At 65.8% G+C, this 57671-nt stretch carries 50 protein-coding genes (2 of these 50 only partly in view); 24 read left to right on the plus strand and 26 right to left on the minus strand.

Features of this window, described 5'->3' with window-relative positions; all coding sequences use genetic code 11:
- Positions 1-1433: the 3' portion of a catalase/peroxidase HPI gene (gene katG / locus QLQ85_RS00810; protein WP_282737282.1), read on the plus strand. Its footprint begins 736 nt before the window's first position; the window shows 1433 of its 2169 coding nt (coding positions 737-2169); its start codon lies off the left edge, out of view; it ends in the stop codon at positions 1431-1433.
- 74 nt (positions 1434-1507) lie between these two features.
- On the opposite strand, the gene QLQ85_RS00815 is transcribed toward katG, so the two are convergent.
- From QLQ85_RS00815 to kynU, 3 genes are read right to left on the minus strand one after another with little or no spacing between them, the layout of a single operon-like run.
- The gene (locus QLQ85_RS00815) at positions 1508-2899 is read right to left on the minus strand and encodes a sodium-dependent transporter (RefSeq protein WP_282737283.1); all 1392 of its coding nucleotides are present in this window, start codon (positions 2897-2899) and stop codon (positions 1508-1510) included.
- A gap of 38 nt (positions 2900-2937) precedes the next feature.
- Complete coding sequence (locus QLQ85_RS00820) at positions 2938-3168, minus strand: alpha/beta hydrolase (protein WP_282737284.1); 231 nt, start codon at positions 3166-3168, stop codon at positions 2938-2940.
- Positions 3168-4400, minus strand: a complete 1233-nt coding sequence (gene kynU, locus QLQ85_RS00825) for a kynureninase (protein ID WP_282737285.1) — start codon at positions 4398-4400, stop codon at positions 3168-3170. Before kynU ends, QLQ85_RS00820 begins: the two co-directional genes overlap by 1 nt.
- A 137-nt stretch (positions 4401-4537) precedes the next feature.
- Between kynU and QLQ85_RS00830 the strand changes: the two genes are divergently transcribed.
- The 3 genes from QLQ85_RS00830 to QLQ85_RS00840 all read left to right on the plus strand — a co-directional run bounded on the left by QLQ85_RS00830 (position 4538) and on the right by QLQ85_RS00840 (position 6409).
- Positions 4538-5005, plus strand: coding sequence for an Lrp/AsnC family transcriptional regulator (locus tag QLQ85_RS00830; RefSeq protein ID WP_102627157.1), 468 nt, complete (start codon positions 4538-4540; stop codon positions 5003-5005).
- A gap of 259 nt (positions 5006-5264) precedes the next feature.
- Positions 5265-5429, plus strand: a complete 165-nt coding sequence (locus tag QLQ85_RS00835; RefSeq protein ID WP_282737286.1) for a hypothetical protein — start codon at positions 5265-5267, stop codon at positions 5427-5429.
- Between the two features lie 41 nt (positions 5430-5470).
- Positions 5471-6409: a carbon-nitrogen hydrolase family protein gene (locus tag QLQ85_RS00840; RefSeq protein WP_282737287.1), complete on the plus strand. Its 939-nt coding sequence runs from the start codon at positions 5471-5473 to the stop codon at positions 6407-6409.
- A 119-nt stretch (positions 6410-6528) separates the two neighbouring features.
- On the opposite strand, the gene kynA is transcribed toward QLQ85_RS00840, so the two are convergent.
- Complete coding sequence (kynA, locus tag QLQ85_RS00845; RefSeq protein WP_282737288.1) at positions 6529-7386, minus strand: tryptophan 2,3-dioxygenase; 858 nt, start codon at positions 7384-7386, stop codon at positions 6529-6531.
- 392 nt (positions 7387-7778) lie between these two features.
- Here kynA and QLQ85_RS00850 point away from each other — a divergent pair, with 392 nt between their 5' ends.
- The 4 genes from QLQ85_RS00850 to QLQ85_RS00865 all read left to right on the plus strand — a co-directional run bounded on the left by QLQ85_RS00850 (position 7779) and on the right by QLQ85_RS00865 (position 12512).
- A complete protein-coding gene (locus tag QLQ85_RS00850; RefSeq protein ID WP_102627155.1) occupies positions 7779-8675 on the plus strand; it encodes an MBL fold metallo-hydrolase in 897 nt (298 codons plus the stop codon).
- Positions 8676-8762: 87 nt separating this feature from the next.
- Complete coding sequence (locus tag QLQ85_RS00855; protein ID WP_282737289.1) at positions 8763-9719, plus strand: TAXI family TRAP transporter solute-binding subunit; 957 nt, start codon at positions 8763-8765, stop codon at positions 9717-9719.
- A 2-nt stretch (positions 9720-9721) separates the two neighbouring features.
- Positions 9722-11638, plus strand: coding sequence for a TRAP transporter permease (locus tag QLQ85_RS00860; protein ID WP_282737290.1), 1917 nt, complete (start codon positions 9722-9724; stop codon positions 11636-11638).
- A 286-nt stretch (positions 11639-11924) separates the two neighbouring features.
- Complete coding sequence (locus tag QLQ85_RS00865) at positions 11925-12512, plus strand: MarR family winged helix-turn-helix transcriptional regulator (protein ID WP_282737291.1); 588 nt, start codon at positions 11925-11927, stop codon at positions 12510-12512.
- 162 nt (positions 12513-12674) lie between these two features.
- On the opposite strand, the gene QLQ85_RS00870 is transcribed toward QLQ85_RS00865, so the two are convergent.
- The 14 genes from QLQ85_RS00870 to QLQ85_RS00935 form a co-directional block, all read right to left on the minus strand.
- The gene (locus tag QLQ85_RS00870; protein WP_282737292.1) at positions 12675-13943 is read right to left on the minus strand and encodes a TRAP transporter large permease; all 1269 of its coding nucleotides are present in this window, start codon (positions 13941-13943) and stop codon (positions 12675-12677) included.
- Positions 13940-14488: a TRAP transporter small permease gene (locus tag QLQ85_RS00875; RefSeq protein WP_282737293.1), complete on the minus strand. Its 549-nt coding sequence runs from the start codon at positions 14486-14488 to the stop codon at positions 13940-13942. The genes QLQ85_RS00870 and QLQ85_RS00875 overlap by 4 nt, the downstream gene beginning before the upstream one ends.
- Positions 14489-14543: 55 nt before the next feature.
- On the minus strand, positions 14544-15527 hold the full coding sequence (locus tag QLQ85_RS00880) for a TRAP transporter substrate-binding protein (RefSeq protein ID WP_282737294.1): 984 nt from the start codon (positions 15525-15527) through the stop codon (positions 14544-14546).
- Positions 15528-15592: 65 nt separating this feature from the next.
- A complete protein-coding gene (gene catA / locus QLQ85_RS00885; RefSeq protein ID WP_282737387.1) occupies positions 15593-16528 on the minus strand; it encodes a catechol 1,2-dioxygenase in 936 nt (311 codons plus the stop codon).
- Between the two features lie 69 nt (positions 16529-16597).
- A complete protein-coding gene (gene catC, locus QLQ85_RS00890) occupies positions 16598-16888 on the minus strand; it encodes a muconolactone Delta-isomerase (protein ID WP_282737295.1) in 291 nt (96 codons plus the stop codon).
- Positions 16889-16904: 16 nt separating this feature from the next.
- Positions 16905-18029: a muconate cycloisomerase family protein gene (locus tag QLQ85_RS00895; protein WP_282737296.1), complete on the minus strand. Its 1125-nt coding sequence runs from the start codon at positions 18027-18029 to the stop codon at positions 16905-16907.
- Positions 18030-18074: 45 nt separating this feature from the next.
- The gene (gene antC, locus QLQ85_RS00900) at positions 18075-19091 is read right to left on the minus strand and encodes an anthranilate 1,2-dioxygenase electron transfer component AntC (RefSeq protein ID WP_282737297.1); all 1017 of its coding nucleotides are present in this window, start codon (positions 19089-19091) and stop codon (positions 18075-18077) included.
- Positions 19092-19110: 19 nt separating this feature from the next.
- Positions 19111-19596 carry an anthranilate 1,2-dioxygenase small subunit gene (gene antB, locus QLQ85_RS00905; RefSeq protein WP_282737298.1) on the minus strand — a complete coding sequence of 162 codons (486 nt, stop codon included), beginning with the start codon at positions 19594-19596 and terminating at the stop codon, positions 19111-19113.
- Between the two features lie 3 nt (positions 19597-19599).
- Positions 19600-20988 (minus strand): anthranilate 1,2-dioxygenase large subunit, encoded by a 1389-nt coding sequence (gene antA, locus QLQ85_RS00910; RefSeq protein ID WP_282737299.1) that lies wholly within the window; start codon positions 20986-20988, stop codon positions 19600-19602.
- A 300-nt stretch (positions 20989-21288) separates the two neighbouring features.
- On the minus strand, positions 21289-22182 hold the full coding sequence (locus tag QLQ85_RS00915) for a SphA family protein (protein WP_282737300.1): 894 nt from the start codon (positions 22180-22182) through the stop codon (positions 21289-21291).
- 76 nt (positions 22183-22258) lie between these two features.
- On the minus strand, positions 22259-22789 hold the full coding sequence (locus QLQ85_RS00920) for a flavin reductase family protein (protein WP_282737301.1): 531 nt from the start codon (positions 22787-22789) through the stop codon (positions 22259-22261).
- A 2-nt stretch (positions 22790-22791) separates the two neighbouring features.
- On the minus strand, positions 22792-24033 hold the full coding sequence (locus QLQ85_RS00925) for a styrene monooxygenase/indole monooxygenase family protein (RefSeq protein WP_282737302.1): 1242 nt from the start codon (positions 24031-24033) through the stop codon (positions 22792-22794).
- 57 nt (positions 24034-24090) lie between these two features.
- Positions 24091-24879 (minus strand): SDR family oxidoreductase, encoded by a 789-nt coding sequence (locus tag QLQ85_RS00930; RefSeq protein WP_282737303.1) that lies wholly within the window; start codon positions 24877-24879, stop codon positions 24091-24093.
- A gap of 18 nt (positions 24880-24897) precedes the next feature.
- Positions 24898-26130 (minus strand): dienelactone hydrolase family protein, encoded by a 1233-nt coding sequence (locus tag QLQ85_RS00935; RefSeq protein WP_282737304.1) that lies wholly within the window; start codon positions 26128-26130, stop codon positions 24898-24900.
- Between the two features lie 224 nt (positions 26131-26354).
- Between QLQ85_RS00935 and QLQ85_RS00940 the strand changes: the two genes are divergently transcribed.
- Both QLQ85_RS00940 and QLQ85_RS00945 read left to right on the plus strand, forming a co-directional pair.
- A complete protein-coding gene (locus QLQ85_RS00940; RefSeq protein ID WP_282737305.1) occupies positions 26355-27365 on the plus strand; it encodes an AraC family transcriptional regulator in 1011 nt (336 codons plus the stop codon).
- Positions 27366-27582: 217 nt separating this feature from the next.
- The gene (locus QLQ85_RS00945) at positions 27583-28572 is read left to right on the plus strand and encodes an AraC family transcriptional regulator (protein WP_282737306.1); all 990 of its coding nucleotides are present in this window, start codon (positions 27583-27585) and stop codon (positions 28570-28572) included.
- A 79-nt stretch (positions 28573-28651) separates the two neighbouring features.
- On the opposite strand, the gene QLQ85_RS00950 is transcribed toward QLQ85_RS00945, so the two are convergent.
- Complete coding sequence (locus QLQ85_RS00950; RefSeq protein WP_282737307.1) at positions 28652-30139, minus strand: protein adenylyltransferase SelO; 1488 nt, start codon at positions 30137-30139, stop codon at positions 28652-28654.
- Positions 30140-30340: 201 nt separating this feature from the next.
- Here QLQ85_RS00950 and QLQ85_RS00955 point away from each other — a divergent pair, with 201 nt between their 5' ends.
- Entirely contained in the window at positions 30341-30832 is a 492-nt protein-coding gene (locus tag QLQ85_RS00955; protein WP_282737308.1) for a methylated-DNA--[protein]-cysteine S-methyltransferase, read from the plus strand.
- Positions 30833-30844: 12 nt separating this feature from the next.
- Here the strand turns inward: QLQ85_RS00955 and QLQ85_RS00960 are convergent, their stop codons facing one another.
- Complete coding sequence (locus QLQ85_RS00960; protein WP_282737309.1) at positions 30845-31537, minus strand: GntR family transcriptional regulator; 693 nt, start codon at positions 31535-31537, stop codon at positions 30845-30847.
- Positions 31538-31707: 170 nt separating this feature from the next.
- On the opposite strand from QLQ85_RS00960, the gene dctP reads away from it, so the two are divergent.
- From dctP to QLQ85_RS00995, 7 genes are all read left to right on the plus strand, one after another.
- Positions 31708-32709 carry a TRAP transporter substrate-binding protein DctP gene (dctP, locus tag QLQ85_RS00965; protein WP_282737310.1) on the plus strand — a complete coding sequence of 334 codons (1002 nt, stop codon included), beginning with the start codon at positions 31708-31710 and terminating at the stop codon, positions 32707-32709.
- A 66-nt stretch (positions 32710-32775) separates the two neighbouring features.
- On the plus strand, positions 32776-33297 hold the full coding sequence (locus QLQ85_RS00970) for a TRAP transporter small permease subunit (RefSeq protein ID WP_282737311.1): 522 nt from the start codon (positions 32776-32778) through the stop codon (positions 33295-33297).
- A 2-nt stretch (positions 33298-33299) separates the two neighbouring features.
- A complete protein-coding gene (locus tag QLQ85_RS00975; protein ID WP_282737312.1) occupies positions 33300-34634 on the plus strand; it encodes a TRAP transporter large permease in 1335 nt (444 codons plus the stop codon).
- 13 nt (positions 34635-34647) lie between these two features.
- A complete protein-coding gene (locus QLQ85_RS00980) occupies positions 34648-36003 on the plus strand; it encodes a malonyl-CoA decarboxylase (protein ID WP_282737313.1) in 1356 nt (451 codons plus the stop codon).
- Positions 36000-37517 (plus strand): malonate--CoA ligase, encoded by a 1518-nt coding sequence (locus QLQ85_RS00985; RefSeq protein WP_282737314.1) that lies wholly within the window; start codon positions 36000-36002, stop codon positions 37515-37517. The genes QLQ85_RS00980 and QLQ85_RS00985 overlap by 4 nt, the downstream gene beginning before the upstream one ends.
- Positions 37514-38107, plus strand: coding sequence for a 2-hydroxychromene-2-carboxylate isomerase (locus tag QLQ85_RS00990; RefSeq protein WP_282737315.1), 594 nt, complete (start codon positions 37514-37516; stop codon positions 38105-38107). The genes QLQ85_RS00985 and QLQ85_RS00990 overlap by 4 nt, the downstream gene beginning before the upstream one ends.
- A 98-nt stretch (positions 38108-38205) precedes the next feature.
- On the plus strand, positions 38206-38955 hold the full coding sequence (locus QLQ85_RS00995) for a haloacid dehalogenase type II (protein ID WP_282737316.1): 750 nt from the start codon (positions 38206-38208) through the stop codon (positions 38953-38955).
- A gap of 6 nt (positions 38956-38961) precedes the next feature.
- On the opposite strand, the gene QLQ85_RS01000 is transcribed toward QLQ85_RS00995, so the two are convergent.
- A complete protein-coding gene (locus QLQ85_RS01000; protein WP_282737317.1) occupies positions 38962-39963 on the minus strand; it encodes a 5'-nucleotidase in 1002 nt (333 codons plus the stop codon).
- Between the two features lie 32 nt (positions 39964-39995).
- Complete coding sequence (locus QLQ85_RS01005) at positions 39996-40610, minus strand: flavin reductase family protein (protein WP_282737318.1); 615 nt, start codon at positions 40608-40610, stop codon at positions 39996-39998.
- Positions 40611-40758: 148 nt separating this feature from the next.
- Here QLQ85_RS01005 and recC point away from each other — a divergent pair, with 148 nt between their 5' ends.
- From recC to recD, 3 genes are read left to right on the plus strand one after another with little or no spacing between them, the layout of a single operon-like run.
- Positions 40759-44385 carry an exodeoxyribonuclease V subunit gamma gene (gene recC / locus QLQ85_RS01010; protein WP_282737319.1) on the plus strand — a complete coding sequence of 1209 codons (3627 nt, stop codon included), beginning with the start codon at positions 40759-40761 and terminating at the stop codon, positions 44383-44385.
- The gene (recB, locus tag QLQ85_RS01015) at positions 44382-48299 is read left to right on the plus strand and encodes an exodeoxyribonuclease V subunit beta (RefSeq protein ID WP_282737320.1); all 3918 of its coding nucleotides are present in this window, start codon (positions 44382-44384) and stop codon (positions 48297-48299) included. The genes recC and recB overlap by 4 nt, the downstream gene beginning before the upstream one ends.
- On the plus strand, positions 48296-50677 hold the full coding sequence (recD, locus tag QLQ85_RS01020; RefSeq protein ID WP_282737321.1) for an exodeoxyribonuclease V subunit alpha: 2382 nt from the start codon (positions 48296-48298) through the stop codon (positions 50675-50677). The genes recB and recD overlap by 4 nt, the downstream gene beginning before the upstream one ends.
- Before the next feature lie 337 nt (positions 50678-51014).
- Here recD and QLQ85_RS01025 read toward each other — a convergent pair whose 3' ends face one another.
- The 4 genes from QLQ85_RS01025 to QLQ85_RS01040 all read right to left on the minus strand — a co-directional run bounded on the left by QLQ85_RS01025 (position 51015) and on the right by QLQ85_RS01040 (position 55634).
- Positions 51015-51233, minus strand: a complete 219-nt coding sequence (locus tag QLQ85_RS01025) for a hypothetical protein (protein ID WP_282737322.1) — start codon at positions 51231-51233, stop codon at positions 51015-51017.
- A 584-nt stretch (positions 51234-51817) separates the two neighbouring features.
- Positions 51818-52237, minus strand: coding sequence for a DUF2141 domain-containing protein (locus QLQ85_RS01030; protein WP_282737388.1), 420 nt, complete (start codon positions 52235-52237; stop codon positions 51818-51820).
- Positions 52238-52964: 727 nt separating this feature from the next.
- Positions 52965-54191, minus strand: coding sequence for a sensor domain-containing phosphodiesterase (locus tag QLQ85_RS01035; RefSeq protein WP_282737323.1), 1227 nt, complete (start codon positions 54189-54191; stop codon positions 52965-52967).
- A gap of 450 nt (positions 54192-54641) precedes the next feature.
- Positions 54642-55634, minus strand: a complete 993-nt coding sequence (locus QLQ85_RS01040; protein ID WP_282737324.1) for a Kelch repeat-containing protein — start codon at positions 55632-55634, stop codon at positions 54642-54644.
- Positions 55635-55779: 145 nt separating this feature from the next.
- Between QLQ85_RS01040 and QLQ85_RS01045 the strand changes: the two genes are divergently transcribed.
- The 3 genes from QLQ85_RS01045 to QLQ85_RS01055 form a co-directional block, all read left to right on the plus strand.
- Complete coding sequence (locus QLQ85_RS01045) at positions 55780-56460, plus strand: 5'-methylthioadenosine/S-adenosylhomocysteine nucleosidase (RefSeq protein WP_282737325.1); 681 nt, start codon at positions 55780-55782, stop codon at positions 56458-56460.
- A gap of 113 nt (positions 56461-56573) precedes the next feature.
- Positions 56574-56912: a helix-turn-helix domain-containing protein gene (locus QLQ85_RS01050; RefSeq protein WP_282737326.1), complete on the plus strand. Its 339-nt coding sequence runs from the start codon at positions 56574-56576 to the stop codon at positions 56910-56912.
- On the plus strand, positions 56902-57671 hold the 5' portion of the coding sequence (locus QLQ85_RS01055; protein ID WP_282737327.1) for a type II toxin-antitoxin system HipA family toxin. The gene runs 487 nt beyond the window's last position; only the first 770 of its 1257 coding nucleotides appear in the window; its start codon is at positions 56902-56904; its stop codon lies beyond the right edge, outside the window. Before QLQ85_RS01050 ends, QLQ85_RS01055 begins: the two co-directional genes overlap by 11 nt.

Here is a 57671-nt window from a genome sequence, read left to right on the forward strand (position 1 = left end):
CCTTCAAGCGGATGGCGATGAACGACGAGGAGACCGCTGCCCTGACCGCCGGTGGCCATACCGTGGGCAAGACCCACGGCAACGGTGATGCCGCCGCGCTGGGCCCGGAACCCGAGGCGGCCGACGTCGAGGAGCAGGGCCTGGGCTGGAAGAACCCCAACATGCAGGGCAAGGCCGCCAATGCGGTGACCTCCGGCATCGAAGGGGCCTGGACCAAGTACCCGACGAAGTTCGACATGGGCTACTTCGACATGCTGCTCGACCACGAGTGGGAGCTGAAGAAGAGCCCCGCCGGCGCCAACCAGTGGGAGCCCGTCGACATCAAGGAGGAGGACAAGCCGGTCGATGCCAGCGACCCCTCCCTTCGCCACAATCCCATCATGACCGATGCGGACATGGCGATGAAGATGGACCCCAGCTATCGGAAGTACATGGAGGCGTTCCGCAAGGACACGGGCTACTTCCAGGACACCTTCGCGCGGGCCTGGTTCAAGCTGCTCCACCGCGACCTGGGACCCAAGTCCCGCTACATCGGTCCGGAAGCCCCCAGGGAGGACCTGATCTGGCAGGATCCGGTACCGGCCGGCAGCACCGGCTATGACGTCGAGGCGGTCAAGCAGCGGATCGCCGAGAGCGGCCTCTCCATCGCCGAGATGGTCGCCACCGCCTGGGACAGCGCGCGCACCTTCCGCGGTTCCGACTTGCGCGGCGGCGCCAACGGCGCCCGTATTCGCCTGGCCCCGCAGAAGGACTGGGAAGGCAACGAGCCGCAGCGCCTCGCCAAGGTGCTGAAGGTGTACGAGAAGATCGCCGCCGACAGCGGCGCCAGCCTGGCCGACGTGATCGTGCTCGGCGGCAGCGTGGGCATCGAGAAGGCCGCCAAGGCCGCCGGCCACGACATCCTGGTGCCCTTCGCCCCGGGCCGCGGCGATGCCACCGACGAGATGACCGACGCCGAGTCCTTCCAGTACTTGGAGCCGGTGGCCGATGGCTTCCGCAACTGGCAGAAGAAGGAGTACGTGGTCAAGCCGGAGGAGATGCTGCTCGACCGCGCCCAGCTGATGGGGCTGACCGCGCCGGAGATGACCGTGCTGATCGGCGGCATGCGCGTGCTGGGCACCAACCACGGTGGCACCAAGTACGGGGTGCTCACCGACCGGCCCGGCACCCTCACCAACGACTTCTTCGTCAACCTGACCGACATGGGCAACACCTGGAAGCCCGCGGGTAACAACCTCTACGAGATCCACGATCGCAACAGCGACCAGGTGAAGTGGACCGCCAGCCGCATCGACCTGGTGCTCGGCTCCAACTCCATCCTGCGCTCCTACGCCGAGGTCTACGCCCAGGACGACAACCAGGAGAAGTTCGTCAAGGACTTCGTCAAGGCCTGGACCAAGGTGATGAACGCGGATCGCTTCGACTTGGCCTAAGGTCAGTCGGATGCCACGGCGCCCTCCCCCTGGAAAGAAAGCCGCGCCCGAAGGGGCGCGGCTTTCTTTTCGTCTCAGGCGCGCAGCATCACCACCAGGACCAGCAGCGGGCAGATCACGCGGATATACCAGGGCCAGATCTTCCAGAACAGGGTGTGCTCGATCTCAGGCGCCCCCTGGCGCAGCTCCCGGAGCTTGGCGTTGCGGGACAGCAGCCAGCCCACATAGAGGCAGACCAGGGCCCCCACCAGCGGCATGCTGTAGCTGATGGTCAGGGTGATGGCCCAGTCAAACAGCGGCTCGAAGTAGGCCAGGATCAGGCTGGCGATGGCGAAGGTCACCCCCGCCATCAGCCAGGTGGCCGGGCGCCGGCGGATCATGTCGGTCTCCTCCAGGGTGGAGACCGGCACCTCCAGCACCGGGAACATGGAGGTCAGGGCGGCGATGGCCAGCAGCACGAAGAAGATCAATTCCAGGCCCAGCCCCAGCGACCCCATGGCCTCGAACAGGGCGGGCATTACCATGAACAGCAGGGTCGCCGAGCTCTGCAGCTCGCCGGCCTCGTTGAACACCTCCACCCCCAGGCCATGGGCCACGAACATGGCCGGAATGATCAGCAGGCCGGCGACGAAGGCCACGCCCATATCGATCAGCATCACCTGGGCGCCGACCCTGGGCAGGTTGGCCTTGCGGCTCAGGTAGGAGCCGTAGACCACCATGGCGCCGACGCCGATGGAGAGCGAGAAGAAGGCCTGGCCCATGGCATCCAGCAGCAGCTGCCCATCGATCCGCGACAGGTCGGGTACCAGGTAGGTCTTCACCCCCTCACCGGCGCCGGGGAAGCTCAGCATCACCGCAATCAGCACCAGCATCATCACCAGCAGCAGCGGCATCAGCCGCTTGGTCCAGCGCTCGATGCCCTGGTTCACCCCGGCCAGCACCACCGCCGCGGTGATCAACATGGCCACCAGGGTCAGGCTCCAGTCGCGCCAGAAGCTCCCCTCGGCGAGCCAGGCTGCGGCCCCATCGAGGCCCAGCAGCCGGGCCAGGGCCAACAGGGCATGGCCCACCAGCCAGCCGGTGACGATGGCGTAGAAGGCCTGTCCCAGGCAGGCGGCCGCGAGCGCCAGGCCCCCGACGCCCTGGCCGAGGCACCGCGGCAGGCCGTGCCCGCCCACCTGCCCCATGGCATTGATGATGCCGCTCTGGGCATAGCGCCCCAGAGTCAGCTCCGCCATCAGCGCCGGATAGGCGAGGATAAAGGCCATCACCACATAGACCAGCAAGAAGGCCCCACCGCCGTTGTTGGCGGCCATGGAGGGAAAACTCCACACATTGCCCAGGCCCACCGCCGCTCCGGCGGCGGCCATCAGGAAGCCGAAACGGCTGGAGAACTGGGCGCGTCCCAGCGCCTTGCCCGCAGGGATTGCCTCGCCTGAGGCGCTCTTGGCTTGCGATATTGTCATTGGAGTGTACTCACCAGGTCGTGCTGTGGATGGCGGACTCAGCCAGCCGGCTCGCCGAGTCGTTCGAGAATGTCGAAGTGGTCGCAATCGGGAAGCGACCGGAGGTCGGCCGAGACCCCGGCCACCCGGGCCCGGGCATGCAGCGCCTCGCCCTGTTCCCGGAAGGCCGGCGGGTCGAACTCGCCATGCACCAGGGTCAGCGGTGGCAGGCCCCTCAAGGACTGGCACAGGGGGCTGAGCCGCTCGGCCCGATCCCCGAAGGGCTCCATCAGGTGACCTCCGAACGCACCTTGAAGCGAGCCTCCAGGTACTCGCGGTTTTCTACCACCTCGCGGAAGTGGCGGGCCGCCTGCCAGACGTCCTCGTAGCTCAGGTAGAGCGGCGTGAAGCCGAAGCGCATCAAGCCCGGCTCCCGGTAGTCGCCGATCACGCCGCGGGCGATCAGCGCCTGGACGATGGCATAGCCGTGCTCGCGCTCGATCAGCGCCACCTGGCTGCCGCGCTCCTCCACCGCCGGGGTGATGTCATCGATGCCGTGAGCCTCCACCACATCGGCCAGGCAGTCGCGGAACAGCTCGGTCATGCGCAGGCTCTTGTCGCGCAGCGCCGCCATGTCCACCTCCTGCCACAGTTCGAGGGAGGCCTCCAGGGGGGCATAGATCAGCGCCGAGTGGGTGCCGGTGCGGAAGCGGGTGATGTCCGGCGCCGGGGCATAGTCGGCATTGAAGGCGAAGGGCGCGGCATGGCCGTGCCAGCCGGATAGCGGCTGCCAGCCGCCCCCCTGGTGGTCACGATGGACGTACAGGAAGGCCGGGGCCCCGGGGCCGCCGTTGAGGTACTTGTAGGTGCAGCCCACCGCATAGCGGGCACCACTGCCATGCAGGTCCACCGGCAGGGCGCCGGCGGTGTGGGCCAGGTCCCAGACGATCTCGGCGCCATGCTCGTGCACCAGCTCGGTGGTGGCGGCCATGTCCCGCAGGCGCCCGGTGCGGTAGTTGACCTGGCTGAGCACCACCGCCGCCACCCGATCATCGAGGTGGTCGGCGAGCTCGGCGCCCTCCGGCAGCACCCGGTGCTCCAGGCCGGCGAAGCGGCACAGGCCCTGGGCGATATAGCCATCGGTGGGGAAGTTGCCGCCCTCGCTGAGGATCACCGGGCGCACCCGGCCCCGGGACTCGGTGATATAACCCAGCAGCTTGAAGAGATTGAGGGTGATGTTGTCGGTGACGATCACCTCCCCCGGCCCCGCCCCGATCAGCGGCGCCAGCAGGTTACCCAGGCGTTCCGGGGCATCGAACCAGCCCTGGTTCCAGCCCTTGATCAGCTCGTCCCGCCACTGGTCGCGGGTGGTGGCCAGCGCCTCCCGGGCGGCCAGGGGCTGGGCCCCGAGGGAGTTGCCGTCCAGGTAGAGCACGCCCTCGGGCAGGGCGAAACGGGCCTTGAAATGGGCCAGGGGATCGCGGCGATCGAGTTCGCGCACGGTGTCGAGGGTCACGGGCATGGAGTACCTCCGGAGAAGATGGGCAGCGACTGCATGACCGTGATTCTAGGAGGCCCGGCGCGGGATGGGCTTGCGTTGTCTGGCGGGATTCCGGCCAATGGTGCAAGATAATTGCGAAATCATCAGGATTCGTGCAAATGATCAACATCGACCGCTTCGACAGCAGGATCCTGCGAGCCCTGCAGCGGGACGCACGCCTGACCCTGGGCGCCCTGGCGGAGGCCGTCAGTCTCTCCCCCAGCCAGTGCTCCCGGCGCATCGCCCGGCTCGAGAAGGAGGGCATCATCGAGGGCCATGCCCTGCGCCTGAACCCCGAGGCCCTGGGGCTCAAGGTCACCGCCTTCATCTTTCTCTCGGTGGACAAGGGGCGCATGGCCGCGCCCCGGGAGGCGGTCGCCGAGCTGCTGGCCCGGGACGAGGTGATCGACTGCCATACCGTCACCGGCAGCCACGACTTCATCCTGCGGGTGGTAGTGGCGGATCTCGCCGAGCTCTCCCGCTTCCTCTCCACCACCATCAGCCCCATGGCGGGCATCCGCGATATTGCCACCCAGGTGGCCATGGATACCCTCAAGGTCAATGGCCCGCTGAGGGTGACCCCCTAAGGGCCCGGGTCGAGGGATCGGGTTCCTACATCGCCGTTCGGACCGACCAGAGCTCGGCCGATACCCCAGCCGCCCGAGCCCGGGCCAGGAAGGGCACGGCCAGGAAGTCGGTGGCCGAGGCGTCCAGCTCCTGCCAGTAGCCGCCATGTGAGGAACACCAGCAGCGGCCAGGGGCCTTCGCCCTCGGGGAGGAAGAGGTTCACGCCCTCCAAAATACAGAATACTGTTCTTACCCTGCTTGCTGTTTGCGGAATTTCGTTTGGGGCTGATCGATGTTTTCGCGGCGACGATCCCCAGCCTGGCCTTCGTTCCCGGCGTGCATGTGAACTATGCTGCAACGGTGCTGCCGATGAAAGACGGCCTGCCAGAAATGCATGATTTTCCGGCCGAAATTGGCGGGTCGGGCGAACAGGTGCCGGAATAGCATTCCGCCTTTCGGGGCAAAACCTAAAGGCAGGGAATATCATGACAAGGATCGCAATCGTTCAGGAACCGCCGGTGTTTCTGGATCGTGAAAAGACAATCGCCAAGGCTGCCGCCAAGGTTGCCGAGGCGGCAGCGCGCGGTGCGGAACTGATCGTGTTCAATGAAGCCTTCGTGCCCGGTTATCCGGCCTGGATCTGGCGGCTCAAGCCCAGCACGGACTGGGGGCTGAGCGAGGCGCTGCATGCCAGGCTGGTGGCAAATGCCGTCGATCTGTCCTCGGACCAGTTGCAGCCGCTTTTCGATGCGGCGGCCAAGGCCACGGCAACCGTGATCTGCGGTATCAACGAGCGCGACAGCAAGACCAGCGGCACGACGATCTACAACACTCTGGTCACGATCGGGCCCGATGGCACGCTCCTGAACATTCATCGCAAACTGATGCCGACCAATCCCGAACGCATGGTCTGGGGCTTCGGCGACGCCAGCGGGCTCAAGGTCGTCGATACACCCGCCGGCCGCGTCGGGGGCCTGGTCTGCTGGGAAAATTTCATGCCGCTGGCGCGCTATGCGCTGTATGGCCAGGGGATCGAGATCCATGTCGCACCGACCAATGACAGCGGCGACGGCTGGCTCGGCAGCTTGCAGCACATTGCCCGCGAGGCGCGCTGTTGGGTGCTTGGCGCGGGCAATGTGCTGCGGGTCAGCGATCTGCCCGCGGATTTCCCCGACCGCGAACGGCTCTATCCGGATGCGGAGGAATGGATGAATCCCGGCGACAGCGTGGTGATCGCGCCGGGCGGCGAAATCGTCGCCGGACCGATGCGCAAGGAGGTCGGGCTGCTTGAGGCGGATATCGATGTCCCCCGTGTTGCCGCCGCTCGCCGTGCCTTTGACGTGGCCGGGCACTACAGCCGGCCCGACATTTTCACGCTTGAGGTCGATGCCCGGCCGCAAAGCCCGATCGCCTTCAAGCGCTGAGCGCCGCGATCAGGCCCCGACGTCACTGTCGTTGCCCCTGCTCTTGCGACTTCGGCCGTCCCGCCTGGATCCGAACTCAGTGTCCGCCAATGCTGGGTAAGCTCACCTCGAGCTGAAGCCTAGATCAAGGTCCGAACCTGCCAGAGTTCCGGGAAGAAGCGCAGGTTCAGGACCTTGGTCAGGTAGGCGACCCCGCTGGTGCCCCCGGTGCCACGCTTGCCGCCGATGATCCGCTCCACCGTCTTCATGTGGCTGAAGCGCCACTTGTGGAAGTTGTACTCGGTGTCGACCAGTTTCTCGGCCAGCTCGTAGAGCTCCCAGTGCTCGTCGGTATGGCGATAGACCTCGGCCCAGGCCCGCTCCACCTCGGCGCTGCCCTGGTAGGGCTGCGACCAGTCCCGTGCGAGCAGGTCGGCGGGAATCTCGAAGCCGCGCCGGGCCAGCAGCTGCAGGCAGAGATCGTAGAGGCTCGGCGCCTCAAGCACCTCGGTCAGCCGTTCGTAGTGCCGTGGATGGCCGCGGTGCACCTCCACCATGGCGGCATTCTTGTTGCCGAGCAGGAACTCCAGCTCCCGGTACTGGTAGGACTGCAGGCCCGAGCTCTGGCCCAGGCTGTCGCGGAAGCTGGCGTAGTCCGCCGGGGTCATGGTGACCAGCACCTCCCAGGCCTTGATCATCTGCTCCTGGATGCGAGCTACCCGCGAGAGCATCTTGAAGGCGGGCCGGAGCCGGTCCTCGGCGATATGCGCGGCGGCGGCGTGGGTCTCGTGGAGGCACAGCTTGAGCCACAGCTCGGCGACCTGGTGGATGACGATGAACAGCATCTCGTCATGCTCACCGGACTGGGGTTGCTGACAGGCCAGCAGCGACTCCAGGTTCAGGTACTGGCCGTAGCTCATCGCCTGGTCCCAATGCACCGCTTCACCTGCCAGGCTGTCCAGTGGGGGACCGCCCGATGGCGTCTCGCGCTTGGCCATGGTGCCTCCTCGCTCAGGGACTCTCCTGCTTCAGGGTGGGCGACGGCCGGCCGGGGCGCCAGCGCCTGGCGATGATCCCTCTTGCCGCGATCCTCTCCAGAGCTACCGTCAGGGGAGATCGACGCCTCGCCGATGCTCCCGCCTGACCTGCTCCCCCACACGAAGATTGCCGACACCCACTCCACCAGCAGCAAAACGGTGCAAGAACATCATATAACACACTGTATTATAACAATTTTACTGTTATGTCGGGAACCGGGCTTGACAACCTTTGGATGCTGGACGATAGTTATTACGTGCATTAGCACGTGATTAGCACATTGTTAGCACATGAATGCATAAAATGATCGCGCGGACTGAATCGGACCTATCCTCATACCAAGGTGACGACAATGAAAGTGACTATCCTGGGCAGCGGCGCAGCTCTGCCCGACCCGAAGCGCATGCACTCGGCATTCCTCATCACCGTCGACCAGGACCACCACTACCTGCTCGACTGTGGCCATGGTGCTACGCATCGTATCGTCGAGGCGAATGTCGATCCAGCCATGGTGAATAACATCTTTCTGAGTCACCTTCACCATGATCACTGTTCCGACTATCCTTACTTCGTGATCTCGACCTGGATGTGTAATAGGGACACACAAATCAAGCTGTTCGGCCCCAAGGGGACCAGAGACTTCAGTGAAGGCCTACTCGAGAACGGCGCATTCAAGGTCGATATTGAGGCACGCTCGGCCTATCCCAAGCGCCAATCCAACATGTTTGCGATTCGTCCCGAGATCACGGAGATCGAAGAGGGTGGGCTTATTTTCGATGATGGCGTAGCCAAGGTATATGCCCTGCCAGTCGACCACATCCCTCCCGAGACGTGCGTATGCTTTGCCTTCAAAGTGGAAGCAAATGGCAAGTCGGTCGTCTTCAGCAGTGACACCACGGCCCTGGACTCCATGGTGGATTTCGCCAAGGGGGTGGATGTCCTGATTCATGATACGACCTTTCCTCAGGAAGCGATGGACTACAGGAAAGAGCTCGGAGTTGGCACCTTCTCCCACTCTACGCCTCGCGAAGCGGGAAGAATTGCACAGCGAGCTGGTGCCAAACGGCTCGTTGCCAATCACATCGTTCATTATGACAACCCGAGCCCAGTCGTCCAAAAGTATCTGAAATCTCATTTCCCCCCCGGAATGATCGGAGCAGAGCTTCTTGACTCCGTGAGCGAAGACATCAAGTCAGAATATGATGGTCACGTGCTACTGGCCCACGACCTTATGAGAATCGACATATAGGAAAGTTTCATAAAACCCTCTCCAGAGCCGTGTAGACCATCACACGGCTCAGACAGAAATCATTCCCTTAACCTAAAGGGCAATAAGATGAAAATAATACACAAGATTATCCCATCAATTCTTGCCGCTGCCCTGATCACAGGGCACGCCCATGCAGCCACGGTGGGCATAGGAAGCAACCCCCAAGGATCCGTCGCCTACTCCTCCGCCTCCGCCATTGCGCGAGTCGTCTCGGAAAACTCCGACCACCGCATGCGTGTAGTGCCACAGGGAGGCCCGGAAACGACGATTCCCATGGTCAATGATGGAGCCATGGAGTTCTCCGTATCCAATGCTGTCGATGCCATTTATGCCGTCCGCGGCCAGGAGATCTTCGAAGGGCGAGAGTACAGCAACATGAAGGTAGTCGCCGCGCTATTCCCTCTCAATGTTGGCTTCTTTGTGCATGACAGCTCCGACATTCATAACATTGCCGATCTAGCTGGGAAACGGGTACCGACAGGTTTCGGACGCCAGCAGGGCCTGCTGATGATGAGCCGTGCCATGCTGGCTACCGAGCAGCTGAGTGAGGATGATATCAATGGCGTCTTTACTCCCAGCGGCACAAGGGGCATCCAGGATTTCATTGCTGGGCGCACTGATGCGGCTGTCTTTTCAGTAGGCTCAGGCGCCGTGGCAGAAGCCAATGCCAGTGTTGGAGGCATTCGCTTCCTGTCACTCAGCGATACCCCCGAGGAGCTAGAAGCCATCAGAGGAGTAACACCGGGGGCTTTCATCGCCACTTTGAGCCCGGCTCCCAACCTCCCCGGCATCATCGATGAAACCAATGTCTGGATGACACCATTCGTATTACTGGCCAGTGACAACACGCCTGATGATCTCGTCTACGAAGTCACAAGACTCATTCATGATCATGCAGAGTCGCTGGCTTCTGCTGCAGCGGTGTTCAAGTCATTTGACCCCATGAACATGATGGTTGAGCTTGAAGACATCGAGTACCACTCAGGCGCCTTGAAGTTTTATGAAGAGATTGAGGAACCCTGATCATGGCAACTCAACAAAAAAGGCAAGCCTTGGCGTCGGTAGCGATCACCCTATTCGCCCTCATTCCCTTGCTTGGAATCGCATGGGCACTTGGTATTTCCGACATGCTAGGGATCAACCTATATAATGAACAGGTCTTGGCGAGCGCCATCGCGCTCGCCCTTCCTGCCACTTTCCTTAGCTTTTCCAATGGAGAAAAATTTTCAACATGGCGAGTCCCTCTGGATGTCACCCTTGGCTTACTGGGGTTCCTGTCCGCTACTTATATTGCGATAAACTATCCGCGGGTGATCAGTGAGCTGTACACCCGTCCGGCAGACCTTTTTGTCTGCAGCACTATCATCGTTGTGGTGTGTCTTGAAGCGACCCGGCGGGTGGCAGGACTCCCCTTGGCTTTAGTGGTATTTTTCTTTCTTCTATTTGGACTTGTCGGACACCTGATCCCTGGAGACCTGCAGGGAAGGCAGACCGACTTCGACCTCCTGATGGCCTACCTTGCCGGTGATTCGAACAGCATGCTCGGAATGCCGCTATCAGTCACTATCAACATCATCATCGCCTTCATCTTATTTGGCGTAATACTTGAAAAAACCGGAGGAGGAAGCTACTTCACCAACCTGTCACTATCTCTTTTAGGAAAATATACCGGTGGAGGAGCAAAAATCGCCATTACAGCTTCGGCACTTTTCGGTTCAATTTCCGGTAGCGCCGTGGCCAATGTCGCTTCAACCGGGGTAGTGACAATACCGATGATGCGCAAGACTGGCTATAAACCAGAGCAAGCAGCGGCTATCGAGGGGGTTGCCTCCACGGGCGGTCAATTGGCACCTCCTGTCATGGGCGCTGCCGCCTTCCTCATGGCTGAGGCCTTGCAGATTCCTTATCAGGAAGTCGTCATTGCGGCTCTGATTCCTGCCTCCCTCTACTTCATATCTCTCTATTTACAGACTGACTTGCTGGCACGCCGAGATGGCATCCGTCCGGTAGCGAAAGAGGATATCCCCGTATTCGGAAACATCTTCTTCGGTGGACTTCACTACCTGACAGCATTCATCATACTGATCGTTGCCTTATTCGCCTTCAGGTTCCCGCCCGGGGAGTCGGCCCTATTTTCTTCTGCGTTTCTACTCATCGTTCAGTTCTTTCCTGGCATTGGACGAAAGGAGCACCGTATCTCATCCTTTTCAGGCATCGTGGATCTGCTGTCCACAGCTGGAAAGACCTGCGCCACGATCATTGTGATCTGCGCATCGGCAGGCATCATTATCGGGGTCTTGAATATCAGCACCCTGGGATTCGCCCTGACTCTCTCGCTTCTTGAGCTGACAGGACAAAACCTGGCTACTCTGCTCATCATGTCCGCCGCGCTGAGTATCATTCTTGGCATGGGAATGCCAACCGTCGGCGTCTATGTACTGCTGGGTACTCTGGTAGCCCCGGCGATCGTCGAAGCAGGAACGACTCTAATGGGTGCTCACCTCTTCGTGCTCTACTTCGGCATGATGTCGATGATCACGCCTCCTGTCGCCATTGCAGCTTTCTCGGCAGCCGCAATCGCAGGTACAAGGCCAATGCTGACAGCAGGAAAGACCGTGCTTCTTGCATGGACAGCCTACGTCATCCCCTTCCTTTTCGTCGTCTCTCCTCCCCTGCTACTGGAGGGTAGCGCACTGGAAGTGACAGAGGCGGTAACGATGTCCATTCTGGGTATTGCGCTCGTCTCAGTGGGTAGCGTGGGATACTATTTTGGCAAGCTTTCACTGCTTATGAGAATAATCATATCCGCCATGGGTGCCGGCTGCCTTCTGGGTGTCCTGTACCCCATGCTTGGCATCATAATGGGCACAACTTCAATTGCTCTCCTAGTCTTCTTGGGCATGAGAGGAAAACGGAGTAATTCCGCGAGCCAGACCACATAACCACCTCACCAATATGCATAACAATTATAGCAACAACTTCCATTTGGCCGGACGTTTCCGGCCAAACCTCCTCCCTCGAAGGCACAAGTCATGGCCAACCAGGACTGAAATCGAGATCTACATGACTGCTCCCCATGACCAAGTGAAAAATGATATCGCCCCCACAACAGAGACAAAGCCATTTTCCGCATATATGGAATATTAAATACCAGGAGGTGTGAAGCATGCACCATCCGTATTCTCAACGAATGCCCTGCCTACTCACCCAACAAATAAAGGGACACACATGCTGTTGAATAAAACACCGACAGACGCTATCATCATAGATTTTCCCACACCTTCAAGTGCACCTGGCTCAAAATTTGAAAAAAATCTTGGCAAGAAGGAAATCATAATGAGTGAAATTCTTAAGGCTCTCGCCGAGCTCGAGAGTGATACAGCCAACTTTGATTACAGGTTCAAGGACTTCCCTTTCTATTATATAGCCTCCATTCAGAAGCGCCTGCAGGACAACCTGGCTCAATCCCTAAGGCCTCATGGAGTAACTCCACAGGAGTGGCGTATCCTGGCCTCGCTCAATGAGACGGATGGCCTGAGCACCACCGAGATTTCTGCCATGACGCTTCTCGAGCGTTCAAGGGTCAGCAGAATCACCGACAGCATGAGAGATCATGACTGGATTACAAAGCAAGATAACTGTACGGACAAGCGATTTTCGCTTGCTTTCCTTACAAAAAATGGCCGCGACAAATTCTCGGAAATCCTTCCTGTCGTCTGCAGCGTCCATAAGAAACTTCTTCATGGGTTCGACGAAAGTGAGGCGCAGCTTTTCATCGGCTTTCTAAGGCGTGTTAATCACAATGCTCTACCTTGATCAGCCTCACCACATAGGTCTTGTCGTAAGTGGACCGTTACCACACTGACCTGCCCAACCCTCTTCATGGAAGGCCTCCATCACCGAGAAGTGGAGGGTGCCGGCGACGCCAGGCCTCGAAGAACTCCGGCGCCTCCGGTACCGCGGCTCGAGCGCTGATGCCTACCAGGCTTGCAGTAGCGCCAGGGTCAGCCAGGGCTGCCAGGCCAGCAGCACCAGGGCCAGCAGGCTCATCAGCAGGAAGGGCACCAGCGCCCGGAAGATGCGCATCGGCGGCACCCCGGTCATGGACGAGCTGATGAAGAGCCCCGCCCCCACCGGCGGCGTCAGCAGCCCCAGCACCAGGGTGAGGCACACCACCACGCCGAACTGGTAGGCGGTGATATCGAACTGGCCCTGGGCGATGGGCAGCAGGATCGGCACCACCAGGATCAGCGCGGCGATGCCGTCGACGATCATCCCCACCAGCAGCAGGATGCCTACCACCAGCAGCAGGAACAGGAAGGGGTCGGTGGTCAACGAGGCGATCCAGGCCGCGGCCATCTGTGGCAGTTGCTCGTAGACCACCACCCAGCCGAACACCCCGGCGGCTCCGATCAGCATGATCACCAGGCCGGCATTGAAGGCGGTGCGCCTGAGGATCTCCGGCAGCCGGGCGAAGGTCAGGTCGCGGTAGACATAGCGGCCGATCAGCAGCGCCGCCAGGGACGCCAGGGCCGCCGACTCGGTGGGCGTGGCCAGGCCGGCGAGGATGCCGCCGATGATGATCACCGGGATGCTCATGGCCGGCAGCCCCATCAGCAGGAAGCGGCGGGCCTGGGCCCGGGTCGGCCACTGGCCCCGGGGATACTGCTGCACCAGGCCCACCGCGGCGATGGCCAGGAAGAACAGTCCGCCCATCATCAGCCCCGGGATGATGCCGGCGATGAACATGTCGGCGATGGGCACCTGGGCCATCACCCCGTAGAGCACGAAGAGCATCGACGGGGGGATGATCGGCGACAGCAGGCCGCCGGCGGCGGTAATGGCCGCGGCGAAGGGCTTGTCGTAGCCGTCCTTCTCCATGGCCGGGACCATGGCTCGGGACATGATGGCGATCTGCGAGGCCGCCGAGCCGACGATGGCCGCCATCATCATGTTGGCCACCAGGTTGATATAGACCAGCCCGCCGCGGAAGCCGCCGACCAGGATCCGCGCCAGGTCGATCAGCCGCCGGGTCAGGCCGCCTTCGTTCATCAGCTCGCCGGCGAGCATGAACAGGGGGATGGCCAGCAGGCCGTAGTTCTCGATGGCCCCATAAAGCTGCTGGGGATAGGAGGCGAACAGCAGGCTATTGCCCGAGTCGGCAATGTACCAGGCGGCGGTGAGCGCCAGCACCAGGGCGATGGGCACCGCGCCCAGCAGCAGCACGGCGAAGACGACGAGGGTCATGCCAGCCTCCTTTGCCCGGGCCAGAGGCCTTTCAGGCTGTCGGTGAGATTGACCAGGCCATGCAGGCCAAGCGAGACGGCGAAGATCGGCAGGCACAGCCAGACCCAGAACTTGGGAATGCCCAGCGTGCGCGAGGTTTCGGAGTAGATGAAGTTGAAGGTCTCCCCCTGGAAGGCCTGCAGGTCAAAGCCGCTGGCCCACAGGGTGGCCGGGTCGTACCAGCGCCAGCACAGCACGGCCAGGAGGAGCGCGAAGAACAGCACCATGGCGTCGACGAGCAGATGCAACCCCTGACGCAACCCGCCGGGCAGGGCATCGGCCAGCAGGGTCACGGCGACCCCCTCGCGGCGCTTGAGCACCACCGAGGTGGTGAAGAAGGTCATCCAGATCATGGCGTGGATGGCCAGTTCGTCGGTCCAGTAGAGGGCATGGCCCAGGGCGCGGGTGGCGATATTGAGCAGGATCAGCAGGCTGATCATCGCCGCCAGCCCTGCGGCGATCACCCCCTCACACCGGGCGATACCGGACGAGAGTCGTTGGAACATGACGGCCTCCAGGGGCCCCGGCGCCTGGCCGGGGCGGTTCGGGATCGGGCGGGAGTTACTCGGCCAGCTCGGCGGCCGTCTCGCGCAGTCGCGTCAGCGACGGCGCCTTGGGGGCCCAGATCGCCTCCCAGTCGGCGATGGCGCCGGCGAAGAAATCGGGGCCGACCTCGGTGACGGTAATGTCCTGGCGGCGCAGCTCCTCGCCCCAGGCCTCATGGTGCTCCTGGAAGTGGGTCATGACGTTGTCGGCATGCTCGGCCATGGCGCTGCGGATCAGCTCGCGATCTCCGTTGTCGAGCTGCGCCCAGACGCGCCCGGAGACCACCGCCACCATGGGGAACATCATGTGATTGGCGATCACCAGGTTGTCGGCCTGCTCGTAGAATTTGAGCAGTCGGATGGAGTCGTAATCCATGTCGATGGCGTCCACCTGACCATTGGCCAGGGCGTCATAGACCGCGGGCAGCGGCAGCGGCGTGGGAGCGGCGCCGGTGGCCACATAGAAGTCGCGGATCGGATCGAAGGGGGTGATACGCACCTTGAGGCCGCTCAGGTCATCGGCGCTGTCGATGGGCTCGCGACTGAGGATCTGGCGCATGCCGGCCATGCCGTAGCCCACGCCCACCAGGCCAGCCTGGGCCGGCATCGCCTCCAGCAGGTCGGTGGCCGCCTCGGAGCGCAGCAGGGCGGCGGCTTGATCGATATCCTCCACCAGGAAGGGCGCATAGAGGGCGCCGAAGTCGGGGATGCGGTTGGAGATCTCGGCGAGGGTCAGGAAGGCCATGTCCAGGGAACCGGCCTGGAGCTGCTGGACCATCTGCGCCTCGTCGCCCAGCTGCTGGGCGGGAAAGATGCTGACGCTATGCTCGCCGCCGGAGCGCTCGGCCAGGGTCTCGGCGAAACCCTCGGCCTCCTGGGTCCAGATATGCGGCTGGGGGGTGACCAGGCCGAGACGGAAGTCCCGGGCCTGGGCGGTGAAGGCGGTGACGGTGAGCGACGCCGCCACGGCGGCGGTCATCAGGGTCTTGATGGGGGTCATGGGGAGGTCTCTCTTGTTATGTCATCGAGAACGAATGCCCCGGCCGCGGCGGGCCGGACCATCCATCAGGCGTCTTCCAGGGCCCGCGGGCGCTTGTGACGGCTCTGTAGCTCGGCGGCGTCGGTCCTGGCCAGTTCCACGTCGAACACCACCTCGGTGAAGGGGCCAGTCAGGCCACGCAGCTCCGCCTCGGCGGCGTCCTCGAGGCGGTTGGCGTCGATCACCAGTTCCTCGCGGGTGGCGAAGGCGAAGTCGTCGTAGGTGTAGGGATCGCCGGCCAGGTTGATCTGGGTGGTCAGGTGCTTGTGACCCGGCGCCGAGATGAAGAAGTGGATATGCGCCGGACGCTGGCCATGGCGGCCGAGCAGGTCGAGCACCTGTTGGGTCGGGCTGTCCGGCGGGCAGCCGTAGCCGGACGGGATGATGCTGCGGGCGCTGTAGCGGCCGTCGGCGTCGGCATGGATGGTGCGGCGCAGGTGGTACTCCGACTGGGTGGGATCGAAGAAGGAGTAGTTGCCCTTGGTGTCGGCGTGCCAGATCTCGACCTTGGCGCCAGGAACGGGGTTGCCGTTCACGTCGCGGACCTGGCCGGTCAGCCACATCACCTCGGCCTCGGTATCGCTGCCATCGTCCATCCGCGCGAAGCCCTCGGCCTCCGGGGCGCCGGCCACATAGAGCGGGCCCTCGATGGTGCGCGGGGTACCGCCGGTCAGGCCGACCTGCTCGTCGGCGGCGTCCATGCGCATGTCCAGGTAGTGGTCGAAGCCCAGGCCCGGCGCCAGCAGGCCGAACTGGGTCTCCTTGCCCAAGGCATTGAGCTGGCTGATGGCACCCCAGAACTCCTCCGGGGTGACGTCGAAGTCATCGATCAGCCGATAGACGTCGGACAGCAGGCGATGCAGGATCTGCTTGGCCCGCTCGCTGCCGCCGGCCTGGTCGAAGCCGCTGACGGTCTTCAGGAAGTCCTGCACTTCGGGGGTATCGAAGATCTTCACGGTCATGGTCATGGCCTCTCTAGTTGTCGTTCTTTACCCGTTGCGATACGGGTCATGGCTGAGTTCACCCGTGAGTCAGCTATCGTCGTCACGGATGGAGGAGGGATGGCGGCACAGCGGCTTGACGTGGATCTCCATCCAGGGAAACAGCGGCAGGTTCGAGACGATCTCCTGCAGCTCGGCGTTGTCCTCGACGTCGAAGATGCTGACGTTGGCGTAGCTGCCGGCCACCCGCCACAGATGGCGCCACTTGCCGGCGTGCTGCAGTTCCTGGGCATAGGCCTTCTCGGTCGCCTTGATCTCGGCGGCCCGCTCGGCCGGCATGTCCGGCGGCAGCTTCACGGTCATTTCCACCTGAAAAAGCATGTCACCTCCTGTCGGGTTAGTTGGGCCGCGAGTAGTGGCGGAACTTGTCTTCGTCGATCCGGATGCCGAGCCCGGGCTCCCTGGGCAACTCGACCCCAAAGTCGTGATAATCAAGCGGCTTTTCGACGATATCGTCCTTGAGCAACAGCGGACCGAACATCTCGGTGCCCCAGGCCATCTCGGGAAGCGTCGCCCAGGCATGCAGCGAGGCGGCGGTGCCGATGGTGCCCTCGAGCAGGGTGCCGCCGTAGAGGCCGATCCCCGCGGCCTGGGCCACATGGACCAGCTCCAGCGCCCCGAAGAGCCCCCCGGACTTGGCGATCTTCAGGGCGAAGGCACCGCTGAAGCCACTGGCCACCAGGTCGAGGCCATCGCGGGCATCCTGCACCGCCTCGTCGGCCAGCATCGGCACGTTGAAGCGGTTGGCCAGGCGGATCAGCCCGGCGTGCTCGCGGGCGGGGATGGCCTGCTCGATCAGCGCGATGCCGGCGTCCTGCAGCGCCTGGATGCCGCGCACCGCGGTGGCTTCGTCCCAGGCCTGGTTGACGTCGACGCGCACGCCGGCCCGCTCGCCCAGGGCCTCCTTGATGGCGGCCACGTGGCGCACGTCCTGGTCCACCGGGTTGGCGCCGATCTTCAGCTTGAAGTCGCAATGGCGGCGCTCGTCGAGGCGCTGGAAGGCCTCGTCGATGTCCTTGCGGGTATCGCCGCTGGCCAGGGTCCAGAGCACCGGCAGGTGGGCCTGGCGGGCGCCACCGAGCAGCTCGGCCACCGAGAGCCCCAGCCGCTTGCCCTGGGCATCGAGCAGCGCGGTCTCGAGCGCCGACTTGGCGATGCAATTGCCGCGGGCATGGCGGGCCAGGCGGGCGCGCAGGGCGTTGACGTTGCCGGACGGCTGGCCGACCAGCAGCGGCGCCAGGTAGGTGTCGATGTTGCGCTTGATGCTCTCGGGGCTCTCGGGGCCGTAGGCCAGGCCACCGATGGTGGTGCCCTCACCCAGCCCTTCGATGCCGTCGGAGTGGCGCATGCGCACGATGACCATGGTCTGGCAGGCCATGGTGGCCATCGACAGCTTGTGCGGCCGAATGGTCGGCAGATCGACCAGGTACGTCTGGATCGCTTCGATACGAATGTCGTTCATGGTGCTCTCAACTCATGCGGGTCGGGACCGGGAAGTGGCGTCTCATCAGCTCGAGACGAACTTCTCGAAGAACACGCGGTGCTCACCCACCTCGCGCGCCTCGAGCCAGTGCTTCGAGGCTTCGATCATCGGCGGCGGCCCGCACAGGTAGGCGTCGAAGGGCTGGGCCAGGAAATCGAGATCGAAGAGGTCGCAGACCACGCCCTGCTTGCCCCGCCAGGCCTCGGACGGGTTCATCACGATGGTGTCGAAGGCGAAGTCGGGCAGGGCCTCGGTCAAGGCATCCAGGCGCGCCAGCTCGCTGAGGTCCTGCTCCTGGGTCACCCCGTAGCACAGACGGATCGGCTGGGCGCACTCGCCCTTCTCTGCCAGCTGCTCGAGCATGCCGAGGAAGGCCGACAGCCCGGTGCCGCCGGCCACCATCAGCAGGGGACGCTGGATCTCGCGCAAGTAGAACGCGCCCAGCGGGGCCTCCAGGGAGATCGCATCGCCCGGGGTGCAGCGATCACGCAGGTAATCGCTCATCACGCCGCTGGGCAGCAGACGGATCAGGAAGCGCAGCCTGCCCTCCTTCACCGCCGAGGTGGCGAAGGAGTAGGCCCGCCATTCGTCGGTGCCCGGCACCTCGAGGCGCGCATACTGGCCGGGCAGGTACGGCAATGCCTGGGCGGGATCGTCGAGGGTGACCTCGAGGATGGCGGCGGCGTCGGAGACCTGCTCCACGGCGCTGACGGTGCCGTCATGCACCTCGGTGGCCACGCTGCAGACGTTGGAGTCGATGTCGAAGTAGAAGGATGCCTGGCTGGAGCGCAGGCGAGTCTGGCACGCCAGCACATGCCCTTCGCCGATCTCCTCCTCGGTCAGGGCCTCCTCGTCGATATACTCGACGTCGACGTCGCCGGACTCGCGCAGGCAGCGGCAGGTACCGCAGACCCCTTCGCGGCAGTCCACCGGCAGGTTGACCCCGTGGCGCTGGGCGGCGTCCATCAGCAGCTCGTTCTTGTCGACCTTGACGAAGCGGGTAGTGCCGTCCCGAAAGACGATGGCGGCTGTGTTATGCATGACTCGCCCTCCAGCGTGATCAGACGTGATAGAAGTCCAGGACGGAATCGATCTTGTCGTTGAGCAGCACGGTGTGCTTGCGGGTGATCTTCCAGTCATCGCCGTCACCCCGCAGGGTGTAGTCGGCGGTACCGAAGAAGTGACCGCTCTCGCCGAAGCGATGGAAGTGGGTCACCCAGTTCACCCGCGCCTGGACGCTGCCATCCTCCCGGGGTACACAGCGCACGTTGTCGATCAGGTGCAGGGTGCGTGGCATGGGCGTGGAGGCGGCGGACTTGCCGGTGCGCAGGCGGAAGATACGATCCTCCAGCCCGGTGCGGTCGGCGTAGTACATCAGCGACATCTCACGCTTGGGGTCGGACGTGATCTCGTGCTCGCCCTTCCACTGGGGAATATGGAACTCGCACTCCGGGGCGAACTGGTCGAGATAGGCATCCCAGTCCTGGGTGTCGCAGTAGTCGGCGACCCGATAGAGGAACTGCTCGATGGATTGCTGCTGGCTCATGACTTACACCTCCTGGAGCTTGAGTGCTTTCTTCTCGAGGCCCTCGAGCAGCATCCGCTGCCAGGTGCCGTGCTGGTTGACGTAGAGCCCCTCATGGGTGAACTCGGTGCCGGTGATCACCGGCTTTATGCCGAGCACCTGGCTGTTGTGGGTCTCGCCGTATTCCCAGCTCTGGTAGCCCCGGGAGATGTCGTTCCACTCGGTGGCCCGCGCCTCGAAGCCGCGCTGCTGCTCGCGGAACTCCACCAGGTCGTCTGGCGTCCCCATGCCGGAGACGTTGAAGAAGTCCTCGAACTGACGGATACGGTTCTCGCGGTCGGCGTCCGACTCACCCTTGACGCCCAGACACAGGCTGATGACCTCGGTCTTGTTCCAGGCCACGGGGCGCACGATGCGCAACTGGGAGCTGATCTGGTCCATGAAGAACAGGCTGGGGTAGATGTTCAGGTTGCGCAGCCGGTGCATGGTCCACTCGGCGCGCTCCTGGGGATGCTGCTCCAGCAGGCGCGGCATCACCGTGGCGTAGCCGGGACGCACCTGGGGGTTGGGCATGTCGCTGAACAGCAGGCTGTGGCCGTTGGCGAAGGAGAACCAGCCGTCATCGGTGTCCTTGTCGCCGGCACCCAGCTTGCTGTAGTCGAGGGTCTCGCCGCTGCTGCCGTGCAGTTGGGCCTCCAGCTCACGCCGGTGCTGCACGGTGGAGACGTAGTTGTAGTGCACGGTGCTGACGTGATAGCCGTCCAGGCCGTTCTCGTTCTGCAGCTTCCAGTTGGCGTTGAAGGTGTAGCGGGACTCGCCGGGCAGCACCTCGAGCTCACCATCCTTCGCCTGCTCCACCATCATGTCGAAGAACAGCTTGGTGTCGCCGAGGAACTCCTCGAGGCTGACGGTGGACTCGGTGTCCAGGCTGATGAAGACGAAGCCACGGTAGCTTGCGATCCGCGCCTGGCTCAGGCCACGGCTGGCCTTGTCGAAGTCCTGGGGATATTCGCTGGGGGCCTTGACCTTGACCAGGCGACCGTCGGACTTGTAGCACCAGGCGTGGAACGGGCAGGTGAAGGTGGACTGGTTGCCCTTGCAGACCCGGGTCAGGGTGGCGCCGCGGTGCTGACAGGTATTGGCCAGCGCCCGCAGCTCGCCCTTGCCATCGCGGGTGATGATCATCGGCTGGCGGCCGGCCTGCATGGTGATGAAGTCGTTGGGGTTGGGGATCTGGCTCTCGTGGCAGGCAAAGATCCACTGCTTCTCGAAGATCAGTTCCATCTCGAGATCGAACAGCGCCTCGTCGGTGAACATGTCCCGCGCAACGCGAAAGACGCCATCGTCGGGGCGAAAGTCGATACAGTTCTCGATAAACGCCTGCCATTCGGGGAGGGGGCGATGTGCTGTCATCGGTCGTTACCGTCTTGTTGCTTGTCGTGGTACGACCCACCTTAGGCATCCCCCCCTGGGGCCACTATGCGGTTATTGGAGGAAGGCTATGCACTTTTTCCGCCGGGCAGGATACCCATGCCGGCAGCCTCACCCTTCCGAGCCCCGGTCTTTGCCCAGATGATTCACGAGGAATTCCCGCCCGCCCCGAGGAGCTGAAACGGGCGGCGACCGGGCCGGGCCGCGCCGCTTCCATCAACGAGAAAGGCACCGGCATGTAAATTGCCGGTGCCTTGTGCAATCGCGTCGGACGTCACGGGATCAGAACGGGATGCTGGCCTTGAGCCACAAGGCATCACCCCTGGGGCGATTCTCGACGAAGAATTCTCTCTCGTATTTCAACGAAACGAAGGCGCCTTTGCCGTTGTCCAGCTTAATGGAAGGGCCGATGGCAAAGGCCTGTCCTTTGTTGCCGATATCGACGCCATTCAACCTATCTCCGGTGATCTGCCGGTAGGCATAGCCCCCGACACCCACTACCCAATTGGGATGTACACCGTAGCCCAGTGCATAGTCGACATGCAGCTCCTGACCGGATCGGTAATTGGTGTCACTGTTCTCGAAGTTGTAGTCATACATCAACTTGAGATCCCAGTTGATCCCCCCCGGATCGACATGGGAAATCGCATAGACCCCCTGTACCGTCCAGTAGTTACGGCCGATATTCGCCAGTCTTCCCGTATCGTAGCTGCCGGTGGGGGCGATCACGTCGATACCGAACGCACTATGCAGGCTGGCGCTGTGGTGATAGGCCAGCGCCATGGTGAGATCGACATCTCCGAGACCTCGGTCGCTGTCGTGCTGGCCATTCACGGTGACGTCCACGTCGACCAGCGGAAAGAGCCCGGCGAAGGCCAGCTGACCGCCCCACAGGGTCTGCTCCGTGACCCAGAGCAGCCGCGGCGCCACCACATTGGCGCGCAACCGGAAGTCGATGGGCAGGCGATTGCCCTGGTCATCCCGGAACTCGTCAGCGGCATAGTGATTGGCATAGAGCAGCGGATAGACCCCGGGGGGCGGCAGGGCCCCCATCAGGAAGTTCTCGGCACCCATGGGGTAGCTGGAGCCACCCCCTTCGGTGGCTTGGACCGTCGCCGTGAACAGCAGGGTCAGGCCGGCGACGCCGGCCCTCAGCGATGCGTAATTGTGGGTCATGGGGTTAGTACTCATGGCTTGTTGTTGTTTTCGCGTGGAGCCGGCCAGCCGGGCCGGTCCCGCGCCGGTTGGGTGGTCAGGCGATGACGCGTTGAAAGTTCCCTTGATAGAACACCAGCGGCTCCCCCTCCTCGGTGTCGAAGCGCTGCACACGTCCGACGATCAGCAAGTGATCCCCGGCGATACGTGTGAACTCGACGCGACACTCAAGCCGGGCCAGGGCCCCCGCCAGCAGCGGCACCCCCTGGGCGTTGGCGTGATGCGCGACCCCCGCGAACTTGTCCACCGCCGGCCGGGCGAACTGCATGGCCAGCTCATCCTGATGTGCGCCAAGGATATTGACCGCGAAGGGTCGCCCCTCGGCGAAGGCCGCCAGATTGGGCGAGCTCAACACCAGGCTCCAGAGGATCAGTGCCGGCTCCAGGGACAACGACGAGAAGGAGTTGGCGGTGATACCGAGCGGCGCCCCCGTCTCGGTGGTCGAGGTCACCACGGTGACGCCGGTGGCGAAACGCCCCAGGGTATTGCGCAGGGCCCGACCATCCAGCGCCTCGGAAAACTCGCTGGCATCGCCCCGTGCCGGGGCGGGTGCAGTCATGTTGGTCATGATCAAGCCCCCTTCTTCAGGTGAATGTTGACGAAGTGATCGCAGGCCTGGGCATCCAGCCACCAGGGCAGGTAATCGGGAGGGTTGTCGAAGCCATTGGCCAGCACCGAGGCCAGCGCCGGCGAGTGCTGTGCCGCTCCCAGCAGCTCGAGGATGTGCTCGGCGGGCGGCAGCAGCATGCTGTTGGTCCAGTTCACCACGTCCTTGGCATAGCGCCAGTAGGTCTCGAAGGTGGCCTCCATCCAGGCGGTATCGAAGGGAGCCTCGCCCCGGGCCAGGATGGCGTCCAGGTAGACACGGCTGCACTTGGCGCCGTTGTTCGAGCCCTGACCGGTAATGGGGTCGTTGACCACCAGGGCATCGGCGATGCCCAGCACTCGGCGACCGGAAGGCAGGGTCGCCACCGGCTTGCGCACGGTGGGCGGAAAGCGGCCGGCGAGAATACCGTTGTCGTCGCTGAGCTGAACGCCCTTGCAGCGTTCCGCCTCCCAGGGGGCATAGGTACGGATCAGCTCAAGGCTCTTGACCAGATGCTGCTCGGGGGTCGATACCTCCTGCCAGCAGTCCATCGGGCCCCCGGGGATCCCCTCGAACACCATGATCTCGCAAGGGCCGTTGAGGGTCAGCGCCGGGAAGACGAAGTACTCGCCGACGCCCGGGATCAGGTTGAATGCCACCCGCGAATAGGGCTCCTTGGGTTCCATGCCCTGCACATAGGTCAGGGCTAGGGCCCGCTGGGGCTTGTCGAAGCGGGAACGTGACTCGTCGCGCTCGAACAGGCGCACGATATCGCCCTTGCCGGCGGCCACCAGCACCAGGTCATGGCTGGCAGCCAGCTCCTCCAGGTCGTCGATGCCGGCATCGCGGATCACCAACTCGCCACCCAGGCGCACGAACTCCTCCATCCACACCGGCATCTTGAGTCGCTGATCCACCGATTGGGCCGGCCGATCCAGCGGCGCGGCCCAGTCGATCAGCTTGGCGCCGGGGCGTTCGGGATCGGGCACCGTCATGCCGATGCCCTCCACCGGCGGGCAGTCGCTCTCCCAGAAGTTCAGCCCCAGGTCGCGCTCGGTCTGCAGTGCCTGGTCGAACATGCACTGGCTCGACATTACGCGACCCTGGCGGATCTGCTCGCCGGTGCGATTGGAAAGCAGGGTCACCTGATAGCCCTGCTGCAGCAGACCGATGCCGGTCTGCAGACCGGACTGGCCGGCCCCTACGATTGCGATACGTCGGGTCATGATGATCTCCATCATCGATTGTTGTTGTTCCAGCCGGACGGCTGGTCCAGGGTTGGCTCAGTCGGCCAGGCGGGGAATCGCCGGCACGCGCTGCTCGGGCCCGAGGGCCGAGTAGCCCCCATCCACCGCATAGTCGGCGCCGGTGACGAAGCTGGCCTGGTCCGAGCAGAGGAAGCGCACCACTGCCGCCACCTCCTGCGCGTCGCCAAGCCGGCCGAGCATATGGAAGTCGGCCGCCACCCGGTTGGCCTTGTCCCGGTCGCCGCCGCAGATCTCGTCGATCACCCGCGACCAGGTCCAGCCGGGCGAGACCGAGTTGACGCGAATGCCGTCCGTGGCGAAGTCCAGTGCCATACTGCGGGTCACATGCTTGATGGCGGCCTTGCTGGCCGGGTAGAGCCAGCGCCCGGTCTGGGCGGCCTGGGCCGAGATGCTGCTGAAGTTGACGATGGCACCACCGCCGCGCTTCACCATCGCCGGGCGCACCGCCTTGGCGGCCATCACGGTGCTGACGAGATTGACGTCCAGCGCCTTTAGCCAGTCGGCGCGGGACGACGCCTCGCCCTCGTCGAGGTAGCTGCAGGCCAGGTTGGTCAGGCAGTCGATCCCACCGAAGTGCCTCTCGACCTCGTGGACGGCGGACGCCAGCTGGTCGTCGGAGGTGATGTCGGTTTCGATGAAGAGCCCCTGCTCACCGAGACGATCCGCCAGCACGGCACCGGCCTTGGCATCGATATCGAGCAGGGTGACGCTGGCGCCGGCCTCGACGAAGGCCTCGGCCACGGCGGCACCGATCAGGGTCGCGCCGCCGGTGATGACGACGCTGCGGTTGTTGAAATCGTTCATGGCTTTCCCCTCCTCTCGTTACCGGCCGTCGCTCTCCGCCCACCTCGCCATCAGGCGGTTGGACGGCAGCGTTTCGTCCAGCAGCTTGGCGGCGGTTTCCCGGCCGGCCACCGGCAGTCCTTCGGGATCGAGCACCCCGATCTGCACCAGCAACGAGGCCTGATCCCAATAGATATGCTCGTGGTAGAGCTTGTCGCCGCGGAACTTGACGATCGCCACCAGGGGAATCTCGACATGCTTGCCGGTAGGCGGAATGCCCGGCAGCAGCCAGTCGATCTCCCGATCATGGGTGAAGCAGAACAGCAGCTCGTCGACGATCTGGGTCGCTCCGATGGTGCGCGAGAGGGGAATCAGGGTGGTGTCATCGGGATTGCTGTCGACGAAGTGATGCTTGTAGAAGCGGTACAGGTCCTTGTGGCCGACGCCGCCGGTAAGGGTCGGGATATGGTTGACGTAGGGCTCGGCCACCATGGTGGCCATGGTGTCGTCGACGTTGCGGGTGGAGAACTCGTACTCGCAGTGCTTGTCCCACAGGGCCGAGAGGTCATAGTGGGGTCCCATGGCCTTGCGGAAGGCGGCCACCGAGCGCTGGTGCGCCATCAGCGCCGATGGCTTGTCATAGTGCTCGGAGCGAGGCCGAGCGAAGGCATGATCCACCCCCGGGTAGAGGTAGAGTTCGATATTGTCTCGCTCGCCGAGCGCGGCCTGGATCTCCTGGCGTGCCGCGGCGGGGCAGTACTCGTCGTTCTCGGCGAAGTGCAGCACCAGCCGGCCGCGGATGTTCGCCGCCTCGTCGAGGTGCTTCTCGATGCCCATGCCGTAGTAGCCGACGGCGGCATCGACATCGCAACGACAGGCGGTCAGGTAAGCCAACCGTGCACCGAGACAGAAGCCCAGCGCCCCCACGGCGCCCGTACACTCGGGGCGAGAGCGGAGTGTCTCGATGGCGGCGGCGATATCCTCGATCCCCCTATCCTGATCGAAGCCCTGATAGAAGCCGAAGGCCCGCTGCCACTCCTCGGGCCCATAGCCCAGCTCGATGCCGGGCTCCTGGCGCCAGAACAGATCCGGCGCCAGCACCACATAGCCCTCCTCGGCGTAGTAATCGGCGATCTCGCGAATGGTGGCGTTGACGCCGAAGATCTCCTGCAGCAGGACGATACCGGGGCCGCTGCCCGAGGCCGGCAGCGCCAGATAGCCACTGAAGCTGCCGCTACCATCCGCGGCCTGGATCTCGATGGAAGTACCCATGTTCATGCCTCCTGGTGTTGTTCCTGGATTGCGGAAATCCACACCACCACCTTAGGCAAGGGCCTTCCTGTCACACGATCCGCTGAATGCAGCGGTTATCCGTTCCGTGCAGAAAGTGCATTGACACGACTTGGATCAGGAGATCGAGCCTTATACTGGAAGACACAAGCAAGACACACCCGCTCGGTTGAAGCGGGTAACGACAATAACTAGAGAAGCTCCCCATGACTTCGAAAGACCGTCTACCCGACTGGCTCAGGTCGGCGTTGCTGGAGGACGACCACCGACTCGTGTTCAGTTCGCAGACCCTGGAGGAGACCCAGGAGAGAGTCTCCGATGTCTTCAAGCCGCATCGACTGGATCCCCTGGGGAAAAGCGGCGCCCTGGAGGCGCGCTTGCACTCGGTTGGCTTGGGCAAGGTGTCGTATCACCGGCTGGCCTACGGCAGTGACGTGCAGATCGACCCCGAGCAGCTCGAACGCTTCTACCTGATCCAGATGCCCCTGCGTGGCCAGGCCGAGATAGTGAGCGATCAAGACTGCATCACCTCGGGCCAGACACTGGCCTCGGTGCTCAACCCGACGGCGCGCGTCAAGATGCGCTGGAGCCACGACTGCGACCAGTTGATGCTGCGGATCGATCGTGAGGCCATGGAGCTGGCGTGCAGCCGCCACCTGGGTCATTCGTTGCGGACACCACTATGCTTTCATCCGCAGCTCCATTGGCGGGCTGAGCCCTGCTGGTACAACCTCATCGCCTACATCACCCGACTGCTGCATGAGTCGCCCCAAGCCACCAGAGAGCCACTGATCGCCGCCCAGCTCGAGCAGCTCATCATCACCACCCTGCTGACGGTACAGCCCCATAGCTACACCGATGAGCTTCACCAGGGCGACCGGCGTTTGGCTCCGCGCCACGTCAAACGGGTCGAAGAGTACATCGAGGAACATGCCCAGGAGCCGCTGACACCGGCCCAGCTGGCCGCGGTGGCGGGTGTCAGCCTGAGGACGCTCTATACCGGGTTTCACGATTTCCGGTACCAGAGTCCGATGGAGTACCTGCGTAATGTACGGCTGCATAGGGTAAGAGAAGCCCTGCTGGCGAATGATGGCAGTGGCTCGATCACCGAGATCGCCATACGCTGGGGCTTTACCCATATGGGCCGCTTCAGCCAGATCTATCGCATGACCTTCGGCGAGTCCCCCAGCGAGACCCGGCGCCGCGCCGGCCAGTGACGGCTTCAGGGATGCGACAGAAGGAGGCTTTGCCTCAACGCCGATTGGCGGTATCTTCTATGGAACTGGTCATTGCTTGATCAGGGTGGCAAAATGAGCCCACCAGTTCGCAGTGCGTACCCAAGGGCGACATGCGAACATTGGCCTCGACCGTCTCTCCACGGCCATCGCGATGGCCCGACGACAACCACACCCGACGGCGAGGCAAGGAGGAACCATGACCGTATCCCCTGCCCCGACGCGTCAGCAGATCGCTGCCGAGTTCCAGAACGCCGACTCGGCCTGCCGCTGGATGAGTGGCATCAACGGCCCCCATCGCCTCGAGGTGCCGCGCCCCCGAGAGCTCAGCTTTCGACACCAGGGCACCAGCCTGGGCAACGTCTCCATCGGCATCATCGAATACTCGACCCCCGTGCATATCGATATCGCCGACCTGACCCATAGCTACAGCATCAGCCTGCCCCTGCGCGGTTCCCAGAACTTCGAGCTCCGGGGCAACGCCTTCGGCTCCGACACCGGGGTGGCCGCCATCATCTCGCCCAGCCAGCCGCTGCAGCTGAGCATGGACGAGAGCTGTCGGAAGCGGCTGGTACGGCTGTCGCGCCAGGGCATCGAACGCAAGCTCTCTCAGCTGCTCAGCCGTGAACTGTCCCGCCCGGTCATCTTCGATCCACGCATGCCGCTGAGCGGCACGGTGCAGGAGTGGTGGCGGATGGTCGCGAACCTCCAGGAGATGCTGGACGCAGACGGCTCGCTGTGCGACCTGCCCGAGGTGTGGAGCAACTTCGAGAACTCGCTGATCACCAGCCTGCTCTACACCCAGCCCCACAACTACTCGAGCGAACTGCTGGACCGCCAGCAGGGTCGGCCGGCCTATCTCGCCCGGCTCGAGACCCTGTTCCGGGACTCCCTGGACCACCCGCTGGGCCTGGCCGACCTGGAGCGGGTCGCCGGCGTCTCCCGGGAGCGCCTCTACCGCGACTTCCACAACCAGTACGGGATCTCCCCCATCGCCTACTTCCGCCAGTTGCGCTTCGACCACGTGCGCCAGCAGTTGGAGCAGGCCGCTCCCCACGAGAGCGTCTCCAGCATCGCCATGGACTGCGGCTTCCAGCAGTTGGGGCGCTTCTCCCAGGAGTACCGGGCGCGCTTCGGTGAGCTGCCTTCCGAGACCCTGAAGCGGACCATCCAAGCCCAGCTGCAGTAGCCCACGAGCAGCCGCCCCCCGCCCACGTCTACGGAGACTCTTCCCGCAACCTGGGCGGACGAGCGTGGCGTGTTGCTCCTCAGGTCCCGCAGAAGGTGCGGAAGACCCGCTCGCTGGGCGGAGCCGGCATGGCATAGGCCTCGCGGCCGGGCTGCTCCGCGAAGGGGCTGGCGAGCACCTCGCGCAGCGCCTCGAAGGGGCCGAAGTCGTCGTGCTCGGCCGCGGCGGCCAGCGCCTCCTCGACCTTGTGGTTGCGGGGAATATAGGCGGGATTCACGGCACGCAGTCGGGTGGCGATTTCGGCCGTGTCCACGTCCTCCCGCGCCAATCGCGCGCGCCAGCGCGGCAGCCAGGCACGGATGGGCTCGTCGCGCTCGAACAGCTCGAGCAGTGCCGGGGCGTCCGTCTCCAGCGCCTCGGCCAGACGGCGGAAGGTCCGGGTGAAGTCGGCGCGCCCGGCGTGCATCGCCTCGAGCAGGCCCTCGACCAGCTCGCGATCCTCGGCCTGCTCCGAGGCCAGGCCGAGCTTGGAGCGCATCACGGCGAGCCATTCACGCTCGTACCGCTCGGGGTAGGCCTGGATCAGCGCGGTGGCGAGCTCCACCGCCCGCTCCTGGTCGGGGTCGATCAGCGGCAGCAGGGTCTCGGCCAGGCGGGCCAGGTTCCACTGGACGATCCACGGCTGGTTGGCGTAGGCGTAGCGCTCCCCCTCGTCGATGGAGCTGAACACGGTGCGCGGATCGTAGCTTTCCATGAAGGCGCAGGGGCCATAGTCGATGGTCTCGCCGGAGATCGTCGTGTTGTCGGTGTTCATCACTCCGTGGATGAAGCCGACGCCCATCCACTTCGCCACCAGCGCCGCCTGGCGCGCCTGCACCGCCTCGATCAGCGCCAGATAGCGCCCTGCCTCGTCGACATCCGCCAGTTCGGGCCCGAGTAGTTCAGGATAGTGCCGCTCGATGGCCATATCGGCCAGGGTGCGGATCGCCTCCACGTCGCCACGGGCGGCGTAGTACTGGAAGGTGCCCACCCGCAGGTGGCTGGCGGCCACCCGGGTCAACACGGCGCCGGGCTCGGGCACGCGCCGGAAGACCCGCTCGCCGGTGGTCACCGCCGCGAGCGCCCGGGTAGTGGGAATGCCCAGCCCATGCATCGCCTCGCTGACCAGGTACTCGCGCAGTACCGGCCCCAGCGGCGCGCGACCGTCGGCGCCCCGGGAGAACGGCGTGCGCCCGGCCCCCTTGAGCTGGATGTCGCGCAGCCGGGCCTGGCGGTCGGTCACCTCGCCGAGCAGCACCGCCCGGCCATCGCCGAGCCGTGGCACGAAGGTGCCGAACTGGTGGCCGGCGTAGGCCTGGGCCAGCGGCTCGGCCCCCGGCGGCACGGCGTTGCCGCCGAACCACTCGGCGGCCTGGTGCTCATCGAAGGCCTCGAGGTCGAAGCCGAGCTCCTCGGCCAGCGGTCGGTTGAAGGCCACCAGCCGCGGCTCGGACACCGGCACGGGATCGAAGCGCTCGAAGAAGCGCTCGGGCAGGCGGGCATAGCGCAGGGTGAACTCGGGAAACATGGCGGCTCCGGTCGGCGGCTGAAGCACAGCAAGGTGGATGAATACCCGAGTATAACGCTAAGGCTTTGACGCTTCGAGCCGCCCCGGGTCGGTCGCCGGGCTCCCCTGCCCGCCGATTTCGTCCTGCCCGGCGCCACGAGTCGCGGTAGACTCCTTCCATACGATCCCGCGACGCCGATCGCACCGGCAGGAGCCACGACGATGAGCAGCGAAGCAGTCGACTACTACCGCCCCCCGTCCAGTGACGCCCTGGGCCTGATCCGCATCCGCGCCGGCGCCGCCGGCCTCACCGAGATCGACTTCGTCTCCGAGCGGGACGAACCGCCGCGCCCCGGCCCGCTGACCGATCAGGCCCGGGAGCAGCTCGCCGAGTACTTCGCCGGCACCCGCCGTGACTTCGACCTGCCGCTGGCACCCCAGGGCACCGACTTCCAGCGCCGGGTGTGGGCGGCGCTATCAGGCATTCCCTTCGGCGAGACCCGCAACTACGCCGAGATCGCCGAGCAGCTCGGCTGCAAGGGCGGCCAGCGCGCGGTGGGCGCTGCCAACGGCCGCAACCCCATCGCCATCGTGGTGCCCTGCCACCGGGTGATTGGCAGTGACGGCCGCATGACCGGCTACGCCGGGGGCATCGGCCGCAAGCAGTGGCTGCTGGCCCACGAGGCGGGCGAGGTGCCGATGCTGCTGGGGTGATCACGCGAGGGGCTACCGGGCAGCGACGCCGCCGGCGGCCTGTTCACGAGAGACATCGAAGCGCCGCACGCTGGCCACGAAGTCGCTGAAGCGCTCCCCCTGGATCAGCACGTGCTCGCGCAGGGTGCGCTCGGCACCCGGCGCATCGCCCCGCTCGATCGCCTCGACGACCGCTCGATGCTCGCTCAGCGAACTCGTCATGCGCTGGCGCACCTGCAGCTGCAGTCGGCGATACGGCTTCAGCCGCTGCTTGAGCTGCCGTGCCTCCCCGGCCAGGAAGCCGTTGTGGCTGGCCGCGTAGATGCAGTCATGGAAGGCCTCGTTCTCGTAGTAGTACTCGTCGGTATCCCCCGCCGCCGCGGCCGCCTCGCAACGCTCGAGGGCGCCCCGCAAGGCGTCGAGTTCCGGCTCGCTGATGCGCCGTGCCGCCAGGCGACCACACATGCCTTCCAGCTCGGCCATGACCTCGAACATCTCGATCAATTGTTCGATGCCCACCCGCGCCACGAAGGTGCCCTTCTTCGGCGACACGGTCACCAGGCCACTGGCCACCAGTTGCTGGATCGCCTCGCGTACCGGGGTGCGGGACACCTCGAACTCCCGGCAGAGCGCCTCGGGATCGAGACGGTCGCCGGGGGCACGTCGCCCATTGATGATGTCGTCTTCCAGGGCGTCCCTCAGCCGCTGGGTATTGGACCGTTTCATGCCGTTCTCCTCCGTCTTCCCTGCGCCCGCCGGCCATCCGCACCGACGCACCTGCCACCTTTGTCTAACTCTCCAGAATTGACACTAGTATAGTCAAGGGACTATTGAAGTATACATCAGCAACGCTGATGGACATATCAACTCACAACAACAATGTTACTGGAGATGCCATGAAACGCTCACTCACTCCGGTCATCGCCACCACGGCGCTGGCTGCCCTTGCCTTCGGCAGTGTCGCCTCGGCCCAGACCGTGCTGCGCGCCTCCCACCAGTTCCCCGGCGGTAAGGGAGACGTGCGCGACGAGATGGTGCAGATGCTCGCCGAGCGGGTCGCCGAGGCCGACGTCGGCCTGGAGATCGAGGTCCACCCCGGCCAGTCGCTGTTCAAGGCCGACGAGCAGTGGGGGGCCCTGGTCCGCGGCCGCCTCGACATCACCGCCCTGCCCCTGGACTACGCCAGCGGCCGCCATCCGGAGTTCTCCGCCACCCTGATGCCGGGCCTGGTGCGCAACCACGAGCACGCCCAGCGCCTCAACGACTCCGAGTACATGGAGATGATCAAGGCCGTGATCGACGAGGGCGGCGCCCGGGTACTGGCCGACGCCTGGCTGGCCGGCGGCTTCGCCTCCAGCGAGCGCTGCATCACCTCGCCGGACACCGTCGAAGGCCAGAACTTCCGCGCCGCCGGCCCCGCCTTCGAGGAGATGCTGGAGGCCGCCGGCGCCTCCATCGCCTCCATGCCCTCCTCGGAGATCTACACCGCCATGCAGACCGGCGTGCTGGACGCCGCCAACACCTCCTCGATGTCCTTCGTCTCGTATCGCCTCTTCGAACAAGTGGACTGCCTCACCGAACCCGGCGACTACGCCCTGTGGTTCATGTACGAGCCGATCCTGATCTCCAAGCAGAGCTGGGAGAAGCTCAACGAGGAGCAGCAGCAGGCGCTGACCGAGGCCGCCGAGGAGGCCGAGGCCTTCTTCGCCGACGAGGCCGCCGGGCTCGACGACAAGATGGTCGAGGTCTTCGAGGAAGAAGGCGTCGAGGTGGTCAGCATGTCCGAGGAGGACTACAAGGCGTGGCTCGACATCGCCAAGGAGACCTCCTACAAGAACTTCGCCGAGAGAGTGGAGAACGGCCAGGCGATCATCGACGCCGCCCTCGCGGTGGAGTGATCCCGGCATCCCCCTGACGACCGGCCGCCCCGGCGGGGCGGCCACCCTGCCTTTCCGGAGAGTCCCATGTCCCACTCGCCCCCTCCCGCGGCCATCTCCCGTGGCGGACCACAGAGCGGCTATATCCGCCTGATGGACCGCATCTCGCGATGGATGGCCTACCTCGCCGCGGTGCTGTTTGTCGCCGGCGTCGTGGCGATCTGTCAGATGGTGTTCGTGCGCTACCTCCTGGGTCAAAGCACCAGCTGGCAGACCGAGTTCACGGTCTTCTCGGTGACCGCCGCGATGCTGCTGGGCAGTCCCTACGTGCTGCTGACCGGCGGTCACGTGGCCGTCACCGTGCTACCCGACAAGCTCGGCGGCACTCCCAAGCGCATCATGAACCTGGTCGCCTCGCTGGCCGGCCTGGCGTTCTGCGCCTGCCTGGCCTACGCCGCCTGGGTCTACGTGGCCGAGGCCTGGCACGGGGGCTGGACCACCGGCACCGTCTGGAACCCCCCGCTGTGGCCGGCCGTGCTGCCCATGGCCGTGGGCGCCACTCAACTGACGCTGCAGTACGTCGCCGAAATCCTGCGCCAGGAGGGCTGAATATGGATCCCGTTACCGCCGGCATCCTCGTCGCCATCGGCCTGATCGTGCTGATGGCCATCGGCACCCCCATCGCCTTCGCGCTGGGCGGCATCTCGCTGATCGCCCTGGTCGCCGACCGTGGCATCGCGGAGCTGATCTATTTCGGCGAAACCTTCTTCGACCGCATCGCCGAGTTCGGCTTCGTCGCCATTCCCATGTTCATCCTGATGGGTGCCGCCGTGGCCTCCTCGCCCACCGGGCGCGACCTCTACCGCTCGCTGGACCTGTGGCTGGGCAGGCTGCCCGGTGGCCTGGCGATCTCCAACATCGGCGCCTGCACCGTCTTCTCCGCCCTCTCCGGCTCGTCGCCGGCCACCTGCGCGGCCATCGGCAAGATGGGCATCCCCGAGATGCGCAGCCGCGGCTATCCCGACGGCGTGGCCGCCGGCTGCATCGCCGCGGGCGGCACCCTGGGCATCCTGATCCCGCCCTCGGTGACCATGATCATCTACGGCATCTCCACCGAGACCTCGATCGGCCGGCTGTTCATCGCCGGCGTGATGCCGGGCTTCATGCTCGCCGGGCTGTTCATGGTCTGGACGCTGATCGCCTGCAAGCTGGCCGGCGGCTACAACAATCCCATGGCCATCAACACCGAGAAGCTCAAGCAGACGGTGCGCCAGAACGTCGACGCCAACCTCAAGGCCCTGATCAGGGTGCTGCCCTTCCTGGCCGTGGTGCTCGGTATCCTCTTCGCCCTGTACGGCGGCGTGGCCACGCCCTCGGAAGCCGCCGGCGTCGGCGCCTTCCTGTGCCTGGCGCTGGCCATCATCATCTACCGCATGTGGCAGGTGAAGCCCATCAAGCTGATCATGCGCGATTCGCTGCGCGAGAGCGTGATGATCATGCTGATCATCGCCGCCGCCGAGGTGTTCGCCTACGCGCTGTCATCGCTGTTCATCACCCAGACGGTGGCCGGTGCCATCGCCGACCTGGAGGTCAACCGCTGGGTGCTGATGGGGATCATCAACGTCTTCCTGCTGGTCGCCGGCTTCTTCCTGCCGCCGGTGGCGGTGATCGTGATGACGGCACCGATCCTGCTGCCGATCATCCTCGCCGCCAACTTCGATCCCTACTGGTTCGCGGTGATCCTGACCATCAACCTGGAGATCGGCCTGATCACGCCACCGGTGGGCCTCAACCTGTTCATCATCAACAGCATCGCGCCGGACATCTCGCTGCGCGACGTGCTGATGGGCAGCCTGCCCTATGCGCTGTGCATGGTGCTCGGGATCCTGCTGCTGTGCCTCTTCCCGGGTATCGCCCTGTGGCTGCCCGACCTGATCATGGGCTGAAGGAGTGCCGATCATGAACATGACCTTCCTGCAGGAGCTGTTCAACAGCATCACCCAGCGCGACGCCCTGCTGCGGCGTCGCCAGGGCGAGGTGGTCGCACCGGACCACACCCGGCTGCTCCAGGGCTGCCATGCCCTGCTGGCGAGCGACGGCGAGGCCTCGAGCATCGCCCTCGCCAGCCGGGCGCTGGCCATGTACCGCCGGCTGGACGAGACGGAGAAGCAGCGCTTCTTCGAGGGCCTGGCGACGGAGTTCGCCGCCGAGCCGTCGGCCATCGACGCGGCCTACGAGGCCTATCGCGAGGCCCGGGACAACGCCAGCCTGCAGGCGCTGTTCGAGGCCTGCGAGCCGCGACGTCAGGAGCTGTTCCGGCGCCTCAACCTGGCCAGCGACGGCACCTACGAGCTGGTCCGCATGCGCGAGGATCTGCTGGGGTGGCTGCGCGACCGGCCTCACCTGGGCGCCATCGATGCCGATTTCGCCCACCTGTTCGGCTCCTGGTTCAACCGTGGCTTCCTGGTGCTCAAGCGTATCGACTGGAATACCCCGGCCTCGATCCTGGAGAAGATCATCCGCTACGAGGCGGTGCACGAGATCCAGGACTGGAACGACCTGCGCCGTCGACTGGATGCCCGCGATCGCCGCTGCTTCGCCTTCTTCCACCCGGCGATCGGCGACGATCCGCTGATCTTCGTCGAGGTGGCCCTGCACCGGGGGCTGCCGGAGCAGATCCAGCCGATCCTCGAGGGCGACCACCACGAGATCGACGATCCCGAGTCGGCGGATACCGCCGCCTTCTTCGGCATCAGCAACTGCCAGACCGGCCTGCGCGGCATCTCCTTCGGCAACTTCCTGATCAAGCAGGTGGTCCAGGAACTCAAGCAGGAGCTCCCGCAACTCAAGCACTTCGTGACGCTCTCGCCGGTGCCCGGCTTCGCCCAGTGGCTGGCCGAGCGGCGCGACGACAACAGCCTGCCCGAGGCGGTGCGCGAGACGCTGGCCGAGCTGGAGACGCCGGAGTGGCACCGCGATGCCGAGCGGGCCGAGCGCCTCAAGGCAGTGGTCAAGCCGCTGGCCGCCCGCTACCTGGTCGAGGAGAAGAACGCCCGTGGGCTGCCGCTCAACGCGGTGGCCCGCTTCCACCTGGGCAACGGCGCCGAACTGCACCGCATCAACTGGCTGGGCGACATCTCGGCCAAGGGCCTCAGGCAGGCCGCCGGCCTGATGGTCAACTACCTCTACGTGCTCGACGACATCGAACGCAACCACGAGAACTACACCGCCAATGCCACCGTGGCCCGCTCGAGCGAGGTCAAGGACCTCGTCCGCAAGGCCAGGAAACTGGCCAAGGGAGAGACGACCAAATGAACCACAACCTCTTCGCCACCTTCGCCCGGCGCATGCAAGAGCGCGGCGACGCCGACTTCATCACCACCCGCCAGGGCCGCGGCTACAGCCACGCCGAGGCGCTGGCCGCCACCGCGCGCCTGGCCGGGGCCCTCACCGCGCTGGGCGTGACGCCGGGCGACCGGGTGGCGGTGCAGGTCGACAAGAGCCCCGAAGCGATCCTGCTCTACCTCGCCACCCTGCGCGTGGGCGGGGTCTACCTGCCGCTCAACACCGGCTACACCGGGGAGGAGATCCGTTACTTCCTCGCCGATGCCGAGCCGTCGCTGTTTGTCTGCCGCCCGGCCAACGCCGGGGAGGCCCACACCGTCGCCGCCGACGCCGGCTGCCCGCAGGTCGCCACCCTGGGCACGGCGGCCGACGGCAGCCTGATGGAGGCGGCCGGGAAGGCCACGCCCCGCGACGACATCGTCGCGCGCGGCGAGCACGACCTGGCGGCGATCCTCTACACCTCGGGCACCACCGGGCGCTCCAAGGGCGCCATGCTCACCCACCGCAACCTGGGCTCCAACGCCGCCACCCTGGCCGAGGCCTGGCACTTCAGCGAGAAGGACCGGCTGATCCACGCCCTGCCGATCTTCCACACCCACGGCCTCTTCGTGGCCTGCAACGTCACCCTGATGGCCGGCTCCAGCATGCTGTTCCTGCCGAAGTTCGACGCCGACGTGATCTTCGAGGAGCTGCCCCGCGGCACGGTGATGATGGGCGTACCGACCTTCTACACCCGGCTGGTGGCCGACGACCGCCTGACCCCGGAGGCGACCGCCAACATGCGGCTGTTCGTCTCCGGCTCGGCGCCGCTGACCGCCGAGACGCACCAGGCCTTCGAGGCGAAGACCGGCCACGCCATCCTCGAGCGCTACGGCATGACCGAGACCAACATGAACCTCTCCAACCCCTACGACGGCGAGCGCCGCGCCGGCACCGTGGGCATGCCGCTGCCCGGCGTGGAGTACCGCATCACCGACCGCGACACCCACGAGCCGGTACCGAAGGGCGAGATCGGCATGCTCGAGATCCGCGGGCCCAACGTCTTCGCCGGCTACTGGCGCATGCCCGAGAAGACCCGCGAGGAGCTCCTCGAGGACGGCTTCTTCGTCACCGGCGACCTGGCGATGGTCGACGAGCGCGACTATGTACATATTGTGGGTCGCGACAAGGACCTGGTGATCTCCGGGGGCTACAACGTCTACCCCAAGGAAGTCGAGCAGGTGATCGACGAGCTCGAGGGCGTCCACGAGTCCGCGGTGATCGGCCTGCCTCACCCGGACTTCGGCGAGGGGGTCACCGCCGTGGTGGTACCCGAACCGGGGGCGAGCCTGGACGAGGTGCAGGTGCTCGACCACCTGCAGGGCCGGCTGGCGAAGTACAAGCAGCCCAAGCGGGTCTTCTTCGTCGACAGCCTGCCACGCAACACCATGGGCAAGGTGCAGAAGAACCAGCTGCGCCAACAGTTCGAGGACACCTATCGATGACGACCATCACCTACTACTACACCCACGTCTCGCCCTGGAGCTATCTGGGGCACGCCCGCCTGGGCGAGATCGCCGCGCGCCACGGCGCCAGCGTCGACTACGTGCCGCTAACGCTCGGCGCGATCTTCCCCAGGACCGGGGGCCTACCGCTGGCCAAGCGCGCCCCGGAGCGCCAGGCCTACCGCCTGGTGGAACTGAAGCGCTGGCCGCAGCGTCTGGGGATACCGCTCAACGTGGAGCCCAAGCACTTCCCCACCGACGACCGCCCGGCGGCACGCCTGGCGCTCACCGCCAAGGCCCGGGGGCACGATATCGCCGAGCTCTCGCTGGCGCTGATGCGCGCCTGCTGGGCCGAGGAACGCGACATCGCCGATGCCGCCACCCTGGTGGCGATAGCCGATGCCTGCGGCCTGGAGGGCCGGGCCCTGCTCGAGGAAGCAGAGAGCGGCGCCGGCCAGCAGCGCCTCGACGCGGCCTGCCAGGCCGCGCTGGCCGATGGCTGCTTCGGCGCGCCCTGGTACGTCGTCGACGGCGAACCCTTTTGGGGGCAGGACCGCCTGGAGCTGGTCGAGGCCGCCCTGGCCCGCTGAGGCTGACCGACGCGGGGCGCGAACGGACGACGATCCCGCCTTGCGCAAGCGCCCGGCCGGTGGCCACCATCGAGGCCGGTTCCCCTGGAGAGCGCGTGATGCCGCAACTGCCTGCCGCCCTGGCCGATGTCAGGGCCCTGACCTTCGATGTCTTCGGTACCGTGGTGGACTGGCGCCGCAGCGTCATCCGCGAGGGCGAGGCGCTGGGCGCCCGCCTGGGCCTGGCGGTGGACTGGGCGGCCTTCGCCGACGCCTGGCGCGGCGGCTATGCCCCCGCCATGGATAGGGTGCGCCACGGCGAGCTGCCCTGGACGCGCCTCGATGACCTGCACCGCATGACCCTCGACCGCCTGCTGGACGCGTTCGGCATCGCCGACGCCCTCGACGAGGCCGAGCGAGAGACGTTCAACCGCGCCTGGCACCGCCTGGATCCCTGGCCGGACAGCGTGGCCGGCCTGACCCGACTGCGGGCGCGCTACGTGCTGGCCACGCTCTCCAACGGCAATATCTCGCTACTGGTGAACATGGCCAAGCGCGCCGGCCTGCCCTGGGACTGCGTGCTCTCGGCGGAGCTTGCCGGCCACTACAAGCGCGACCCCGAGGTCTACCGGATGGCGGCCCGCCTGCTCGACCAGCCGCCCGAGCGGATCATGCTGGTCGCCGCCCACCAGGACGACCTCCAGGCCGCACACCGCGAGGGGTTCCGCACCGCCTTCGTCAAGCGTCCCCTGGAGCATGGCCCCGACGCCACGCCCGACCTCAGCGTCGCCCCCTGCTTCGACCTGGTGGCCGACGACTTCCATGACCTGGCCGACCAGCTCGGCCTTCCCGAAGGGACCCACCCATGAGGCTCGTCATCCCCGACGACTATCTGACTGGCGATCGTCTGGCGGCCCTGCCTGGCCCGGTGGGAGCACGCCGGCGCCGCGTTGCTGATTGAGTTGCCCGAACGGCACATGCACCGACGGCAGGATATCGCTGGTCGCCGACAGGTGGGAGGCCTGGTCGTCGAAGAAGATGTGCGGCTTGATGATGCCGAGGACGTGCTCCTTGGCGATGCCGCCGAGGAAATAGGCCTCGTTGACGGTCACCCCCCAGCTGCGCATGGTGTGGATGACCCGCTCATGGGCCGGCGCGTTGCGGGCGGTGACGATGGACACCCGGACCTTGGGACGATAGCCACCCTGCGTCTGCTCCTCGCGCTGCTTCTCCAGCATCTGGATGTGGGCCTGCTTGCGCAGGAGCGGGGCCAGCAGGCCCGACTCGGATGGCACCCGGGCGTTGGCCCGTTCGTATTCGCGAAACGCCACGATCCCCTGCTGCTGGTAGATGGTTTCGGACTCGTCGGTGACCAGCACGCCGTCGAAGTCGAAGGCGATGCGCAGCTCCTCTTCGTCGGTCAGGTCGAGATCGCCCGACGACAGCACCTGCCCCGCCGGGTGACCCGCCAGGATCGCCTGGTCGACATCCTGGCGATTGGCCGACAGGAAGAGGCTGATGTTCAACGCCGGGATGAAGCGGTGGGGGTAGCGCCCCTGCAGGAAGACCGCCCGCGTGATGTCCAGCCCATGGTGCTCGATCGACTTCATCACACGCAGCCCGGTTTCCGGATCGTTGCGGGAGAGCAGCATCACCTCGATCGGAGGATTGTCCGGGCTCAGCTCGTTCAACGACAGCAGGCGCTTGATGAACGGGAAGGCCACGCCGGTGCCAAGCGGCACGTCCTCATTATCGCACTGGTAGATGCGATAAGCCGCCTCCCCCTGCTCGCGAAACACCCGGTCGGATTCCGCCAGGTCGAAGAGGGCGCTGGACGCCAGTCCAATGACCAGGCGTTCACTGAGATCGTAGGGCATGGTCATCCTTGTTATCGGGAAGTGAAATACCTTCAGGCCGGCCGCTCCAGTTCGAAGCGGTCGGTGGTCCTGGCATAGTCGCTGCCCGCCATCCGCCCCACGGGATGCAGCCCCGCGATATCGACATGGCGGCCGTTCCAGATCGCATCGTCGATATGGATCGACACCACCTCGGCGAGCACCAGGTTGCCGGCCAGCGGCTGATCGCCGAAGCGGATGATCTCGCGCAACCGGCAGCCGAAGGCCACCGGCGCCTCGGCCACCCGCGGCACCGAGACGCCCGGCATCGCCGCCTTCTCCAGCCCCGCCAGGGCGAACTCGTCCTCGCCGTGGGCCACGCTGGCACTGGTGGCGTTGAGCGCCCCGATCAGCCCCTCCCCGCCGATATGCACCACACACTCGGGCACGGCGCCCAGGTTGAGGATCGTGTCCTTGGGACGTCCCTCGCCGTTGAGCAGCGGTGAGAAGCCCAGCACCGGCGGCGCCACACTGACCACATTGAAGAAGGAGAACGGCGCCAGGTTGGCGTTGCCCCGGCCGTCCAGGGTCGAGACCCAGGCGATCGGCCGGGGGCAGATGCTGCCCGTGAACAAGCGGTAGATCTTGCCCGGGTTCAGTCCATGCTCGTCCAGCAGGTAGTCGCTCATGTTCAGCCTTTGTGGCGATCGTGGGAGGACCTCATCGTACCCCACCGCGACGCCAAGCCCATAAACCCGCAAGACCGTATAACTGCAAAACTGCAAAGCTGCATTTATGGCACCATGGCATCCAGACGGACCATGCGAAGGACCCGCCATGCCCCTGGCCACTAACGCCGCCACGCTCCCGCCCGGCTTTATGGTGATCCACGGCAACCGCCTGGAGGCCCTGCGCGGCCTGGCGGTGGAGTGGATGTGCCGCCACCCGCTCGAGCCGCTCGAGAACGAGACGATCCTGGTGCAGAGCAACGGCATCGGCCAGTGGCTCAAGCTGGCCCTGGCCGAGGACCCGGCCAACGGCGGCGCCGGCATCGCCGCCGCGCTCGACGTGACCCTGCCGGCGCGCTTCCTGTGGCAGGCCTATCGCGCGGTGCTCGAGTATACCGAGAGCGACACTGATGCGGTGCCGGCCACCTCGCCGTTCGACAAGTCGCGCCTGGTGTGGCGCCTGCTGCGCCTGCTGCCCGGCCTGCTCGCGCGCGACGACTTCGCCCCCCTGGCGCGCTTCCTGGCCGGCGACGACGACCTGCGCAAGCACCATCAGCTCGCCGAGCGCCTGGCCGACCTGTTCGACCAGTACCAGGTCTACCGCGCCGACTGGCTCGAGGCCTGGGCCGCCGGCGATGACGTGCGGATCGACGCCCGCGGCCAGCGCCGCGAGCTGGAGGCCACCCAGCGCTGGCAGCCCGAGCTGTGGCGAGCGCTGTGCGACGACGTCGCCGCGGCCCACGGCCAGGCCGGCATCGACTCGAGCCGCGCCCGGGTCCACCGGCGCTTCCTCGACGCCGCCGAGCGTCTCGCGCCCAACGACCGCCCCCCCGGCCTGCCGCGCCGGGTGCTGGTGTTCGGCATCTCCTCGCTGCCCCGCCAGGCGCTCGAGGCCCTGGCCGCCATCGCCCGGGTCAGCCAGGTGGTGCTGTGCGTGCACAACCCCTGCCAGCACTACTGGGCCGATATCATCGAGCACAAGGACCTCCTGCGCGCGGAGAGACGGCGCCAGCAGCGCAAGGCCGGCATGCCCGAGCGCCTCGACGTGCTCGGCGATGGCGACGGCGACTCCGCCCTGCACCTGCACGCCCAGCCGCTGCTCGCCGCCTGGGGCAAGCAGGGCCGCGACTACCTGCGCCTGCTCGACGAACACGACGACAGCCAGCAGTACGAAGGGCTGTTCGCGCGCGAGGCGCTGCGCATCGACCTGTTCGAGCCCTGCGTGCGTGAGGGCGACGGCCGCCTGCTGCAGCAACTGCAGGACGATATCCGCGAGCTGCGCCCGCTGGCCGAGACCCGCGAGACCTGGCCGGCGGTAGACGTGACGCGCGACGACTCCGTGGTCTTCCACGTCGCCCACGGCCCCCAGCGCGAGGTGGAGATCCTCCACGACCAGCTGCTCGCCGCCTTCAGCGCCGACCCGACGCTGCGCCCGCGGGACATCATCGTCATGGTCCCGGACATCGACCACTACGCCCCGCATATCCAGGCCGTGTTCGGTCAAGTCCCTCCCGACGACCCTAGATACATTCCCTACACCCTCTCCGACCAGGCCAGCCGCCACCGCCTGCCGCTGCTGATCGCCCTGGAGAAGCTGCTGCGCCTGCCGGAGCTGCGCTTCTCGGTCAGCGACCTGCTCGACCTGCTCGAGGTGCCGGCGCTGCGCGCCCGCTTCGGGCTCAAGGAGGAGGACCTGCCGACACTGGCGCGCTGGATCGAGGGCGCCGGCATCCGCTGGGGCCTGCACGGCCGCCAGCGCGGCAGCCTCGACCTGCCCGACGGCCTGGAGCAGAACACCTGGGCCTTCGGCCTGCGCCGCCTGCTGCTCGGCTACACCGTGGGCAGCGCCGCCGGCGCCTGGCAGGGCATCGAGCCCTTCGACGACATCGGCGGCCTGGAGGCGGCCCTGGCCGGGCCCCTGGCCCAGTTGCTGGAGACCCTGGAGACCCAGTGGCAGCGGCTGCGCCGGCCCACCGACGCCGACGGCTGGGTGACCCGCCTGCGCGAGCTGCTCGAGGCCTGCTTCATGGCCGAGGAAGCCAGCGACAGCCTGATGCTGGCGCGCCTCGAACAGGCCCTGCAGGACTTCCAGGAGAGCACACGCGAGGCCGGGCTTGCGCGCGAGCTGCCGCTGACCATCGTCCGCGAGCACTGGCTGGGCCAGATCGACGAGCACAGCCTCTCCCAGCGCTTCCTGGCCGGCGCGGTCAACTTCGCCACCCTGATGCCGATGCGCGCCATCCCCTTCAAGCGCGTCTGCCTGCTGGGCATGAACGACGGCGACTACCCGCGCCACCACCCGCCGCTGGACTTCGACCTGATGAACGGCGACTACCGCCCCGGCGACCGCTCGCGCCGGGAGGACGACCGCTACCTGTTCCTCGAGGCGCTGCTCTCGGCCCGCGAGCAGCTGTATATCAGTTGGGTCGGCCGCAGCATCGTCGACAACGCCGAGAAGCCGCCCTCGGTGCTGGTCGGCCAGCTGCGCGACCACCTGGCCGCCGGCTGGCGCGCCGCGGGCGGCGGGGCTTCGGGTGACGGCCTGCTCGCCGCCCTGACCACCGAGCACCCGCTGCAGCCGTTCAGCCGCACCTATTTCCCCGCCCCCCAGGAGCGCGACGCGCGCAGCGTCGCCGACAAGCGGCTCTTCACCTATGCCCATGAGTGGCACGACATCCACGGCGAGCCGACGCCGGCCACACCGGAAACCGAACTCGGGGCCTTCAGGCAGGAGACGCCGCTGACCCTGGCCCAGCTCGGGAATTTCCTGCGCGACCCGGCCAAGGCCTTCTTCACCACCCGGCTCCGGGTGTTCCTCGAGCGCGAGGACGTCACCAGCCTCGACCATGAGCCCTTCACCCTCGACGGCCTGACCCACTGGCAGCTGCAGGACATCCTGATCCAGGCCCAGCGCCGCGCCATCGACGCCGGGGAGCCCCGCGTGGAGGCCCTGCACGCCACCCTCGAACGCCTGGAAGGCCAGGGCGTGCTGGCCATGGGCGCCTTCGGCAGCCGCATGCGCGAGCAGCTCGCCGAGCCCATGGAGGCGCTGTTCGAGGCCTACCGAGAGACCCTCGAGCAATGGCCCCATGCCGTGGAGGACCCCGAGCCGGTGCGCCTGGCGCTGTTCGACGCCGACGCCGCCGACGCCCCGCCGCTGGAGGACTGGCTCGACGCCCTGCGCCTCGATGAGGCGGGCGAGCGCTGCCGGCTGCTGCTCTCCAGCAGCAGCCTGATCAGCCAGGGGCGGGGCCGCGGCCAGTACCGCTGGGCCCAGCTGGTGCGGCCCTGGGTGGCGCACCTGGCCGGCAACCTCGAGCGACCGATGACCACCCGGCTGCTCTCCAAGGCGGGCCACGTCTCCCTGCCGCCGCTGGAGCCCGAGACCGCGCGGCGCCGGCTGCGCGAGCTGATCGCCACCTGGCAGGCCGGCATGCAGGCGCCGCTGCCGCTGGCCTGCGAGGCGGCCTTCGCCTGGCTGGGCAAGGTCGACAAGCAGGCCAGCGCTGCCGAGGACAACGGCCCCGGCAGCGACGCCTGGCACGCCGCCCGCAAGGCCTACCAGGGCGACGACTTCACCGCCGGCGAGGTGGATCGCAACCCCTATCTGGCCCACCGCTGGCCCGACTTCGCCGCCCTGATGGCCGGCGCGCCGGGCGACAGGCTGGACTTTGCGAATCTCACCGAACGGCTGCTGGCCCCGCTCTTACTCGCGGTGAAGGGAGATGATAAATGAGTGAAGTCACTGAGCTCGATCCGCTGACGTTTCCGCTCCATGGCAGCCGCCTGATCGAGGCCAGCGCCGGCACCGGCAAGACCTTCACCATCGCCCTGCTCTACGTGCGCCTGGTGCTAGGCGCGCGGAACGAGCAGGACGACGCGGCCTTCTCGCGCCCCCTCACCCCGCCGGAGATCCTGGTGGTGACCTTCACCAACGCCGCCACCCAGGAGCTGCGCGAGCGGATTCGCGCCCGACTGGTCGAAGCCGCCGAGGTCTTCCAAAGTCAACATTGGGGTCAGACCCCAAAGTCCACTGAGGGGTCTGACCCCAAGGCCGACCCGCTGCTGGTCGCCCTGCGCGACCAGTACGACCCGGCCGGCTGGTCGGCCTGCGCCCGGCGCCTGCAGCTGGCCGCCGAGTGGATGGACGAAGCCGCGGTCTCGACCATCCACAGCTGGTGCTACCGCATGCTGCGCGAGCACGCCTTCGACAGCGGCAGCCTGTTCTCGCTGGAGCTGGAGACCGACCAGAGCGAACTGGAGCAGGAGGTGGTGCGCGACTACTGGCGCAGCTTCTACTACCCGCTGGGCGCCGAGGCGCTGGCCGAGATCACCCAGTACTGGGAGGCGCCGACCAACACCCGCGCCTCGCTACACGGCGCGGTACGCCGCCTGCTGCCCGAATGCGACGCCCTGCCGCCCGACGCCCCACCGCCGACCGAGACCCTGGCCACCACCCAGGCCGAACGCGACACCCGCCTGGCCGAGCTCAAGGCGCCCTGGCCGGCCTGGCTCGACGAGCTGGCACCGGCGCTGGAGGAGGCCGCCAAGCGCAAGGCCTTCAAGGGCCAGAGCTTCAATGCCAGGAACCGCAGCAACTGGCTGGGCGCACTGCGCGACTGGAGCCAGGGCGAGGAGGCGCGCCCGGCACTGACTCCCGCCGCCTGGAAGCGTTTGACGCCCGAGGGCCTGGCCGAGATCTGGCAGGACGGGGAACCGCCCCTGCCGGCGGCCTGGGAAGCCCTGGCCGAGCTGCCCGCGGCCCTGGAGGCACTGCCCGACCCGCGGGCCGACCTGCTGATCCACGCCGTGCAGTGGTGCCGCACGCGCCTCGAGCGCGAGCAGCAGCGCCGCGCCGAGATGGGCCCCAACGACCTGCTGGCCCATCTCGATCGGGCACTGGCTGGCCCCAGTGGCGAGGCCCTGGCCGCCCAGATCCGCCGCCAGTTCCCGGTGGCGCTGGTCGACGAGTTCCAGGACACCGACCCGGTGCAGTACCGCATCTTCGACCGGGTCTACCGCCTGGCCGACAACGCCCGCGACACTTCCCACAGCGATCCCCACAGCGATCCCAACAGTACAGGCGTCTTCCTGATCGGCGACCCCAAGCAGGCGATCTACGCCTTCCGCGGCGCGGATATCCACACCTACCTGCAGGCCCGCCGCGACACCGCCGGCCGCCACGTCACCCTGGGCACCAACTACCGCTCGAGTGCGGCCATGGTCGCCGCGGTCAACCGCTGCTTCGCCTACGCCGAGGCGCACCCGCCCGGCGCCTTCCTGTTCAAGCAGGCGGACGGCGGCAATCCGGTGCCCTTCGTGCCGGTCAAGGCGAAAGGCAGGAAAGACGCGCTGGTCGTCGACGGCCAGCCCCAGCCGGCGCTGACCCTGTGGCGCCTCGACGCCGACGAACCGCTGTCCAAGACCGCCTACCACGGCGAGATGGCCGAGCGCTGCGCCTCGCAGATGGTCGCGCTGCTGGAGAGTGGCCGCCGCGGCGCGGCGGGCTTCCACGACGGCGACGCGATGAGGCCCCTGGCGCCCTCGGATATGGCGGTGCTGGTCAACGGCCTGGGCGAGGCCCGCGCCATCCGCCAGGCGCTGGCCCGGCGCGGGGTGAAGAGCGTCTACCTCTCGGACAAGGACAAGGTGTTCGCCTCACCCATGGCCTTCGAGCTCGACGCCTGGTTGCGCGCCTGCGCCGAGTCCCCCTCGTCCTCTAGTGAGCACGAACGCCGGCTGCGCGCGGCCCTGGCCACCCCCACCCTGGGGCTCGGCCTGGCCGAGCTCGACCGCTTGAACCAGGACGAACTGGCCTGGGAAGCCCGAGTGCTGCAGTTCCGCGACTACCACCGGCTGTGGCAGCGCCAGGGCGTGCTGCCGCTGGTGCGGCGGCTGATGAACGACTTCGAGGTCCCCGGCCGGCTGCTGGGCGGCGGCCCGGCCAGCGACGGCGAGCGCCATCTGACCGACCTGCTGCATCTAGGCGAGCTGCTGCAGCACGCCAGCCAGGAGCTCGACGGCGAACACGCCCTGATCCGCTTTCTCGCCGAGTCCATCGCCGACCCCGACGACCAGGGCGACGCCCACAAGCTGCGCCTGGAGAGCGACGCCGACCTGGTGCAGGTGATCACCATCCACAAGTCCAAGGGCCTGGAGTACCCGCTGGTGTTCCTGCCCTTCATCTGCGGGCACCGCGCCACCCGGGCCGACGACTCGCCGCTGCGCTGGCACGACGCCGAGGGCCGGCTGCGCATCAGCCTCGAGGCCGACGAGGCGACCCTGGCGCTGGCCGACCGCGAACGCCTCGGCGAGGACCTGCGCAAGCTCTACGTGGCGCTGACCCGCGCCCGCCACGCCACCTGGCTGGGCATGGCGCCGCTCAAGGGCGGCGAGGGCAGCGCCATCGGCCAACTGCTGGCCGACGGCGCGCCGCTGGAGCCGGCCGCGGCCGCCTTTGCCCCTGCCCTGGAGGCGCTCAAGGGCGATCAGGCGGCCATCGCCATCGAACCGGCGCCGCCCGCCACCGCCACGCTGTTCCGCCCGGACGAGCGGCAGGCCAGCCTGGGCGAGGCGCTGAGCCCGCGGCGCCCGGCCCGGGAGCAGTGGTGGATCGCCAGCTACTCGGCGCTGCGCACCTCCGGCCTGATCACCACGCCGCTGGCCACGCCCGACACCGCCCCGGTAAGTACTCACCTACTCCACAGCGCCGCTCTCCACAGCACCCCGACCACGGCGCCCACTGCGGCAGAGAGCCCCCGGGATGGCGCGTCATCACCTTCGCTGCCGGAGCCGACCACCTCGCTGGAGGCTACCGCCTTCGAGGTGCTCGACGAGCCCCGCGACAGCGCCGCCGAGCCGCTGACGCCCAGCCTGCATCGCTTCCCCCGTGGCCCCGGCCCGGGCACCTTCCTGCACGGGCTGCTGGAGTGGGCCGGCCAGCACGGCTTCGCCCGGGCCAGCCGCGACGCCGCCCAGCGCGAGGACATGCTCGCCCGGCGCACCCAACTGCGCGGCTGGACGCCCTGGCTCGCCACCCTGAATGGCTGGCTGGCCGCCCTGCTGGAGACCCCGCTGCCGCTGCCCGAGGCGGGCCGGGTGCGGCTCGGCGAGCTCGGCGTCTACCAGGTGGAGATGGAGTTCTGGTTCGCCGCCAGCCGCGTCGACACCCGCGTCCTGGACGCCCCGGTAAGCGCTCACACACTCGGTGGTGCCCCGCGACCGGCGCTCGACGCCGACACCCTCAACGGCATGCTCAAGGGCTTCATCGACCTGGTCTTCGAACACCGGGGGCGCTACTACGTGCTCGACTGGAAATCCAACCACCTGGGGCCCAACGACGACGCCTACACCCCGGCGGCCATGCGTGACGCCATGCTCGACAAGCGCTACGACCTGCAGGCCACGCTCTACCTGCTGGCGCTGCACCGGCTGCTCAAGGCGCGCCTGCCGGACTACGACTACGACCGCCATATCGGCGGCTCGCTGACCGTCTTCCTGCGCGGGGTCGGCTCCGCCACGGCTGGCGACGGCCGCGGCGTCCACGCCGAACGCCCGCCGCGGGCGCTGATCGAGACGCTGGACGCCCTCTTCCAGGGCCAGGCCCCGGCAGCGACCACTCACTCTTCCCGGGCGGAGGCGCCACAATGAGAGACCTGTTCGACGACCTCGACGACGCTCCCGAGCCTCCGTCTCGGCCGGATCGGCCCCACCCGGCACTGAGCGATACCGCCGCGCTTCTGGCCCTGCTCGAGCGCTGGGTCGCTCGCGGCTGGCTGCGCGCCCTGGACCGCGCCCTGGTGGTGTTCCTGCAGCGCGAGGTGCCCGATGCGTCCGCCCCGCTGCTGCTCGCCGCGGCGCTGGCCAGCCACCAGCTCGGCCGTGGCCATGTGTGCCTCGACCTGGCCGCCACCCTGGCCGCCCCGGACCTGGCCCTGTCGCTGCCGCCGGAGGGCGACGACTTGAGCGATCCGCCGCCGCTGCCCAGCCAGGTGCTCGACGGCCTGACGCTCGGCGAATGGGAGCATGCCCTCGCTCACCCCGGCCTGGTCGCCGACGGCGACCACGGCGCCCCCGGCCACACCCCGCTGGTGCGCGGCGCCACCGCGCCCGGTCATCAACACCAAGGCCCCCGGCTCTACCTGCGCCGCTACTGGCAGTACGAGCAGGATATCCGCCACCACATCTCGGCAAGGCTCCCCTGTAGGAGCACGCGGTTCGACGACTCGACTCTGCCGCGCGATGGCGCCGACAGGCGCCCCGATTACGCCACCAGCACAAGCGACGACACCTGCGGGAGCACGGCTCTGCCGCGCGATGGCGCCGACAGGCGCCCGGATAACGCCACCGACACCGCCACCCTCGCCGCCGCCCTCGACGCCCTCTTCCCGGCCGGCGCCGAACTCGACTGGCAACAGGCCGCCTGCGCCCTGGCCGCCCGCTCGCCCTTCGCGGTGATCACCGGCGGCCCCGGCACCGGCAAGACCACCACCGTGGTCAAGCTGCTCGCCCTGCTCCAGGCCCTGCAGCTCGGCCGGGAAGACCGCCACGCCCTGCGCATCCGCCTGGCCGCGCCCACCGGCAAGGCCGCCGCGCGCCTCAACGACTCCATCGCCAAGCAGGTCAAGGGCCTCTCGCTGGTGGAGCTGGCCAGCGCCGTGGGCCAACAGGGTGTGGATATCTCGACCCTGCGCGACAGCATTCCCACCGAGGTGACGACGCTGCACCGCCTGCTCGGCTCGCGGCCGGATACCCGCCACTTCCGCCACCACGCCGGCAACCCGCTGGCGCTGGACGTGCTGGTGATCGACGAGGCCTCGATGGTGGATATCGAGATGATGGCGGCGGTGCTCACCGCCCTGCCGCCCCGCGCCCGGCTGGTGCTGCTCGGCGACAAGGACCAGCTCGCCTCGGTGGAGGCCGGCGCGGTGCTCGGCGATCTCTGCCAGCGCGCCGAAGGCGGCCACTACACCCGGCAGACCGCCGAGTGGCTGGAGGCGGTGACCGGCGCCCCGCTGCCCGAGCAGTACCGCGATGACTATCATGGCACCCCAGGCCAACCGCTGGACCAGGCCATTGCCATGCTGCGGGTCAGCCACCGCTTCGACGCCGCCAGCGGCATCGGCCGACTCGCCGAGGCGGTCAACCGGCCGCTGGATGCTGGCCATATAGCCAAGGAGAAACGCCGCGCCGTGCGCCAGGTATTCGAGCAGTCCTACACCGACCTGGCCCGCCTGCGTCTGGCCGACGCCGACGACCCGGCGCTGGACAAGCTGGTGGTGGACGGCGCCCCGGCCGGCTTCCCGAACAGCGGCCAGGGCCGCCACGATCCTCGCGGCGAGCCGCTGGCGCCGCCCACCGGCTACCGCCACTACCTGGAAGTGCTACGCGACCAGCGCCCCACGGAGACAAGCTTCGGCGAGGCCGGCAGCGAGGAGCGCGCCCCCTTCGACGCCTGGGCCCGCGCCGTACTCGAGGCCCACGGCCGCTTCCAGCTGCTCTGCGCCCTGCGCCGCGGCCCCTGGGGCATTGAGGGCTTGAACCCGCGCATCGGCCAGGCACTGCGCCGCGCCCGGCTGATCGCGGCCTCCGATCATGAACTGGAGAGCGGCTGGTTCGAGGGCCGCCCGGTACTGGTCACCCGCAACGACTACGGCCTGGGGCTGATGAACGGCGATATCGGCATCACCCTCGCCCTGCCCGACGCCCGGGCGCCAGGGCGAGCCCTGCTGCGCGTCGCCTTCCCCGCCAGCGATGGCAGCGGCCAGATCAAGTGGGTGCTGCCCAGCCGCCTGCAGACGGTGGAGACCGTCTTCGCCATGACGGTGCACAAGTCCCAGGGCTCGGAATTCACCCACACCGCCCTGCTGCTCCCCGACGCCCCCAACCCCATCCTCACCCGGGAGCTGGTCTACACCGGCATCACCCGTGCCCGCGACTGGCTCACCGTGGTAGAAACCGGCCGCGGCATGCTCGATGAAGCAGTCACAAGGGAGGTGATGCGGGTGAGTGGGTTGGGGCGGTTGTAGGACAAGCCGCCATCGATAGCAGGGTCGTGGCGGCTTTCAGCCAGAAGCGGACGACCTGCCATAGCTAATATAATGCCAGGAAAAGTCGCCGCTTGGCGCGCCAGCGCAAGACGTTCTGCTTGATTGACCTGTTAAGCACAGCAAACACTGAACGGTATTGCAGGACCGCCAGCATGAAGCGCACCGCGATTAAGCGCCGCCCCCTTGCCGATGACGGGCAGCCAGTCGTTGATCTAAGCGCGGAATGTATCGCCGTCGAGGACTGACGTCATTTCGTCGACCCGCACGCTGCCGTAGTCAGCCAGGGCGAGAGCGGGAATAAAGGTTAGAGCAGCTATCAACTTAGCTTTCTTGTGACCGTGCAGTGGCACACATCGCCGTCGATACTATCAATGCGAACAACAACTGGTCGATCCTCAGCCGGGTCTTCGGTAAACAGGAGCCAGCTATTGGAATCGAACCCCCGGACATATTCCCTGCCCACCTCAGGCTCCTTCACCTGATCCGTGCCAATCTTTGTGGTCATGCCAACCTCAAGACGTCTTATATCTTGCATGGACTTCTCCTATGTCAAAGACAACAAAATACCACCTGCCAAGGCTGGCTTGGCGCGTCGTCGTGCTGCTATAAAACCTTGAAACCAGCGCGGCGAAGGAATCCAGCAGCAAACGCCTTATATGGTACAGTGTATAGTAATTGGCTATATTTTTCAGCGAAGCCGCTTGAATACTCGCCTGCTCGATTCACTTCAGCCGCTCCAGTAGCCATTTAACCTTATGATTTTTCATATATTTATTTCCCGCGCCTCACGGGATCAGGCGCTACAGGAATGGCCACACCCGCCCCCGTGCTCCAGTGTTACCCTGACTTCCTCGTGCAACGGTCGCAGAGGGTCACACTTCATGGCCAGACGGATGCCCACCGACACCCGAAATCTTCGCCAGCTTCGCAACGTCTGGTTCATCCAGAAGCGTCAATCGTCAATCCTCGCAATCACCTTGGTAAGTGGAAGATTCTCCAACAGAACCCCCAGACGGGCAACCTTGACGAAGCCTGCAGGATACGGGACCCTTTACTCGCTGATCATGGTGACTTTGAATCCAGGCCTAAAGAACGCCTCGGCATTTCTGGAAATATTGCTTAGTAATTCAACCTAATCGTCAGATCCAAGTTTTGCCCACTGTACGAAAAGCTAGCGGCCTCGAACGAAGGCGCACTCATCGTGGCTTTTGCGCCGCTTGAAAAGCCGTAGCCTTCCGTGGGGACCCCTAGAAAGTTAGTGGCAAGCTTGCCGTCCATATTTTCATCATGAATAACGGCCAACGCATACGTTCCCGGGGGGATATCTAAAAAGTTGCAACGCGCCTGCGAATCCCGAATTTTTATCATCATTATATTGGTTGCGGAGTGAAGAAATTCAGTAGGAAAACCCGCTGGCGATTCAAAAAGCGCGCAAGCTACACTCCCAGCGTTGTTGCGAATGTTCGGAATTTTTACGTGAATTCCAGGGCATGGTGATTGGGCAAAGACGATAGCGGGAAAACTTGCAAGCATCAGCACTGCCCACAATGCTACACACCGAACACCCATGGGGAGCCGCGTCACCGGATGCCTGGCAGGGGAGCCGAACGCAGACTCCCGATTAGTTGATTCACTCCTGATTTTCCTCATAGCCCCGATCTGCCCAGCCTGATTTAATCAACCACTATACACCCAACAGGAATTAAACTTCGTGCTTGGATATATTGACTTGCAACACGGACACACGTTCAATAACTATACCGCCCGCCACCTTGCTCCCAACCTACTGGAATACCGAAACATTAATTAAAGCTCGATTGCATAATCCGATTATCGTACATGCTGTATAGCACGGATGAACGAGCATGTGGCATTTACCAAGGCGTCCCCCTGGGTCATAAGCTGCTTTATCCATACCATCAGGGTAGACTAGCGTCCCCCATTCGGCCGAGGCTGTGTGAAAACGTGGCTCCCGCTATACTCTACTCGTGACAGCTAGCGGAGTTCGATGGCGCGGGTGGTGTCGGCGAGCAGGGTGTCGCCGATCGTCACCTGCACCCGGCGGTCGTGCGGGTGCAGGGTGATGCGGGGGAATCCGTTGCCATTGGGGCATCCCTTGCGTACGAGCGGTGTCGTTATGTTAGTTAATGTTTCAGCCTAGCACTCAAGCATGGTTTTCCCATGCGCTGGATCAACGGACCGGTGAAGTCACTACCGCCCTGCTGCTGCTCGACGCCCCCGATCCCCTCCTCACCCGGGACGCTGTTCAAGGACCTTCCTGATCGGACCCGGAAGGCTCCCGGAGGGCAGGCAAGGGGCCCGGCCGACCCAGCAGATAGCCCTGCGCCTTGCGGACCCCGATGTCTCGCAGTGCTTCCAACTCGGCCTGCGTCTCGACGCCCTCGGCGAGCAGCCGGCTGCCCGTTTCGGCCGTGAAGCCCACCAGTGCCGCGGCCAGCGCTCGGCTGTCGGGGCGCGTGTCTATGCCGTGGGTCAGGGATCGATCCAGCTTGATGACGTCCGGCGCCAGGCGGAGGATGTGGCGAAAGCTGGCATAGCCGGCGCCCGCATCATCGATCGCCAGCCTGAGCCCTTGCCTGCGCATCTCGACCAGGGCCTCGAAGAGGCCGGCGTAGTCGTCAACGACATCGTGTTCGGTGACCTCGAGCATCAGGCGGTCAAGGGGATGGGGCCTGAACAGATCGGCAAGCCGGCCGGACAGGATGGTGGCCGGAGAGGCATTGAGTGACAGATAGGCCGAGTCGGGAATCTCGGGCAGCGCCTCCAGCGCCAACTCGATGGCCGCCAGCTCCAGTTCCACTCGCAGCCCCACCGTAGCGGCCTCCTCGAACCACTTGTCGGGACCTCGGATCGGCTCGGCGACGAAGCGCGACAGCGCTTCATAACCGGCGATGCGCTGGTCGACGAGATCGTGCATGGGCTGGTAGACGATATGGAAGCGACGCTGGTCGAGCACATCGCGTATTCTTGCCTCGGCGCCCTTCTGCCGTTGCTTGCGCTTGCGCTGACGCTCAAGCTGCCGCGCCACGAAGTCGGCAAAGACCCGCATCATGGCCAGGTCACGCTCATTCAAGGTGGTGTTGGATTGGCGGTCGAAACAGCACAGCGTGCCGTATACGCTGCCATTCTGCAGGCGGATGGGCACACTGAGGTGGGCGCCTATCGGCATCTCCCGGGTGGCCGCCAGGTCCAGCGCCCCCGGCTCCTGTCGCGCATCCTGGATCACTTCCGGCAGCCTGCCATCCACGACCCGTTGGCAGTAGCTTTCCTCAACAGGATCCGACGCCCCGACTTCCAGGTGCGGGGCTCCCGCCTCTTCGTCCACGAAGCGAAAGATCCGCCTTTCGTCCTCAAGCTCCGAGATAAAGGCGACTTCCATGCCGAGATGGGTGCGGATGGCATGCAAGACCTCGAGCAGCGCGCGTTCGGACGACGCTTCGGCCAACTCATCCAGCCCCAGGGAAATATCCACCAGCGTATGCTCCTCTGTTGCCTTGGATGCTCCAGCTTCCATGGGCCACCTTAAAGGTCAAGATATGAACAGCACTACGCTTTGCCTGAAAACTGCCTGCGCTCGATCACACGGCGTTAAAAATCGGCTCAAAGTACTCATTTACACCACGTAAACTCCGTCTTTTCGCCGATTTTTGCCTTGTCTGATCATCGCTCGACGACTTTTCGGACAAAGCTTAACGCCAGCGACTCTGGCGTGGTACAGCGCCTACCTGGATCAACGATGCGGTCATCCTCCTTACACCTGCACCCGGCGGTCGTGCGGGGGCAGGGTGATGCGGGGCTACGTGGAAGCGGTTGCCATGTGTGCATTCCTTGCGTACGGGCCGTGTCGTTATGTTGTTTTGTGTTTCAGCCTAGCACCAAAGGATGATCCATCCCATACATGGGATCATCGGAGAGGTGAGCCTCAGTCGTCGGGAATCAATCGCTCGTTAAGGTCGGAAAAGGCGAAGCCGGCTTCCGGGCCGCCGGCGATGACGTAGACGGCCCCCTTCACCGTCGCCGCATCCAGGCCGTGGCGAGCCGTGGACATGGGAGGCAGGCGCTCCCAGCGGTCCTCCTCCAGGTGGTAGCGCTCCGCTTCGTCGAAGGTGCGTTCCTCGGGCATGAAGGTCTCGCCGCCGAACAGGTAGACCCAGTCATCGAGCGCCGTCACGGCGACCCCGCTGCGCCCGGTGGGCACCGGGGCCCCCTGCTCCCAACGATCGTCGTCGGGGTGATAGATCTCGTTGGTGGTGAGGCGGAAGGTGGTGGCGTCGCGGCCGGCGAGCACGACGATGCGACCGTCGATCTCGGCGGCACGGTGATGGTTGCGCGGGGTGGGCATGGCCGCGAGCCGACTCCACGCGTCGCGTTGCGGGTCGTAGACCTCGTGGACGCCGACATCCTCCCGGCCATGCGTGGTGCCGCCGATGGCGTGAATGCGCCCATCGAGCACGGCAGTGGCCAAGGCGCCCCGCGGGGTGGGGACCGCCGGGCCCTGGCGCCACTGGTCCGCGTCGATGTCGTAGATATGGAAAGCGTCGGTGGGGGTGAAGCTGGCTTCGTCGTAGCCGGCGATCACGTAGAGACGGCCGTCGTGATACTCGAAGCCGGCGTGATTGACGCCACGCGGCAGCTCCGTGAGGGCTTCCCAGCGGTCGTCGCCGGGGTCATAGACGAAGAGCGTGCGCGGCGCGGTGGCGTCGCGCTCGCCTGCCTGCAGGAAGCCGCCGGCGAGGAAGATGCGCTCGCCGTCGGTGGCCACGCTGACTTCGGTGCGTGGCTCGGGTAGCGGTGCCATCCGGCGCCACTCACCGGCGGCTTCCCGAACGTCGGCGACGGCCAGGGGTGAAGCCAGGAAGAGCCCCAGGGTGGCGCCCAGCCAGCCGCCAATGGAATAGCGTGCTCTGGATGGCATGGTAAACCTCCTCCCGCCGCTGTCTCGCGCGCCTGGCGTACTCCTGGCGGCGGCGTGGAACCCTCCCTTCAGCCTAGGCGCGGTGGATACCCCGTCAAGGCGGTACACTGGGGCGAAATACCCCCTGGCAAGGCAGGCAGCGTCGATGAAGAAGACCCGTCCCCGTGACTCCCGGGCCGATGCATTCGGCGAGGCCAAGCTGACGGCACTGGGCGGCCGCGACATCCTCTTCGTGATGGCGGCCGAGGCCGAATACGGCCCGCATCTCAGGAAGCGTTTCGACCCTTTCATGACCGGCGTCGGCCCCGTCGAGGCGGCCGTCGAGCTCACCGCCGCCCTTGCCACCCTCGACCGGCGCGAGCGCCTGCCTCATCTCGTGGTGTCACTGGGATCGGCCGGCAGCCGGGTTCTCGAGCAGACCGAGATCTATCAGGCGATCTCCGTCTGCTACCGCGACATGGACGCCTCCCCGTTGGGCTTCGAAAAGGGGGCCACGCCCTTTCTCGACCTGCCGGCGACCGTCCCGCTGCCCTTGCGCATTCCCGGCATTCGTCAGGCCTCGTTGTCGACCGGCGCCAATATCGTCTCGGGCCCGGCCTATGACGCCATCGCCGCCGACATGGTGGACATGGAAAGCTATGCCTGCCTGCGCGCCTGCATGCGCTTCGACGTGCCGCTGGTCGTGCTGCGCGGCATCTCGGACGGCAAGACGGAACTGCACCACATCGACGACTGGACGGAAACGCTCCATGTCATCGACGACAGGCTGGCCTTGGCCGTCGACCGCCTCGGCGAAGCGCTCGCCGAAGGCCTGTTGAAGCTCTGACGCTGGCGGAATCAGGGCGACTTCGATTGCGGAAACGGCAGCGCCTGGCATTGAGCGAGCGGTAGTGGCATTAAAATATCGATAATGCCACCAACCGACACTACACTGTCGGTATGAAAACGAGACACGTCACCCTCAGCCCACAAGCCTCCCTCTCGCTGCGCCTGTTCGCCGGGTTGATCGAGGAGGGGCGGCTACGCAAGGGGTGGACCCGAGAAGAACTCGCCGAGCGGGTTGGCGTCGGCGTGGTCACGATCCGCCAGGTTGCCAAGGGTTCTCCCGGGGTGGCCATCGGCACCTACTTCGAAGCGGCGGCGCTGGTCGGCGTATCGCTTTTCACCGATGACCCGGGCACTCTGAAACGCGAGCACGCTACCCAACTGGAACGGCTGACGTTGCTTCCCAAGCGCGCCCGCCGTCGGCAGCAAGAGCCCATCGACGATGATTTCTAGCCGACGCGCTTATGTATGGGTCTGGCTGCCCGGCCGGACCTCCCCCGTCACGGCCGGTCTCGTGGAGCGCGACGATCAGGATCGCTACCGCTTTGCCTATGGCCGCCGCTATCTCGCGCGGAAGGATGCCATCAGCCTTTTTCCCCGAGAACTTCCCCTGCGGCCAGGTAGCCAGGAACAGGCAGACGGCACACTGCCTTCCTGCCTGCGTGACGCCTCCCCAGACGCCTGGGGACGTCGCGTCATCATCAACCGGCTGACGGGCAGGAAGGGCGATGGCGCCGGTGAGGTCGACTTCAACGAGATGGTCTATCTGCTGGAATCGGGGTCGGATCGGATCGGCGCACTCGATTTCCAGCTCTCCCCCACCGAATACCGACCGCGGGAACATCAGGACGCCACCTTGGCGGAATTGCAGGAAGCGTCGGAGTATGTGGAGGCAGGGGAGCCGCTACCGCCCGCTCTGGACCAGGCCATTCAACACGGCAGCAGCATCGGTGGCGCCCGCCCCAAGGCCTTGCTGAATGACCGGGACCGCAAGCTGGTGGCGAAGTTTTCCTCCAGCACCGACCTCTACAGCGTGGTGAAGGCGGAGTTCGTTGCCATGCGGCTTGCCAGGCTCGTGGGTCTCGATGCCGCTCCCGTCGAGATTACCCACTCGCTGGGCAAGGACGTACTGCTGGTGGAGCGCTTCGACAGGATGAGATCCGCTGACGGCTGGTGCAGACGGATCGTGCTCTCGGCACTCACTCTGCTGGG

The sequence above is a fragment of the Halomonas kalidii genome (assembly GCF_030010475.1).
Lineage (GTDB): Bacteria > Pseudomonadota > Gammaproteobacteria > Pseudomonadales > Halomonadaceae > Halomonas > Halomonas heilongjiangensis.

Coding starts and splice junctions, on each gene's coding strand:
- antA (WP_282737299.1), bottom strand. CDS start 20,988: ATGACAGCACATCGCCCCCTCCCCGAATGGCAGGCGTTTATCGAGAAC.
- antB (WP_282737298.1), bottom strand. CDS start 19,596: ATGAGCCAGCAGCAATCCATCGAGCAGTTCCTCTATCGGGTCGCCGAC.
- QLQ85_RS00920 (WP_282737301.1), bottom strand. CDS start 22,789: ATGACCAACATGACTGCACCCGCCCCGGCACGGGGCGATGCCAGCGAG.
- QLQ85_RS01040 (WP_282737324.1), bottom strand. CDS start 55,634: ATGCCATCCAGAGCACGCTATTCCATTGGCGGCTGGCTGGGCGCCACC.
- QLQ85_RS00950 (WP_282737307.1), bottom strand. CDS start 30,139: ATGTTTCCCGAGTTCACCCTGCGCTATGCCCGCCTGCCCGAGCGCTTC.
- QLQ85_RS00930 (WP_282737303.1), bottom strand. CDS start 24,879: ATGAACGATTTCAACAACCGCAGCGTCGTCATCACCGGCGGCGCGACC.
- catC (WP_282737295.1), bottom strand. CDS start 16,888: ATGCTTTTTCAGGTGGAAATGACCGTGAAGCTGCCGCCGGACATGCCG.
- QLQ85_RS00880 (WP_282737294.1), bottom strand. CDS start 15,527: ATGACCCCCATCAAGACCCTGATGACCGCCGCCGTGGCGGCGTCGCTC.
- QLQ85_RS00860 (WP_282737290.1), top strand. CDS start 9,722: ATGGCAACTCAACAAAAAAGGCAAGCCTTGGCGTCGGTAGCGATCACC.
- QLQ85_RS00915 (WP_282737300.1), bottom strand. CDS start 22,182: ATGACCCACAATTACGCATCGCTGAGGGCCGGCGTCGCCGGCCTGACC.
- QLQ85_RS01050 (WP_282737326.1), top strand. CDS start 56,574: ATGAAAACGAGACACGTCACCCTCAGCCCACAAGCCTCCCTCTCGCTG.
- QLQ85_RS00985 (WP_282737314.1), top strand. CDS start 36,000: ATGAACCACAACCTCTTCGCCACCTTCGCCCGGCGCATGCAAGAGCGC.
- QLQ85_RS00870 (WP_282737292.1), bottom strand. CDS start 13,943: ATGACCCTCGTCGTCTTCGCCGTGCTGCTGCTGGGCGCGGTGCCCATC.
- QLQ85_RS00820 (WP_282737284.1), bottom strand. CDS start 3,168: ATGGAGCCCTTCGGGGATCGGGCCGAGCGGCTCAGCCCCCTGTGCCAG.
- QLQ85_RS01000 (WP_282737317.1), bottom strand. CDS start 39,963: ATGCCCTACGATCTCAGTGAACGCCTGGTCATTGGACTGGCGTCCAGC.
- QLQ85_RS00830 (WP_102627157.1), top strand. CDS start 4,538: ATGATCAACATCGACCGCTTCGACAGCAGGATCCTGCGAGCCCTGCAG.
- recC (WP_282737319.1), top strand. CDS start 40,759: ATGCCCCTGGCCACTAACGCCGCCACGCTCCCGCCCGGCTTTATGGTG.
- QLQ85_RS00955 (WP_282737308.1), top strand. CDS start 30,341: ATGAGCAGCGAAGCAGTCGACTACTACCGCCCCCCGTCCAGTGACGCC.
- QLQ85_RS00895 (WP_282737296.1), bottom strand. CDS start 18,029: ATGAACGACATTCGTATCGAAGCGATCCAGACGTACCTGGTCGATCTG.
- QLQ85_RS01045 (WP_282737325.1), top strand. CDS start 55,780: ATGAAGAAGACCCGTCCCCGTGACTCCCGGGCCGATGCATTCGGCGAG.
- QLQ85_RS01025 (WP_282737322.1), bottom strand. CDS start 51,233: ATGCAAGATATAAGACGTCTTGAGGTTGGCATGACCACAAAGATTGGC.
- QLQ85_RS00980 (WP_282737313.1), top strand. CDS start 34,648: ATGAACATGACCTTCCTGCAGGAGCTGTTCAACAGCATCACCCAGCGC.
- QLQ85_RS00945 (WP_282737306.1), top strand. CDS start 27,583: ATGACCGTATCCCCTGCCCCGACGCGTCAGCAGATCGCTGCCGAGTTC.
- QLQ85_RS00990 (WP_282737315.1), top strand. CDS start 37,514: ATGACGACCATCACCTACTACTACACCCACGTCTCGCCCTGGAGCTAT.
- recB (WP_282737320.1), top strand. CDS start 44,382: ATGAGTGAAGTCACTGAGCTCGATCCGCTGACGTTTCCGCTCCATGGC.
- QLQ85_RS00865 (WP_282737291.1), top strand. CDS start 11,925: ATGCTGTTGAATAAAACACCGACAGACGCTATCATCATAGATTTTCCC.
- QLQ85_RS01005 (WP_282737318.1), bottom strand. CDS start 40,610: ATGAGCGACTACCTGCTGGACGAGCATGGACTGAACCCGGGCAAGATC.
- QLQ85_RS00925 (WP_282737302.1), bottom strand. CDS start 24,033: ATGACCCGACGTATCGCAATCGTAGGGGCCGGCCAGTCCGGTCTGCAG.
- QLQ85_RS00940 (WP_282737305.1), top strand. CDS start 26,355: ATGACTTCGAAAGACCGTCTACCCGACTGGCTCAGGTCGGCGTTGCTG.
- QLQ85_RS00855 (WP_282737289.1), top strand. CDS start 8,763: ATGAAAATAATACACAAGATTATCCCATCAATTCTTGCCGCTGCCCTG.
- dctP (WP_282737310.1), top strand. CDS start 31,708: ATGAAACGCTCACTCACTCCGGTCATCGCCACCACGGCGCTGGCTGCC.
- QLQ85_RS00875 (WP_282737293.1), bottom strand. CDS start 14,488: ATGTTCCAACGACTCTCGTCCGGTATCGCCCGGTGTGAGGGGGTGATC.
- kynU (WP_282737285.1), bottom strand. CDS start 4,400: ATGCCCGTGACCCTCGACACCGTGCGCGAACTCGATCGCCGCGATCCC.
- QLQ85_RS00840 (WP_282737287.1), top strand. CDS start 5,471: ATGACAAGGATCGCAATCGTTCAGGAACCGCCGGTGTTTCTGGATCGT.
- QLQ85_RS00995 (WP_282737316.1), top strand. CDS start 38,206: ATGCCGCAACTGCCTGCCGCCCTGGCCGATGTCAGGGCCCTGACCTTC.
- antC (WP_282737297.1), bottom strand. CDS start 19,091: ATGCATAACACAGCCGCCATCGTCTTTCGGGACGGCACTACCCGCTTC.
- QLQ85_RS00935 (WP_282737304.1), bottom strand. CDS start 26,130: ATGGGTACTTCCATCGAGATCCAGGCCGCGGATGGTAGCGGCAGCTTC.
- catA (WP_282737387.1), bottom strand. CDS start 16,528: ATGACCGTGAAGATCTTCGATACCCCCGAAGTGCAGGACTTCCTGAAG.
- QLQ85_RS00815 (WP_282737283.1), bottom strand. CDS start 2,899: ATGACAATATCGCAAGCCAAGAGCGCCTCAGGCGAGGCAATCCCTGCG.
- QLQ85_RS00850 (WP_102627155.1), top strand. CDS start 7,779: ATGAAAGTGACTATCCTGGGCAGCGGCGCAGCTCTGCCCGACCCGAAG.
- QLQ85_RS00960 (WP_282737309.1), bottom strand. CDS start 31,537: ATGAAACGGTCCAATACCCAGCGGCTGAGGGACGCCCTGGAAGACGAC.
- QLQ85_RS00975 (WP_282737312.1), top strand. CDS start 33,300: ATGGATCCCGTTACCGCCGGCATCCTCGTCGCCATCGGCCTGATCGTG.
- recD (WP_282737321.1), top strand. CDS start 48,296: ATGAGAGACCTGTTCGACGACCTCGACGACGCTCCCGAGCCTCCGTCT.
- kynA (WP_282737288.1), bottom strand. CDS start 7,386: ATGGCCAAGCGCGAGACGCCATCGGGCGGTCCCCCACTGGACAGCCTG.
- QLQ85_RS00970 (WP_282737311.1), top strand. CDS start 32,776: ATGTCCCACTCGCCCCCTCCCGCGGCCATCTCCCGTGGCGGACCACAG.